Origin of the sequence: Streptomyces sp. 142MFCol3.1 (assembly GCF_000424945.1) — a bacterium.
GTDB classification, from domain to species: Bacteria; Actinomycetota; Actinomycetes; order Streptomycetales; family Streptomycetaceae; genus Streptomyces; species Streptomyces siamensis.
In genome coordinates this window covers 1-56384 of sequence record NZ_AUKV01000029.1, presented here as the reverse complement: position 1 = coordinate 56384, position 56384 = coordinate 1, and the positions used below count along the sequence as shown (strand labels likewise).

The 56384-nt window shown below is 71.1% G+C and carries 57 protein-coding genes and 2 rRNA genes (1 of these 59 running past the window's edge); 30 read left to right on the top strand and 29 right to left on the bottom strand.

Annotated elements, in window-relative coordinates; translation table 11 throughout:
• The 3 genes in view from H305_RS0133700 to H305_RS0133690 are tightly spaced (each overlapping or abutting the next) and all read right to left on the bottom strand, a layout consistent with a single transcriptional unit that may run on beyond the window.
• Positions 1–39 carry the 5' end (the start) of a hypothetical protein gene (locus H305_RS0133700; RefSeq protein ID WP_028804348.1) on the bottom strand. Its footprint begins 837 nt before the window's first position, so the window shows 39 of its 876 coding nt (coding positions 1–39); the start codon lies at positions 37–39; its stop codon lies off the left edge, out of view.
• Positions 36–1043, bottom strand: coding sequence for a hypothetical protein (locus H305_RS0133695; RefSeq protein WP_324608125.1), 1008 nt, complete (start codon positions 1041–1043; stop codon positions 36–38). The genes H305_RS0133700 and H305_RS0133695 overlap by 4 nt, the downstream gene beginning before the upstream one ends.
• Positions 1040–1879 (bottom strand): hypothetical protein, encoded by an 840-nt coding sequence (locus tag H305_RS0133690; protein WP_234021347.1) that lies wholly within the window; start codon positions 1877–1879, stop codon positions 1040–1042. The genes H305_RS0133695 and H305_RS0133690 overlap by 4 nt, the downstream gene beginning before the upstream one ends.
• 168 nt (positions 1880–2047) lie before the next feature.
• Between H305_RS0133690 and H305_RS0133685 the strand changes: the two genes are divergently transcribed.
• A complete protein-coding gene (locus H305_RS0133685) occupies positions 2048–2410 on the top strand; it encodes a DsrE family protein (RefSeq protein WP_028804345.1) in 363 nt (120 codons plus the stop codon).
• A 28-nt stretch (positions 2411–2438) separates the two neighbouring features.
• Here the strand turns inward: H305_RS0133685 and H305_RS0133680 are convergent, their stop codons facing one another.
• The 8 genes from H305_RS0133680 to H305_RS0133650 form a co-directional block, all read right to left on the bottom strand.
• Complete coding sequence (locus H305_RS0133680; protein ID WP_028804344.1) at positions 2439–2699, bottom strand: DUF3099 domain-containing protein; 261 nt, start codon at positions 2697–2699, stop codon at positions 2439–2441.
• A 133-nt stretch (positions 2700–2832) separates the two neighbouring features.
• Positions 2833–3120 carry a DUF1416 domain-containing protein gene (locus H305_RS0133675; protein ID WP_028804343.1) on the bottom strand — a complete coding sequence of 96 codons (288 nt, stop codon included), beginning with the start codon at positions 3118–3120 and terminating at the stop codon, positions 2833–2835.
• Between the two features lie 29 nt (positions 3121–3149).
• Positions 3150–3995, bottom strand: a complete 846-nt coding sequence (locus H305_RS0133670; RefSeq protein WP_028804342.1) for a sulfurtransferase — start codon at positions 3993–3995, stop codon at positions 3150–3152.
• A 143-nt stretch (positions 3996–4138) separates the two neighbouring features.
• Entirely contained in the window at positions 4139–4219 is an 81-nt protein-coding gene (locus tag H305_RS56485) for a putative leader peptide (RefSeq protein WP_350310325.1), read from the bottom strand.
• A 281-nt stretch (positions 4220–4500) separates the two neighbouring features.
• Positions 4501–5244, bottom strand: coding sequence for a DUF2993 domain-containing protein (locus H305_RS0133665; RefSeq protein WP_028804341.1), 744 nt, complete (start codon positions 5242–5244; stop codon positions 4501–4503).
• 149 nt (positions 5245–5393) lie between these two features.
• A complete protein-coding gene (locus H305_RS0133660; protein ID WP_420708177.1) occupies positions 5394–6830 on the bottom strand; it encodes a hypothetical protein in 1437 nt (478 codons plus the stop codon).
• Complete coding sequence (locus H305_RS0133655) at positions 6827–7081, bottom strand: MoaD/ThiS family protein (protein ID WP_028804339.1); 255 nt, start codon at positions 7079–7081, stop codon at positions 6827–6829. Before H305_RS0133655 ends, H305_RS0133660 begins: the two co-directional genes overlap by 4 nt.
• A 57-nt stretch (positions 7082–7138) precedes the next feature.
• Positions 7139–8023, bottom strand: coding sequence for an alpha/beta hydrolase (locus H305_RS0133650; RefSeq protein ID WP_078629376.1), 885 nt, complete (start codon positions 8021–8023; stop codon positions 7139–7141).
• A 279-nt stretch (positions 8024–8302) separates the two neighbouring features.
• Between H305_RS0133650 and H305_RS0133645 the strand changes: the two genes are divergently transcribed.
• Together H305_RS0133645 and H305_RS0133640 are read left to right on the top strand one after the other, a co-directional pair.
• On the top strand, positions 8303–9091 hold the full coding sequence (locus H305_RS0133645; protein ID WP_028804337.1) for a winged helix-turn-helix transcriptional regulator: 789 nt from the start codon (positions 8303–8305) through the stop codon (positions 9089–9091).
• A 52-nt stretch (positions 9092–9143) separates the two neighbouring features.
• Entirely contained in the window at positions 9144–10166 is a 1023-nt protein-coding gene (locus H305_RS0133640; protein WP_078629375.1) for a LacI family DNA-binding transcriptional regulator, read from the top strand.
• 85 nt (positions 10167–10251) lie between these two features.
• On the opposite strand, the gene H305_RS0133635 is transcribed toward H305_RS0133640, so the two are convergent.
• Positions 10252–12006, bottom strand: coding sequence for a trypsin-like serine protease (locus H305_RS0133635; RefSeq protein ID WP_028804335.1), 1755 nt, complete (start codon positions 12004–12006; stop codon positions 10252–10254).
• A 345-nt stretch (positions 12007–12351) separates the two neighbouring features.
• Between H305_RS0133635 and H305_RS0133630 the strand changes: the two genes are divergently transcribed.
• The 4 genes from H305_RS0133630 (at position 12352) to H305_RS47755 (ending at position 16212) form a co-directional block, all read left to right on the top strand.
• Complete coding sequence (locus tag H305_RS0133630) at positions 12352–13548, top strand: S1C family serine protease (protein WP_028804334.1); 1197 nt, start codon at positions 12352–12354, stop codon at positions 13546–13548.
• 60 nt (positions 13549–13608) lie between these two features.
• The gene (locus tag H305_RS0133625; protein WP_028804333.1) at positions 13609–13815 is read left to right on the top strand and encodes a hypothetical protein; all 207 of its coding nucleotides are present in this window, start codon (positions 13609–13611) and stop codon (positions 13813–13815) included.
• Positions 13816–13984: 169 nt separating this feature from the next.
• Positions 13985–14716: a response regulator transcription factor gene (locus tag H305_RS0133620; RefSeq protein ID WP_028804332.1), complete on the top strand. Its 732-nt coding sequence runs from the start codon at positions 13985–13987 to the stop codon at positions 14714–14716.
• Complete coding sequence (locus H305_RS47755) at positions 14713–16212, top strand: sensor histidine kinase (RefSeq protein ID WP_051371230.1); 1500 nt, start codon at positions 14713–14715, stop codon at positions 16210–16212. The genes H305_RS0133620 and H305_RS47755 overlap by 4 nt, the downstream gene beginning before the upstream one ends.
• A gap of 305 nt (positions 16213–16517) precedes the next feature.
• Here H305_RS47755 and H305_RS0133610 read toward each other — a convergent pair whose 3' ends face one another.
• A complete protein-coding gene (locus H305_RS0133610; RefSeq protein ID WP_028804331.1) occupies positions 16518–18317 on the bottom strand; it encodes a bifunctional metallophosphatase/5'-nucleotidase in 1800 nt (599 codons plus the stop codon).
• 279 nt (positions 18318–18596) lie between these two features.
• Here H305_RS0133610 and mshD point away from each other — a divergent pair, with 279 nt between their 5' ends.
• On the top strand, positions 18597–19523 hold the full coding sequence (gene mshD, locus H305_RS0133605; protein WP_028804330.1) for a mycothiol synthase: 927 nt from the start codon (positions 18597–18599) through the stop codon (positions 19521–19523).
• Here mshD and H305_RS0133600 read toward each other — a convergent pair.
• From H305_RS0133600 to H305_RS0133580, 5 genes are all read right to left on the bottom strand, one after another.
• Positions 19501–20145: a hypothetical protein gene (locus H305_RS0133600; protein ID WP_028804329.1), complete on the bottom strand. Its 645-nt coding sequence runs from the start codon at positions 20143–20145 to the stop codon at positions 19501–19503. The genes mshD and H305_RS0133600 overlap by 23 nt on opposite strands.
• 89 nt (positions 20146–20234) lie before the next feature.
• Positions 20235–21800: an ABC transporter permease gene (locus H305_RS0133595; RefSeq protein ID WP_028804328.1), complete on the bottom strand. Its 1566-nt coding sequence runs from the start codon at positions 21798–21800 to the stop codon at positions 20235–20237.
• Complete coding sequence (locus H305_RS0133590; protein WP_028804327.1) at positions 21797–22657, bottom strand: ABC transporter ATP-binding protein; 861 nt, start codon at positions 22655–22657, stop codon at positions 21797–21799. Before H305_RS0133590 ends, H305_RS0133595 begins: the two co-directional genes overlap by 4 nt.
• Positions 22658–22801: 144 nt before the next feature.
• Entirely contained in the window at positions 22802–23674 is an 873-nt protein-coding gene (locus tag H305_RS47750) for a hypothetical protein (RefSeq protein WP_037766140.1), read from the bottom strand.
• Entirely contained in the window at positions 23671–24213 is a 543-nt protein-coding gene (locus H305_RS0133580; protein ID WP_028804326.1) for an RNA polymerase sigma factor, read from the bottom strand. Before H305_RS0133580 ends, H305_RS47750 begins: the two co-directional genes overlap by 4 nt.
• Before the next feature lie 123 nt (positions 24214–24336).
• On the opposite strand from H305_RS0133580, the gene H305_RS0133575 reads away from it, so the two are divergent.
• The 11 genes from H305_RS0133575 to pstB all read left to right on the top strand — a co-directional run bounded on the left by H305_RS0133575 (position 24337) and on the right by pstB (position 36118).
• Positions 24337–24735, top strand: a complete 399-nt coding sequence (locus tag H305_RS0133575; RefSeq protein WP_028804325.1) for a GntR family transcriptional regulator — start codon at positions 24337–24339, stop codon at positions 24733–24735.
• The gene (locus H305_RS0133570; protein WP_028804324.1) at positions 24732–25655 is read left to right on the top strand and encodes an ABC transporter ATP-binding protein; all 924 of its coding nucleotides are present in this window, start codon (positions 24732–24734) and stop codon (positions 25653–25655) included. The genes H305_RS0133575 and H305_RS0133570 overlap by 4 nt, the downstream gene beginning before the upstream one ends.
• Positions 25652–26611, top strand: a complete 960-nt coding sequence (locus H305_RS0133565) for a hypothetical protein (RefSeq protein ID WP_028804323.1) — start codon at positions 25652–25654, stop codon at positions 26609–26611. The genes H305_RS0133570 and H305_RS0133565 overlap by 4 nt, the downstream gene beginning before the upstream one ends.
• A complete protein-coding gene (locus H305_RS0133560; RefSeq protein WP_028804322.1) occupies positions 26608–27582 on the top strand; it encodes a hypothetical protein in 975 nt (324 codons plus the stop codon). The genes H305_RS0133565 and H305_RS0133560 overlap by 4 nt, the downstream gene beginning before the upstream one ends.
• Before the next feature lie 333 nt (positions 27583–27915).
• Positions 27916–30147: an RNA degradosome polyphosphate kinase gene (locus tag H305_RS0133555; protein ID WP_028804321.1), complete on the top strand. Its 2232-nt coding sequence runs from the start codon at positions 27916–27918 to the stop codon at positions 30145–30147.
• Positions 30128–31186, top strand: a complete 1059-nt coding sequence (locus H305_RS0133550) for a CHAD domain-containing protein (protein ID WP_028804320.1) — start codon at positions 30128–30130, stop codon at positions 31184–31186. The genes H305_RS0133555 and H305_RS0133550 overlap by 20 nt, the downstream gene beginning before the upstream one ends.
• Positions 31187–31196: 10 nt before the next feature.
• A complete protein-coding gene (locus tag H305_RS0133545; RefSeq protein ID WP_028804319.1) occupies positions 31197–31619 on the top strand; it encodes an NUDIX hydrolase in 423 nt (140 codons plus the stop codon).
• A gap of 382 nt (positions 31620–32001) precedes the next feature.
• Positions 32002–33135: a phosphate ABC transporter substrate-binding protein PstS gene (gene pstS, locus H305_RS0133540; protein WP_028804318.1), complete on the top strand. Its 1134-nt coding sequence runs from the start codon at positions 32002–32004 to the stop codon at positions 33133–33135.
• Positions 33136–33230: 95 nt separating this feature from the next.
• Entirely contained in the window at positions 33231–34238 is a 1008-nt protein-coding gene (gene pstC, locus H305_RS0133535) for a phosphate ABC transporter permease subunit PstC (RefSeq protein ID WP_028804317.1), read from the top strand.
• Positions 34235–35293, top strand: a complete 1059-nt coding sequence (gene pstA / locus H305_RS0133530; protein ID WP_028804316.1) for a phosphate ABC transporter permease PstA — start codon at positions 34235–34237, stop codon at positions 35291–35293. Before pstC ends, pstA begins: the two co-directional genes overlap by 4 nt.
• 48 nt (positions 35294–35341) lie before the next feature.
• On the top strand, positions 35342–36118 hold the full coding sequence (gene pstB / locus H305_RS0133525) for a phosphate ABC transporter ATP-binding protein PstB (protein WP_028804315.1): 777 nt from the start codon (positions 35342–35344) through the stop codon (positions 36116–36118).
• 382 nt (positions 36119–36500) lie between these two features.
• On the opposite strand, the gene H305_RS0133520 is transcribed toward pstB, so the two are convergent.
• Both H305_RS0133520 and H305_RS0133515 read right to left on the bottom strand, forming a co-directional pair.
• Positions 36501–37499, bottom strand: a complete 999-nt coding sequence (locus tag H305_RS0133520) for an inorganic phosphate transporter (protein ID WP_028804314.1) — start codon at positions 37497–37499, stop codon at positions 36501–36503.
• Between the two features lie 6 nt (positions 37500–37505).
• Entirely contained in the window at positions 37506–38126 is a 621-nt protein-coding gene (locus H305_RS0133515; protein ID WP_028804313.1) for a DUF47 domain-containing protein, read from the bottom strand.
• A 202-nt stretch (positions 38127–38328) separates the two neighbouring features.
• Between H305_RS0133515 and H305_RS0133510 the strand changes: the two genes are divergently transcribed.
• Positions 38329–38715, top strand: a complete 387-nt coding sequence (locus H305_RS0133510; RefSeq protein WP_028804312.1) for a metal-sensitive transcriptional regulator — start codon at positions 38329–38331, stop codon at positions 38713–38715.
• A gap of 76 nt (positions 38716–38791) precedes the next feature.
• On the opposite strand, the gene H305_RS0133505 is transcribed toward H305_RS0133510, so the two are convergent.
• Together H305_RS0133505 and H305_RS0133500 are read right to left on the bottom strand one after the other, a co-directional pair.
• Positions 38792–38983, bottom strand: a complete 192-nt coding sequence (locus H305_RS0133505) for a hypothetical protein (RefSeq protein ID WP_028804311.1) — start codon at positions 38981–38983, stop codon at positions 38792–38794.
• A 91-nt stretch (positions 38984–39074) separates the two neighbouring features.
• Complete coding sequence (locus H305_RS0133500; RefSeq protein WP_028804310.1) at positions 39075–39914, bottom strand: hypothetical protein; 840 nt, start codon at positions 39912–39914, stop codon at positions 39075–39077.
• A 119-nt stretch (positions 39915–40033) separates the two neighbouring features.
• Between H305_RS0133500 and H305_RS0133495 the strand changes: the two genes are divergently transcribed.
• Both H305_RS0133495 and H305_RS0133490 read left to right on the top strand, forming a co-directional pair.
• Positions 40034–40216 (top strand): hypothetical protein, encoded by a 183-nt coding sequence (locus tag H305_RS0133495; RefSeq protein ID WP_028804309.1) that lies wholly within the window; start codon positions 40034–40036, stop codon positions 40214–40216.
• 77 nt (positions 40217–40293) lie between these two features.
• On the top strand, positions 40294–41862 hold the full coding sequence (locus tag H305_RS0133490) for an FAD-binding oxidoreductase (protein ID WP_028804308.1): 1569 nt from the start codon (positions 40294–40296) through the stop codon (positions 41860–41862).
• 108 nt (positions 41863–41970) lie between these two features.
• Here the strand turns inward: H305_RS0133490 and H305_RS0133485 are convergent, their stop codons facing one another.
• Positions 41971–42672 (bottom strand): phosphatase PAP2 family protein, encoded by a 702-nt coding sequence (locus H305_RS0133485; RefSeq protein WP_028804307.1) that lies wholly within the window; start codon positions 42670–42672, stop codon positions 41971–41973.
• A 216-nt stretch (positions 42673–42888) separates the two neighbouring features.
• Positions 42889–43896, bottom strand: a complete 1008-nt coding sequence (locus H305_RS0133480; protein ID WP_028804306.1) for an NlpC/P60 family protein — start codon at positions 43894–43896, stop codon at positions 42889–42891.
• Positions 43897–43984: 88 nt separating this feature from the next.
• Here H305_RS0133480 and H305_RS55215 point away from each other — a divergent pair, with 88 nt between their 5' ends.
• Positions 43985–44656 (top strand): hypothetical protein, encoded by a 672-nt coding sequence (locus tag H305_RS55215; RefSeq protein WP_051371228.1) that lies wholly within the window; start codon positions 43985–43987, stop codon positions 44654–44656.
• A gap of 398 nt (positions 44657–45054) precedes the next feature.
• Here the strand turns inward: H305_RS55215 and H305_RS0133470 are convergent, their stop codons facing one another.
• Positions 45055–45696 (bottom strand): SRPBCC family protein, encoded by a 642-nt coding sequence (locus tag H305_RS0133470; protein WP_028804305.1) that lies wholly within the window; start codon positions 45694–45696, stop codon positions 45055–45057.
• 596 nt (positions 45697–46292) lie between these two features.
• Between H305_RS0133470 and H305_RS0133465 the strand changes: the two genes are divergently transcribed.
• From H305_RS0133465 to H305_RS0133440, 6 genes are all read left to right on the top strand, one after another.
• Positions 46293–46601, top strand: coding sequence for a hypothetical protein (locus H305_RS0133465; RefSeq protein WP_028804304.1), 309 nt, complete (start codon positions 46293–46295; stop codon positions 46599–46601).
• A gap of 198 nt (positions 46602–46799) precedes the next feature.
• Complete coding sequence (locus H305_RS0133460) at positions 46800–47651, top strand: hypothetical protein (RefSeq protein ID WP_028804303.1); 852 nt, start codon at positions 46800–46802, stop codon at positions 47649–47651.
• On the top strand, positions 47641–48957 hold the full coding sequence (locus H305_RS0133455) for a membrane protein (protein WP_028804302.1): 1317 nt from the start codon (positions 47641–47643) through the stop codon (positions 48955–48957). The genes H305_RS0133460 and H305_RS0133455 overlap by 11 nt, the downstream gene beginning before the upstream one ends.
• Positions 48954–50513 (top strand): SCO6880 family protein, encoded by a 1560-nt coding sequence (locus H305_RS0133450; protein WP_028804301.1) that lies wholly within the window; start codon positions 48954–48956, stop codon positions 50511–50513. The genes H305_RS0133455 and H305_RS0133450 overlap by 4 nt, the downstream gene beginning before the upstream one ends.
• Positions 50514–50527: 14 nt before the next feature.
• Complete coding sequence (locus H305_RS0133445; protein WP_028804300.1) at positions 50528–51952, top strand: ATP-binding protein; 1425 nt, start codon at positions 50528–50530, stop codon at positions 51950–51952.
• 1 nt (position 51953) lies between these two features.
• Positions 51954–53600: a type IV secretory system conjugative DNA transfer family protein gene (locus tag H305_RS0133440; RefSeq protein ID WP_028804299.1), complete on the top strand. Its 1647-nt coding sequence runs from the start codon at positions 51954–51956 to the stop codon at positions 53598–53600.
• An 88-nt stretch (positions 53601–53688) separates the two neighbouring features.
• Here H305_RS0133440 and H305_RS0133435 read toward each other — a convergent pair whose 3' ends face one another.
• Both H305_RS0133435 and H305_RS0133430 read right to left on the bottom strand, forming a co-directional pair.
• Complete coding sequence (locus tag H305_RS0133435; RefSeq protein ID WP_028804298.1) at positions 53689–54072, bottom strand: SH3 domain-containing protein; 384 nt, start codon at positions 54070–54072, stop codon at positions 53689–53691.
• 133 nt (positions 54073–54205) lie between these two features.
• Entirely contained in the window at positions 54206–54757 is a 552-nt protein-coding gene (locus H305_RS0133430; protein ID WP_028804297.1) for a GNAT family N-acetyltransferase, read from the bottom strand.
• A gap of 160 nt (positions 54758–54917) precedes the next feature.
• On the opposite strand from H305_RS0133430, the gene H305_RS0133425 reads away from it, so the two are divergent.
• A complete protein-coding gene (locus tag H305_RS0133425) occupies positions 54918–55679 on the top strand; it encodes a CDP-alcohol phosphatidyltransferase family protein (protein ID WP_028804296.1) in 762 nt (253 codons plus the stop codon).
• A 420-nt stretch (positions 55680–56099) separates the two neighbouring features.
• Here the strand turns inward: H305_RS0133425 and rrf are convergent.
• Together rrf and H305_RS0133415 are read right to left on the bottom strand one after the other, a co-directional pair.
• Positions 56100–56216 (bottom strand): 5S ribosomal RNA (rrf, locus tag H305_RS0133420).
• A gap of 90 nt (positions 56217–56306) precedes the next feature.
• Positions 56307–56384, bottom strand: a 23S ribosomal RNA gene (locus tag H305_RS0133415); the annotation flags it as partial.

The window sequence follows — 56384 nt, the reverse complement described above, 5'->3', positions numbered from 1 at the left end:
CACGACCTGCGGCTCCATCGGTGTCGTCTGCTCGGTCATACCGCCTCCCCCGGCTCGACGATGCGGTCGAGCTGCTCGCGCAGGAGCGCCGCGACCCCCTTGGTGTTCAGCGGCTTGGCCGCCTCCGCGGTGAGGCTGACCAGCACGTCGCCCTCGTAGGCGGAGCAGATCATCATGTCCAGCTTCTCTTTTTTGTCCTTGGGCGGAAGGAAGCACTTGGCGTTCTTGTGGCCCTCGATCTTCGGCCCGCTGCGGAAGATCGAGAGAGCGTCGAAGAACTCGTTCTGGAAGGTCGACATGTTCCGGACCGCCCTCTTGTCCTCCATCTGCATCAGCTCGATGCTCACGGTGAAGGCCCTCTGGGCGTAGAGCGTGGAGTCGGTCGCGTTCGCCGTGCTCAGGTAGCTGCGCATCACCATGCCCTTGGTGCGCTGCTTGTCGATCTCCTTCTCCAGCCGCCGCCGCTGGGAGCGGGGCAGATCGCTGATCGACTCCTTGCGCAGGGCGGCGGCCTCGCCCCCGCTGAGCGCGGCGTCGGAGCCGAACTCGGCGATGTCCGGGCCCCGGCTCCAGCCGTCGGCCCCGTACGGCACGAGCATGGCGGCGAGCCCCGAGGCCGCCTTCGCCTTCTTGGCGTCCTCCTTCGTGGCCTTCGGGAGCTTCCAGACGGGCGCGCCCGCGTCCCGGTCGGCGTCCTGGACGGTCACGACGGTGTAGCCGGTGCCGGCGATGACGGCACCGACGAGCAGGACGGAACCGGCGATGGCGGCGATACGGCCGCGGCGAACGGGCTTCTTCGGAGCGGCTTCGGACACGGGATCCTGAACGGAATCCACGGGCTCCACACCCTGCACAGGCTCCACCAACTGCACGGGCTCCACGGTGGGCTGTACGGGCTCCACACCCTGCCCAGGCTCCGCCGGCTGCACGGACTCCACGGTGTGCACGGGCTCCACAGCCTGCACGGGCTCCACCGGCTGTGCGGGCTCCACCGGCTGTGCGGGCTCCACCGGCTCCGGTGTTGTCGATTGCTCGGTGGTCACAGCCGCTCCATCTGCCGCTTGGCCAGGTCCATGATCTTGGACTTCGGGATCGGCTTGGTGTCGTAGATCCAGATCTCCATGGCGATGTCGCCGCGCGATGCGGACGCCTGCGCCTTGTAGAGGGGCAGGTAGCCGGCCTTCCTCTCGACCTTGAAGAGGTAGACCATGCCGTCGCCCGTGCCCGGGATGGGCCAGCTGCTGGTGTCGTCCGTGTCCCACCAGGCGACGCGGTCGGAGGCACCGAGGCTCTCCTCCTGGCGGTACTGCACCAGCCGGATCTCGACGCTCTGGTCGCTGCCGACGAGCCAGCTGGTGCCGGCGGCCCGACGGTACTCCGACTTCACGAGGTCGCCGAACTCGCGGTCCGAGTCCTCCAGCTGGTCGGCGTAGTCGGCCATGTTCAGCCAACCGTCCTCGCCGGGCTCCCAATCGGGCGCCTTCGTGCCCTTGGGCCGCTTGATCAGCAGCTTGCGCAGGTCGCCGTCGGTCTTCACCCGGCGGTCCTGGGCGGCGGACAGCGGCTCGGGGCCCTCGCCCTTGGCCTGCGCCACCACCGGCTGCGACAGCGGCGGCAGCTTGGTGGGCTCGCGGTCGGCCTGCACCAGATAGCCGGCGCAGGTTCCGGCGACGAGGCCGAGCACGGCCGCCGTGGCGACGAGCAGGGCCGTACGGCCGCGCCGGCGCGCGGGCTGCACCGTGGTGCCGTCCGGCTCGGCCGGCACGGCGGAGTCGCCCGCCGGCACGGCGGAGCCGTCCGCCGGTACGACGGCCGGCCGGGCAGGCGCGGACGGGCCGGCCCCGCCCGGAGCGGCCGTGCCGGAATCGGCAACCGGCACAACTCCAGGTACGACCGGTCTTTCAGGTGTTTCGGGTCCTTCAGGTACTTCCATGACGTCCCCCCACAGAACGTGAAGCGCAGATTCCGTATCCGCGCGCACAGGAGACCCATGGCCCATGCATGGAGTTGTACGGGACTTGATTACGATTCGGACTACTATTCGGCCATGGCGAAAAAGCTCGTGATCAAGGTGACGGCAGGGGCCGATGCCCCGGAGCGCTGCTCACAGGCGTTCACCGTCGCGGCGGTGGCCGTGGCCAGTGGCGTCGAGGTCTCCCTGTGGCTGACCGGCGAGTCCTCGTGGTTCGCCCTGCCGGACCGCGCGGCCGAGTTCGAGCTTCCGCACGCCGCACCGCTGCCCGGCCTCATCGACTCGATCCTGGCGGGCGGCCGCATCACCCTGTGCACCCAGTGCGCGGCACGGCGGGAGATCACGGAGGACGACGTCCTCAAGGGGGTGCGCATCGCGGGCGCGCAGGTCTTCGTCCAGGAGGCGATGGCGGACGGGACGCAGGCCCTCGTCTACTGACACCGCCTGGGGCGGCGGGAGCGCGGGCTCACTGGCGCGGTTTCTTGCCGTCCAGCTCGTCCCACCACTTGTCGGACTCGGGATCGCCGGACGGATCGTCCCACCAGCGGTCCTCGGGGCCGCGCCGGTTGGCCACCATCGCGGCCACCGGTGGAATCACCATCGCCACCACGCACATGCCCACGGCCACGGGGATCGACCAGAGGCGCACCACTCCCCAGGCCAGGACGAAGAGCCCGATGCACGTCCCCATCATGGCGAAGTACACGTGACGCCTGCGTGCGTACATACCACCAGCGTAGGCCCGTGGAAGCCGGGTGGCGCAGGGAGCGCGGGCCCCGGGCAAGCCGAAGGACCGCACCCCGATCCGGTAAGCGTCCAACCCCCGGGGGTGCGGCCCTTCGGCCGTTCTGGCGGTGCCGTCAGACGGCGATCGCGACCTCGGCGAGGCCGCCCGTCTGGGCGACGACCGTGCGGTCGGCGCTGCCGCCCGGGACCAGGGCGCGCACGGTCCAGGTGCCCTCGGCCGCGTAGAAGCGGAACTGTCCGGTCGCCGAGGTCGGGACCTCGGCGGTGAACTCGCCGGTCGAGTCCAGCAGGCGCACGTAACCCGTCACCGGCTGGCCGTCGCGGGTCACCTGACCCTGGATCGTGGTCTCACCGGGCTTGATCGTCGAGGCGTCGGGGCCGCCGGCCTTCGCTCCACACATATTTCGATTCCGTCCTTCAGGCCTGAGGGTTACTTGTTGGCGCCGAGCTCGATCGGCACGCCGACCAGGGAGCCGTACTCGGTCCAGGAGCCGTCGTAGTTCTTGACGTTCTCCACACCGAGCAGCTCGTGCAGCACGAACCAGGTGAGCGCCGAGCGCTCACCGATGCGGCAGTAGGCGATCGTGTCCTTGGCCAGGTCGACCTGCTCGTCGGCGTAGAGCTCCTTGAGCTCGTCGTCCGACTTGAAGGTGCCGTCGTCGTTGGCGTTCTTCGACCACGGGATGTTGCGGGCGCTCGGGACGTGGCCCGGACGCTGGGACTGCTCCTGCGGCAGGTGGGCCGGGGCGAGCAGCTTGCCGCTGAACTCGTCGGGCGAACGCACGTCGACCAGGTTCTGCGAGCCGATCGCGGCGACGACGTCGTCGCGGAAGGCGCGGATCGCGGTGTTCTGGGCCTTCGCCTTGTAGTCGGTGGCGGCGCGCTCGGGCACCTGCGAGCCGTCGACGAGGTCGCGGGAGTCGAGCTCCCACTTCTTGCGGCCGCCGTCGAGGAGCTTCACGTTCTCGTGGCCGTAGAGCTTGAAGTACCAGTAGGCGTACGACGCGAACCAGTTGTTGTTGCCGCCGTAGAGCACGACGAGCGTGTCGTTTCCGATGCCCTTCGACGACAGGAGCTTCTCGAAGCCCTCCTGGTCGATGAAGTCACGGCGGACCGGGTCCTGAAGGTCCTTGGTCCAGTCGATCCGGATGGCGTTCTTGATGTGGTTCTTCTCGTACGCCGACGTGTCCTCGTCGACCTCGACGATCGCCACGTTCGGGTCGTCCAGGTGGTCCTGGACCCAATCGGCGTCTACCAGGACGTCGCTGCGGCTCATGCTCGTTCTCCTCCGGGGCAGTTGCGGCGGGGCGGGGCGTTTGAGAGAGATGCGCGGTCATGCCGGTGAGGGCTGCGCGGCGCAGGGGTGGCCCCGACGAGAGAGGTCGAGGGCCCGGCTCGCGGAAGTCGGAACGCTTCCGCTCAGAAGGTGCGACAGAGCATGGCGGCGACGCGGCACAGGTCGACTGCCCGCCGCTTCGTGAGATCCGCCTGTCGCTTCATGCGTCCGATCGTAGGGACGGACAGGCGGGCATGTCACCGGCGTGTCGCATGTTGAGATGCGATCATCCACACTTCGGGACGGATCAGCCGTCGAGGCCCTGCCCGCACGGTTTCCTGGTTCCCGGATCCGTCATCCCATCTGCTGTACGGACCAGGCCGTCTCGCCCCTCGGACACCCGGACGCCCGGAGGCTCGCGCAAGGCCCTCGGGCCCCTGTCGGCACCCCTGCCCGGCCCCCGCCGCCGCGCCCGGACCGGCTGCTCAACCGACTCCCCGACCGGCTACCCGACCAGCTTGACGTCCGAACCCTTCACCGAGATGTCCACGCCGCCCTCGGCCGCCTCGACCTTGTCGAGCTCGATGCCGCCCGGCAGCTCGTCGATCTTCTGCTGGAAGTCGGTGATGGACCGGATACGGCCCTCGGCGAGTTCGACGCCCAGCTTGGGCAGGGAGTCGGCGTGCACCCTCACCGTGTCGCCGTGGACGCTGACGGAGCTGAGCACGGAGACCGGCTGGGGCAGCTTGGTGCCGAGGACCGTCGCCGAGACCGTGACCTTGACCTTGCCGTCGCCGCCGTCGGAGAGGCCGATGACCTGGGCGGTGACACCGGGGGCCACCTGCGCGGGCTCGGACCTGGCGGCCTTGAGCAGCTCGTCGTAGGAGATGGTGGCGGTCCCCGTGGCGCTGTCGGCGGTGGCGGAGCTGTAGTCGCCGCTGAACGCGACACCGTGCATCTCGGCGCTCAGGTCGTCGATCCGGATCTTGGCCGTGGCGGCGTTCGTGCCGCCCGTCGACGCCTCGTAGTCCTTGATGCCGATCTTCACGTCGTCGAGCTCGCCGCTGACCACCTGGGTGAGGAAGGGGAAGCCCTCGATGGACACGTCGGGCGTGCTGGACAGTCCCTCGGTGCTCTTGATCCGGTCGGCCGCCTCGTCCTCCGCGAATCCGACCGCCACCCGGTCCGCGATCACGAACAGGCCGCCCAGGACCACGACGACGATCAGGATGATTCGCAGCGCGCGCATGCTCGGTGTTCCCCCACCTGCCGGCTCGGTCGGTCTCGACGACCCGGGTGGCCGTCGAGCGCGAGCCTAACCCCGGCCGAGCACCGGCCGGGGTTACACGGAAAGTTGTCGATCACCTGTGACAAGGCCGCCGGACGGGCCGGCGGGCCTCAGCTCAGCGCCCTTCCCAGCAGGTAGACCGCCGGGGCCGCCGCGGCCAGCGGAAGGGCGACACCCGCGGTGAAGTGGACGAACCGGGACGGGTAGTCGTAGCTGGCCACCCGGTGGCCGATCAGCGCGCAGACACCCGCGCCGAGGCCGAGGAGAGCCCCCTTCCCGCCCAGGTCCGTCGCACCGCCCAGCGCGACGCCGGCTCCCGCGGCGGCGAGCAGCGCCACCGCGACGGAGGCCGCCGTCGGCAGCGGCAGCGCACGGGCCAGGATCGCCACGGCGACCGCGGCCGCGCCCACCGTGACGGCGTCCGGTTCGGCCGCGAGGTGTCCGGCCGCGACGATCGACAGCGCCGCCGAGGCGACGGTCGCCATCAGCCCGTACATCCGGGTGTCCGGGTCGGCGTGGCTGCGCAGCTGCAGGACGAGGGTGAGGAGCACCCACACGCCGAGGGTGCCGAGGATCGCGGCGGGCCCGTTCTCCCGGCCGGCCACGAGCAGGGCGACATCGGCGGTCACCGCGCCCAGGAAGGCGAGGGCGATGCCCTGCCGGGCCGGCCACATGCCGTTCAGCCGGAACCAGCCCGCCGCGGTGACGGCCTGGAGCAGGACGAGGGGGGCGAGCAGGGCGTACTCCCCGACCGCCGCGGCGCCGGACATCAGGAGCCCGAGCGCCGCCGTCAGCCCGGCGGGCTGGATCCCGGGCTCGATGATCGGCGAGCGGCCCTCGGCGCGGGCCCGCTGGGCGTCGGTGATGCGCGCGTTGCCGGTGAGGGTCGGCGGACCGTACCCGGACGCCCCGTCCTCGGCGGGCGCCGCGGGCTGCTGCGGCTGCCCCTGCGCGTGCGTCGGCCGGGCCTGCGCCTGCTGGTGCTGCGGCTGGACCGGCTGCTGCAGGTGCTGTGCCTGCTGGTACTGGCCCTGCGACTGCTGCGCCTGCTGGTGGTGCTGAGCCTGCGGCTGCTGGTGCTGGTGCTGGACGGGCGGCTGCTGCGCCTGCTGGCCCTGCTGCTGGTACTGGGCCTGGGTGTGGTCCCAGCCCCGAGCCGCACCGTGCGCGTTCTCCCGCGGAAGCGGCTGCGCCGTCACGCCCGGCCCGTACCCGTGCCCGTACCCGTACCCGTACGGTTCCTGGTACCCCTGGCCCTGATCGTGCCCCTGGCCGCTCTGCACGTGCCCGTGGCCCTGATACCCCTGCTGATGCCCCTGCGGCGGCAGGTAGGCGGCCGTGTCCGCGGCCGGCACGGGGGGCTGGATCTGGGTCTCCCAGGTCTGCCCCTCCCACTGCTGGGTGTGCTGCTGCCAGTCGGGCTCGGGCGCGTTCTGCTGCTGCGGGCGGTGCGAGGACGGCTGCGACTGCTGCCGATACGGGTCGTATCCCTCGTGGGGATGTTCGTGCCTGCCCTCGTGCGGCTGGTTGCTCATCGTCTCGCTCACCCTCCTGCGAACGGCGGGAGCACCTCGACCGTGCCGCCCTCGGCCAGCCGTACCGTCTCATGCTCGCGGGTACCCACGGGGTCACCGTCGATGAGGAACGAGCATCGCCGCAGGACGCGGACGAGTTCGCCGGGGTGTCGCTCGCGGGCCGCGTCGAGCGCCTCGGCGAGCGTGCCCGCGTCGTACGGCTCCTCGGCGACGCCTGCCGCGGACTTGGCGGCGGCCCAGTAACGCACCGTGCCCTTTGCCATCTCGTTCCTCAATCAGTGGCTTCGTGAGAATCAGTGGATCCTGTGAACACCGTCAGGCTAGCTGGCGTGCGTGACGGCCCAGTCGCCGATACGGGCCAGCAGCCCGTCGTCACTGGCGTTCTCGGCATGGCCCATGCCGTGCTCCAGCCACAGCGCGGCGTGACCGCCGGAGGCGTCGGCGAGCATCCGCGGGTGGTCCAGCGGGAAGTAGCCGTCCCGGTCGCCGTGGACGATCAGCAGCGGGGTGGGCGCGATGAGGGGGACGGACTCGACGGGGGACGCGGGCACCGGGTCCCACTCGCGGTGGTGGATGCGGGTGCGCAGACCGTAGCGGCCGACGGCACGGCCGACCGGGCGGGTTACCAGCCAGTGCAGACGCCGCATAGGGGCGGTTCCCCGGTAGTACCAGCGGGCGGGTGCGCTCACCGAAACCACCGCGTCCGTCCGCGCATCCGTGCGCCCCTCGTGCTCCTGGTCCTCTTCTCCGGGCCGCACGGCCCGCTCCGCCGCGCCCGGTCCGTACAGCGCCGCGTGCCGCAGCACCACGGAGCCGCCCATGGAGAAGCCGACGGTCGCGATCCGTGTGTGTCCGAGCTCCCGTGCCCAGGCGACCGCGGCCGCCAGGTCGAGGACCTCGCGGTCGCCGACCGTCGAACGCCCGCCGGAACGGCCGTGACCACGGAAGGAGAAGGTGACGACCGCCGCGCTCCGCCCGAGGACGTCCGCCGCACGGCGTACGTGGGGGCGGTCCAGATCACCCGTGAAACCGTGCGCGACGACGATCGCGAGGTCACCCGAAGGCGTCGTCCCGGGGTCGTACGCGGCGTCGACGGACACTCCGTCCGTGGTGCGCAGAAACGTGCGCAGCGGGCCGCGCGGCGCCGTCTCAAGGGGTGGACGACGGGAAGATCGCGTCACTTGACCTGCCGGACCGGAGCTCATGTGGGCTATTCTGCTGGGCAGAGGACTCGGGCAGCGTAGCCCCCGGGTCCTTTTGTGCTTTCGGGAGCGTTGTATACGAAGCGGGAAACCGCGGGTGTACGGGCGTCGGACGCGCAGCGGACCCCAGGCCGCGGGAACCGCAGTACGAAGCAGTGCCGCAGACTCCCCCACCGCCCAAGGGCGTGGGAGGTGCCCCCACGCAGGGACCGAGGAGGAACCAGACGTTATGGGCGAGCGAACCGTGCACGAACGTATGACGACCCGGGCAGGAGGGGCGCGATGAGTTCTCTGCTGCTCCTCACCAATGCCCTCCAGCCGTCGACGGAGGTGCTTCCCGCTCTCGGCCTGCTCCTGCACAACGTGCGAGTGGCTCCGGCGGAAGGCCCCGCTCTTGTCGACACCCCCGGCGCCGACGTCATCCTCATCGACGGCCGCCGTGATCTGCCCCAGGTCCGCAGTCTGTGCCAGCTGCTGCGCTCCACGGGACCGGGCTGTCCGCTGATCCTCGTCGTCACGGAGGGCGGCCTCGCTGCCGTCACCGCCGACTGGGGCATCGACGACGTGCTGCTCGACACCGCGGGGCCGGCCGAGGTGGAGGCGCGGCTGCGCCTGGCCATGGGCCGCCAGCAGATCGTCAACGACGACTCCCCCATGGAGATCCGCAACGGCGACCTCTCCGTGGACGAGGCGACCTACAGCGCCAAGCTCAAGGGCCGGGTCCTCGACCTGACCTTCAAGGAGTTCGAGCTCCTGAAGTACCTCGCACAGCACCCGGGCCGCGTCTTCACCCGCGCCCAGCTGCTCCAGGAGGTCTGGGGATACGACTACTTCGGCGGCACGAGGACGGTCGACGTCCACGTGCGAAGGCTCCGCGCGAAGCTCGGACCCGAGCACGAGTCGCTGATCGGCACCGTCCGGAACGTCGGTTATCGATTCGTTACGCCCGAGAAGCTGGACCGCTCGGCGGACGAGGCGAAGGCCAAGGCGGCCCGGCCAAAGGCGGATGATGCGGACGAGACGGCTCGCCTGGACGCCGCGGACGCCCCCGAGGTGACCGCGGAGGCCTAGAAGCCTCCCGTACGCCCTGCCCAGAGGCGGTCCATCCGCGTAGACTCCGCGCGTGGCCAAGGTGACTCGGGATGATGTGGCGCGACTGGCGGGGACTTCCACCGCGGTCGTCAGCTATGTCATCAACAACGGACCCCGGCCGGTCGCCCCGGCCACGCGCGAGCGCGTCCTCGCCGCGATCAAGGAGCTGGGATACCGGCCCGACCGGGTCGCCCAGGCCATGGCGTCGCGCCGCACCGAACTCATAGGCCTGATCATCCCGGATGCGCGCCAGCCGTTCTTCGGCGAGATGGCGCACGCGGTCGAACAGGCCGCCGCCGAGCGCGGGAAGATGGTGCTCGTCGGCAACACCGACTACATCGCCGAGCGCGAGGTCCACTATCTGCGGGCCTTCCTCGGCATGCGGGTCTCCGGACTGATCCTCGTCAGCCACGCGCTGAACGACCACGCGGCCGCCGAGATCGACGCCTGGGACGCCCGCGTGGTGCTGCTCCACGAGCGCCCGGAGGCGATCGACGACGTCGCGGTCGTCACGGACGACCTGGGCGGCGCGCAGCTCGCGGTCCGCCACCTGCTGGAGCACGGGTACGAGTACGTCGCCTGTCTCGGCGGCACCGCCGAGACACCCGCGGTCGGCGACCCCGTCTCCGACCACGTCGAGGGCTGGCGGCGCGCGATGCAGGAGGCCGGGATCCCCACCGAGGGCCGGCTCTTCGAGGCGCCGTACAACCGCTACGACGCCTACCAGGTCGCCCTGGAGCTGCTGGCGGGGCCCGACCGGCCGCCCGCCATCTTCTGCTCCACCGACGACCAGGCGATCGGTGTGCTGCGCGCGGCCCGCGAGCTGCGCATCGACGTGCCGGGCGAGCTGGCCGTGGCGGGCTTCGACGACGTCAAGGAAGCGGCCCTGACGGACCCGCCGCTGACAACGATCGCATCGGACCGCTCGGCCATGGCCCGCGCCGCCGTGGACCTCGTCCTCGACGACGGCCTGCGGGTGGCCGGCTCCCGCCGTGAGCGCCTGAAGCAGTTCCCGTCGCGCCTGGTGGTCCGCCGCTCCTGCGGCTGCGAATAGCTCTCGCGGCCGCGAACGGTCCGCGGCGGCCCGCACGACTGCGCCGGCCCCGCGGGGATCGCGGGACCGGCGCGTTCGGGACGGTTCAGAACAGCAGGTTGTACTGCTCGAAGCCGCTGCCCAGGCCGATCCGTGAGCCGAAGAGGCTGCTGGAGGCCTTGTTGGTGCCCGGGTAGAGCCACAGCTTGCCGCCGGAGTCGCGGGTCACGACATCGGCGATGCCGTCACCGGTCACGTCGCCGTTGGCGACGTACGAGGTGAAGTTCCAGCCCGTACGCGCCTGGATCCGCGTCGACCAGGGGGTGTGCTCCTGCTGGGTGCCCCGGTAGAGGTACAGGACGCCCGAGCTGTTGCGGACCAGCAGGTCGGCGCGGCCGTCACCGGACAGGTCGCCGTGACCGAAGATCTTGACGTTCTTCCAGGACTTGTCGACGACCTTGACGCGCCCGTAGAACTGGCCGTTGCCCTTGCCCGGGTAGAGGTAGACCGAGCCGTCGGCGTCCACCGCGACCAGGTCGGGGCGGGCGTCACCGGTCATGTCGCCGGGGACGGCGTACGACTTGTAGCCGCCCCACACCGAGCTGATCTGCATCCACGTGAACTCGCCGGTGGAGTGGTCGAGGTAGTCGCGGTACAGCTTGCCGTCACCCTTGTCGCGGACGATCAGGTCCTGGTAGAAGTCCCGGTCCAGGTCGGCCTGGAGGCCCCAGCTGATGCCCTGCCATCCGCTGCCCTGGAAGGCACGCCGGGCGAGCGAGGAGCCCTTGCTGTCCTGCTCGAACAGCCCGCCGGAGGGGGTGCGCTCCAGGATGTCGGCCTTGCCGTCGAAGGACAGGTCGGTGTCGTCGATCCGCGGCTGGGCCGCCCAGGTGTACGAGGACACCTTGGTGAACACCGGGAAGGCGCCCTTGGCCGTGCAGCCCGAGACGCCCCACGAGACGATGCCGATGACCTTGCCCGCGGAGATGACCGGGCCGCCGGAGTCGCCGTTGCAGGGGCTCTTGGTGCCCTCGTCGGTACCGCTGGCCGGGGTGCCGGCGCAGAACATCGACCCCTCGATGAAGTCGTCCTCGCCGAGGACCGCCCTCATGGCGGAGTCGCAGGTGGCGTCGTCCCGCACGGTCAGGTCGACCTTGCGGAGCTTGGCCGACAGATCGGCACCGTCGGCGCCTGAGGTCAGACCCCAGCCGTAGACGGTGGCGGTGCCGCCCGGGGCGTACCAGGGGGTGTCGTTGGCGGCGGCCAGACGCATCCACTGCTGTTCCAGCGGGCGGTCGAGAGTGAGGACAGCGATGTCGTGCTGGATGGTGTCCTCGTTGTAGCGCGGGTGGTTCCACTGCCGCCAGACGCCCGCGACCGTGCCGCTGGTGCCGTCGTACAGGTCGGCGGTGCCGGCCACGACCGCGCCGTTCTTCTTCCAGTCGAGGCCCGCGACGCAGTGGGCCGCGGTCAGGACCTTGTTCGGGGCGACGAGCGTGCCGCCGCAGAAGTAGCCCGCGCCCGTCGTGTCGTCGTAGTAGGCGAGCTGGACCATCCACGGGGCGCTCGAGATCGTCGTCTCGCTGCCGCCGATGATGAAGGGCGTCTTCTTGGGGTCCGTCTCCGGGGTGGCCCGGTCCTTCGCCGCCTCGACCACCCGGCGGTGCAGTTCCTTGTCGGAGGCGGTCGGGGCGGGGTTCACGGACTGGGCGACGTTCGCGTCGGGCAGTCCGGCCGGGTTGTCGGCGGCGGTCGCGGGCTGCGCCGCGACCGCGCCGGCGCAGGTCAGCGCCAGCGCGAGAACGGCCGTGGGCAACGCCGTGACGGGGCGTCTGAAGCGACCGCGCAGGGCACGTATCACTCGGGGCTCCTGAGGTGGGTGCGTGTGGTGGTGTTCCGTGTCGTGAGAGGCCCGAAAAGGGCGTACGACGCACCGGCCCGAACGACGCGAAAGCAGTCGCCGCATCGATTCGGACCTACCGCGGAGCCCCCCTCCGGCGCGGAGAGCGTAGGCCTCAGGAGTCCCAGGGCACACGCCCTTCACAGCGGTCGGACAAGTATTCGTCCGTCGCCCTCCGTGTCATCACCCTCACGCAACCCGCCGTTTCCCGGGCTCGCGGGCCTTTATATCGGGCATACGAGGTTCTGTCGGGCTTCTCAGGACACATTCAGGGAGCTCTCATGATCCCGGGACACTCTCAATTGCATGACCGAGAGCTTCCGCCGCAGCGGCGACCACCACCAGGGCGACGACCACCAGCCGGCACACCCCCTGCACCCGGGGGCGGCTCAGCAGCAGCACGCCTCTTCACCGGTGGACCCCGAGTGGCCTCCCCCGCCGGCGTACGCGCCGGCCGGGCCCTACGCCGTCGAGCCGGGCACCACCGTGTGGCCGGGCACCGGTCAGAGCGGTGACGGAGGCTTTGGCCACGGCGGCGGCTGGGCCGCGTACCCGGAGCCGGACTCCGCTCCCACCGCGGCGTTCGCCACCGTCCAGCCGGAGCCGGCCGCACCCACGAAGAAGCGCGCCAAGGGTCCCCTGGCCCTGCTCGCGGCGGTCGCCATAGTCGCCGCGGCCATCGGCGGCGGCACCGCGTACGGCATACAGGAGCTCACCGGCGACGAGACCGTGGCCTCCAGCAGCACCAGCACCAACGTGGTGCCCACCAGCCAGAAGGGCACGGTCGCCGGGGTCGCCAAGGCGGTCGGCCCGAGCATCGTCGAGATCGGCGCGACCTCGAACGCGGGCTCGTCCACCGGATCGGGCGTGATCATCACGGCCGACGGCGAGATCATCACCAACAACCACGTCGTCTCCGGCGCCTCGTCGATCAAGGTGCGGCTGAGCGACGGCAAGTCCTACGCCGCGCAGGTCCTCGGCACCGACAGCAAGAAGGACCTCGCGCTGATCAAGCTGGAGGACGCGCCGTCCGGTCTGAAGACCGCGACGCTCGGCAACTCCGACGGCGTCCAGGTCGGCGACCAGGTCGTCGCGATCGGTTCCCCCGAGGGCCTGACCGGCACCGTCACCAGCGGCATCGTCTCCGCACTCGACCGCGACGTGACCGTCTCGACCGACGAGAGCCAGGGCCAGCAGCAGGGCGACGGCGGCGGCCGGTGGCCGTTCGAGTTCGGCGGCCGCGAGTTCAACGGCGACACCGGGTCGTCGACGACGACGTACAAGGCGCTCCAGACCGACGCCTCGCTCAACCCGGGCAACTCCGGCGGAGCGCTGATCGACATGAACGGCAACATCATCGGCATCAACTCGGCGATGTACTCGGCCGCTTCGGACTCGTCCTCCTCGTCGAGCGCGGGCAGCGTCGGCCTCGGCTTCGCCATCCCGATCAACACCGTCAAGGCAGACCTGGCCGATTTGCGGGCAGGGGGCTCGGACAGCTGACCGCACGCCCGGACGAGCGTGCACCACCGCCCCGAGGGGCACCGATCCAGGAGGTTCGTCATGATCAAGCAGATATCGCACGCGACGGTCGCCGGCATCGATCCGGCCAAGCTGGACCTGGCCCTGGCGGTCATCGGGGAACTGCACGCCCCCACCGCGACCCGGGCGCCCGAGATCGCGCCGCAGCTGATGGGCCTCCGCACCCCCGCCACCCGGACCCACCGCCGCCGGGTGCGCCTGCACCGGCTGGACGCACTGCGGGGCTGAACGCCGTGCGCGCCACGCGGCCGGCGCCGGACCGGTCCGCCATCGGGAGGCCGCACACCCCGGCCGGCGGGCCTCCGGCGGCCCGCCGGTCCTCTCCGCGCCCGCCCGGAAACGTGCGAGGCTGAATGAGTCGAGCCCCGTCCCACCGCACCCCGAGGAACCGACGCCCATGAGCCCCGCCGATGGCGACCGTGACCCCCAGCGCATCCTGATCGTCGACGACGAGCCGGCCGTGCGCGAAGCACTCCAGCGCAGCCTCGCCTTCGAGGGGTACGAGACCGAGGTCGCGGTCGACGGCGCGGACGCCCTGGAGAAGGCGACGGCCGGACGGCCCGACCTGGTGGTCCTGGACATCCAGATGCCGCGCATGGACGGGCTGACGGCGGCACGCCGGATGCGCGGCGCGGGGACCACCACGCCGATCCTGATGCTCACCGCGCGCGACACGGTCGGCGACCGCGTCACCGGCCTGGACGCCGGCGCCGACGACTACCTCGTGAAGCCCTTCGAGCTCGACGAGCTCTTCGCGCGCGTCAGGGCGTTGCTGCGGCGCAGCTCGTACGCCGCGGCGGCGGTCGGCACCCAGGAGGACGACGCACTCGTCTTCGGTGACCTCCGGATGGACCTGGCGACGCGTGAGGTCACCCGGGCGGGCCGTCCCGTCGAACTGACCCGCACGGAGTTCACCCTGCTGGAGATGTTCATGGCCCACCCGCGCCAGGTCCTCACCCGCGAGCAGATCCTGAAGGCGGTCTGGGGCTTCGACTTCGAGCCCTCGTCCAACTCCCTCGACGTGTACGTCATGTACCTGCGCCGCAAGACCGAGGCGGGCGGCGAGCCGCGCCTGGTGCACACGGTGCGGGGCGTGGGCTACGTCCTCAGGTCGGGCGGCGCGGAGTGATCCGCAGGTTCCGGGCTCTGCCGCTGCGGTCGCGACTGGCGTTGCTGGTGGCGGCGGCAGTGGCGTTCGCGGTGGCCGCCGTGTCCGTGACGTGCTGGTTCATCGTGCGCGGCAAGCTGTACGACCAGGTCGACAGTGAGCTGAAGTCGCAGGCGAGCCACCCCATGCGGCCCGCCATCGTCGACAGCATCGCCAACTGCGGCCAGACCGACCAGAGCGACCAGGCACCGGATCCGGGCGAGCTCCGCGCGAACACCGAGTACTACCTCCAGGTGGTCAAGGTCGACGGCGAGTCCTGCGTCTCCTCGAACTCCTTCGGCACCGTCAAGGTCACCGACAGCGACACCGGCCTGGCCAAGAATCCGATCCGCGACGAGGGCATCCTCCGCAACGGCGTCGACACCAAGGGCAACCCCGTACGCGTACTGACGGCCCCCCTGACGATCGACGGGCCCAACGGCCGCCCGACCGTGGTGGCGGACGCCGCCGTCCTGAACGCCCTGCCGCTCAGCGGCACCAACTCCACCCTCAGCGAGCTGGCCGTGTTCCTCCTCGTCGTCGGCGGCGTCGGAGTGGTCGGCGCCGGGGCGGCCGGACTGGCCGTCGCCCGCGCCGGGCTGCGCCCCGTGGACCGGCTCACCGAGGCCGTCGAGCACGTGGCCCGCACCGAGGACCTCACCATCCGCATCCCCGTGGAGGAGGACAGCGAGGACGAGGTCGCCCGGCTGTCCCGCTCCTTCAACTCGATGACGTCCGCACTCGCCAGCTCCCGCGATCTCCAGCAGCAGCTCATCGCCGACGCGGGCCATGAACTGCGGACGCCGCTCACCTCGCTGCGGACGAACATAGAGCTCCTCTCCCGCAGCGAGGAGACCGGCCGGCCGCTCCCCCCGGCTGACCGCAAGGCGCTCCTCGCCTCGGTCACCGCGCAGATGACCGAGCTGGCGGCACTGATCGGCGACCTCCAGACGCTGTCGCGGTCGGACTCCGGCCAGCCCGCCGACCGCGTCGAATTCGTCGCACTGGAGGACACCGTCGAGGCGGCACTGCGCCGGGTCCGGCTGCGCGGGCCCGAGCTGACGATCACGGCGGACCTCCAGCCCTGGTTCGTGAAGGCCGAGCCCGCCGCGCTGGAGCGGGCCATCGTGAACATCCTCGACAACGCGGTGAAGTTCAGCCCCGAGGGCGGCACGATCGAGGTCGTGCTGAAGGAGGGTGAGCTGACGGTCCGCGACCATGGGCCGGGGATCCCCGCGGAGGAGCTTCCGCACGTCTTCGACCGCTTCTGGCGCTCCCAGTCCGCCCGTGCGCTGCCCGGATCGGGGCTCGGTCTGTCGATCGTGGCCCGTACGGTGCAGCAGTGCGGGGGCGAGGTGTCGCTCGGGCCCGCGCAGGGGGGCGGTACGGTCGCGACGGTTCGGCTTCCCGGGGCGCCGACGCCGCCGCCGGAACTCTTCGGCACCTACGAGAAGTTCGAGCCCTACGAAACGGAATAGCAGCCCGGGCTCACCCGGGAACCTGCGGCCCGCCTGAACGCCGCGCCCAACGCCGCTGCGGGCTCACGACGCTTCTTCGCCCCCGCCGCCCCTGTCCGACCCGTCCCCTGGGGCTCCGCCCCCAGCCCCCCGCCGGCCTGGACGGCCTAGTCCTGGAACGCCGGACGGGCTGAAGGCTGCATCCTGCCCTCAAGGCGGGACGGGAACTGCCGCCCGACGGGACGGGAGCCAGCCCCGGGCCTCACCTGGAATGCACGCGGGAAACGGGCAGGCCATTTCCCGGGTGCATTCCGTGATCGGTGCGGTTACTTCAGAACCGTGATCCGGTTCGCCGCGGGCACCGGATAGGGGTCGGTGGCCGAGGAGTTGGCCGTCAGGAAGGACTCGAAGGCCGCCAGGTCGTCGCCTCCGACGAGGACACCGGTGCCCTTGCCGAGCTCGGCGAAGCCGTCGCCGCCGCCCGCGAGGAAGGAGTTCATCGCGACGCGGTAGGTGGCCGCCGGGTCGATCGCGGCGCCGTCGAGCTTGATCGAGTCGGTGACGACACGGGCGGCGCCCGTCTTCGTCAGGTCCAGCGTGTAGGTGAGACCGGAGGAGACCTGGAGGATCTTCGGCGCGGCCTCGTTGGCGCCGCTGACCTGCTGCTGGAGCCCGGTGATCAGTTGCGCGCCGGTCAGGTTCACGAGGTTCACGGTGTTGGAGAAGGGCTGCACCGTGTACGCCTCGCCGTACGTCACGACGCCGTCGCCCTCGCCGCCGCTCGCGGCATAGGTGAGGCCGGCGCGGATGCCGCCGGGGTTCATCAGCGCGAGATCGGCCTCGGGGTCGAGCGACCTGGCGTGGGCGAGCTGCGCGTCGGCGATCACGTCACCGAGCGGGGACTCGGTGCCGGCGTTGCCGATCTCTCCGGCGATGTAGCCGATGGGACGCGAGGCGATCGGGGCGGAGCGGGTCTTCCACTTGCCGATCAGCGCCGTCATGTCGGCGGCCTTCGCCACGTCACGGGTGACGACGTGGTTCGCGGACTTCACCGCGGTACGGGCGATGTCCCCGCTCCAGCGGTCGTAGGTCAGCGTGGTGTCCGTGTAGAGGCGGCCGAAGGAGGACGCCGAGGTGACCATACGGGGGTTGCCCGCCGGGTCGTCGATCGTGCACGCGTACGCCTGGTGGGTGTGGCCGGTGACGAGCGCGTCCACGGCCGGCGTGACGTTCTTGGCGATGTCGACGATGGGGCCGGAGATGCCGTCGCCGGGACCGGGGCTGTCGCAGTCGTAGTTGTACGACTGCGAGACGGGCGCGCCGCCCTCGTGGATGAGCGCGACGATCGACTTCACGCCCTGGCGCTGGAGCACCTTGGCGTACTTGTTGATCGTCTCGACCTCGTCGCCGAACTTCAGGCCCTTGACGCCCTCGGCGGAGACGATGTTCGGGGTGCCCTCCAGGGTCACGCCGATGAAGCCGACCTTGACGCCGTTCTTCCGCCACACCCAGTACGGCGCGAGGATCGGCTTGCCGGTCTTCTCGTCGGTGACGTTCGCCGCGAGGTAGGGGAAGTCGGCGCCGCGGAACTTCTCGTCGTCGTCGTAGCAGCCGTCCTTCGGGTGGCAGCCGCCGTTCTGGAGCCGTGCGAGCTCCTTGGCACCCTCGTCGAACTCGTGGTTGCCGACGCTCGTCACGTCCAGGTCGAGCTTGTTCAGCGCGTCGACCGTCGGTTCGTCGTGGAAGAGCCCGGAGATCAGCGGGGAGGCGCCGACCATGTCACCGGCCCCGGCCGTGATCGAGTACTTGTGGTTCTTGCGGGCCTCGCGCAAATGGGTGGCGAGGTACTCCACGCCGCCCGCGTCGATCGTCTTCGTCGTGCCGTCGGCCTGCTGCTCGGTGACGCGGCCGGAGGAGCCGGACGGCGGCTCCAGGTTGCCGTGCAGGTCGTTGAAGGACAGCAACTGCACGTCCTGGTAGCGGCCGCTGCCCTTGTGGTGCGACGGAGTCGCCGTGTCCTGGCCGGCGCTCGCGGGCATCGCGGAGGCCAGCGCACCGACGGTGGCCAGTCCTGCCGCTGCCGCGAGCATGCGATGAGTACGTCTGTGCCGGGGCGTCGGCTGCATGGGATCCCCCCTGGAGACCGGTGAGAGCTGCGGGAGCCAGGACCGCCGCGGGGGCGGTCCGCCGGAACCACGAGACCTGTGGGACGGCTGTGGCTCGTGCACGCACCTTAGATTCAACGCGCGTAGCGCAACAGGGGGTTAGCGGTTACGGACTGGTTGCCATCGGTTCACCGGGAGACGGCCTCCACCCGACCACGGCCGCCCGGACAGCCCGCCACGACGGACATCCGCCGCGCTCAACTCCTTGTCCGGAAATCACCGGGCCGTACCCTCGTATGCATGACCAGCGACGACACCGCACCGTTTGCGCACTCGCGTTCCATCCAGACCTTCTCCGAGCTCACCCCGGCCCAGGCGGAGGACGTGCTCGGGCTGCTCGCGGAGGCCGCCCGGTCCGACGGCCAGCAGGCGGTGTCCGAGCAGGGACGGCTCCAGCTGAAGGGCGGGCCCCGGGAGGGCGTACGGCATCTGCTTTTGACCGTCGGTCCCGAACTGGTCGGGTACGCGCAACTGGAGGACACCGATCCGGTGGAGGCCCCCGCCGCCGAGCTGGTCGTGCACCCGGCGTACCGCGGGCACGGGCACGGCCGGGCGCTCGGCTCCGCGCTGCTGGCCGAGTCGGGGAAGCGGCTGCGGGTGTGGGCGCACGGCGGGCACTCCGCGGCCCGGCACCTGGCGCAGGTCCTCGGACTCACTCTGTTCCGCGAACTGCGCCAGATGCGGCGGCCGTTGGAGAGGATGGATCTCGGGGAGCCGAAGCTCCCGGACGGTACGAACGTCCGGGCCTTCGTGCCCGGCCGGGACGACGCCGCCTGGCTGGCCGTCAATTCCGAGGCCTTCGCCCACCACCCCGAACAGGGCTCCCTCACCCAGCGGGACCTGGACGACCGGATGGCCGAGCCGTGGTTCGACCCCTCCGGGTTCTTCCTGGCCTTCCAGCGCGGCGAACTGGTCGGCTTCCACTGGACCAAGGTGCACGCCGAGGAGCAGATCGGCGAGGTGTACGTCCTCGGTGTGCGTCCCGGCTCCCAGGGCGGCGGCCTGGGCAAGGCGCTGACCACGATCGGTCTGCGTCACCTGGCCGCCCAGGGCCTGCCGACCGCGATGCTCTACGTCGACGCCGACAACAAGGCGGCGGTGACGGTGTACGAGCGGCTCGGCTTCGTGACGCACGAGACGGACCTCATGTACCGGACCGAGTCCTGAGGACGCGCCGGCGGCGGACGGGTTCCGCGCTGGCGTACACGACCGTCACGGCCGCGCCGGCCAGCAGCCACGCCCACCGCTGGTGCGCGTCGCCCCAGGCCGGGTCGTCGGCCGACGGGAACAGCGTCCAGCGGTAGGGCAGCAGCACGGCCGCGGCGCAGACGGTGCCCAGCAGCCCGGCCGACACCACGACGCCCGGTTCGGCCGCGTCCGTGCACCGCACCGCCAGGGAGGCGGCGGCCAGCGCGAGGAGGGCCAGGGCACCCGCCTCCAGGGTGAGCGCGCCGACCGGGGGCCGCACCCGCGCCGGCGTCAGGAGCAGCGCGGCCGTCCAGCACAGCGCCACGAGCGGGGCGACGAGCGCGACCCGCAGCCCGGCGCGCACCGGCCGCCGGGTCGGCACCGGCGCGGTGGTGTGCCGGGCCGGGTCGTCCAGCAGGAAGGCCAGGCCCAGACCGAGGGTGAGGGCGGCGGCCCGCAGCAGGTTGAGGCTCAGCCACGGGTCGGGCTCGGTGGACAGCAGCCGGGGCAGGGCGGCCAGGAGCAGCGCCAGGACGGCACCGGTGATGAGGGCCGCCCGGGGCAGGGCGCGCCACAGGGGCGGCAGCAGCGCGCCGGCCACGGCGTAGGGGCCCGCGCCGGGCGCCGTGGCCGCGGGGGGCGTTGTGCCGCCTCCGGGAGACGGCGCGGGTCCCGCCGCGGCGGCAGTCCCTAGCCCCCGCACGAGTCACCGTCCGAGGTCTTCGTGCCTCCGTCGCCGGCGGGGACCCCGAGGAGCTCGGCCGCCCGCGCCGCGGACGTCTTGGGGGAGGTGAGCTCCGCCCAGTGCGCCTTCACCCTGGGGACGACGCTGTAGCGGGGACGCTGGAGCAACTCCTGGACGATACGGGTCTGTTCGGAGGTCAGGGAGATCGGGTTGGTGGGGGCCAGGATGACCTCGTCGCCGTCGACGTGGTCGTCGAGGGTGACGTTCGTGAACGCGGTCGTCGGGTGGGGCAGCGCGCCCAGCGCCAGCCACATGGCCGTCACACCGCGGGCGTCGCACATCGTGCCGGCGGACTCCTCGTCCCCGGCGACGAGGACCGAGGCGACGCCGACCGCGAACTCGGGGGTGCGGTTGCCGCCCCACCGGGTGCCGACGGTGACGGTGCCACGGGTGGTGGACGGGGCGAGGGCCGCGTCACCGTCCAGGCCGTAGCGGGCGTCGACCCGCTGGCGCACGGTCAGCCGCTCACCGCCGGCCGCTCCGCCCGCGAGGGACTGGACGCCGTCGACGACGCGTGCCCAGTCGGCGGTGCGGCCGGTCCACTCCGGGTACGCGCAGTACGTCGACCTGCCGTGGGTGACGCAGGACTGCACCTTCTGCGGGGTGACGGTCGCCTCGGTGCGGGCGGCGGCGAGCGAGGCAGGGTCGCCCGGGGACTGCCCGGCGACCCCGGCGCCCGTCGCGGCGAGGGCGAGAGCCGTCACGGCCACGGTGGTGCGTGTCCGGCCGCCTCCCCTCAGCACGGCGAGGCACAGCAGCAGCACCACGAGCCCGGACAGGTACAGCGCGTGCCAGGCGGCCGGGCGGCCGATCAGGTCGGACGGGAGCGCGGTGCGGCTCGTCTCGGAGACGCTCGGCCACAGCCACCGTTGCCAGTGCGCGTCGCTCGCCCCGACGGAGACCAGGGTGCCGAAGGCGACGATGCCGACGACGAGGAGCGGTGCGGCGAACGAGCTGGTCACCAGCCGGGCGGTCAGCACTCCGAGTACGCCGGAGAGGAGCACCGACAGCGGGCCCACGGCCAGTTCGGCCGGTGATCCGTGACCGACGGCGCCGGGCTCGAGCGCCGCCCAGGTGAACTGGAAGGTGACGACCAGCGCGGTGACGGCGGCGAAGGGTACGACCGACAGCCCGTGGGCGACCGTGCGCCGCCACGGCTCCATGGGGAGGACGTCGAGGTGGCGGTCGGTGTCCCGCCGGCGCGAGCGCAGCACGGCCCGGTTGGCGCAGACGAAGAGCGCGACGCCGAGGAGCATGGGCCCCGACTGGGTGTCGCGGTCGACGTCCTGCAGGACCGGGAAGTCGTCCATGCCGTCCCGGCCGGAGAACATCTGCCAGCCGGTGTAGACGACGTACAGCACGAGGAAGGCGAACACCGGGATCTGCAGGAGCAGTTCGCGGGCTTCGAAGCGGGCCAGGGCGAGGACGGCGCGCGTCCTGGAGCCCTGCCCGGGCGAGGAAGGCTCCGCCCCCGTGGGGGCCGTCCGTTCGATCGTGTCGGCGGCGCTCATGCGGCCACCTCCGCGGTCTCGCCGTCGAGGGTGAGCAAGTAGCCGTCCTCCAGGGTCGGTTCGAGGAGCTCGGCGCCCGGCGGCGGGTCGCCGACATTGCGGAAGCTGCCCGCGCCCGTACGCCATCCGGCGCGGGCGCCCGGGTCGCGTTCCGTGCTGCTCCAGACCCGGCCGGCCGCCCGCGCGGTCAGCTCCGCGGGCGTGCCCTCGAAGCGGATCCGTCCCGAGGCCATCACGATCACGCGGTGGCAGAGCATCGCGACGTCCTCCGTCTGATGGGTGGAGAGCAGGACGGTGCGCCCCTCGCCCGCCTGGGCGATCAGCTCCCTGAAGCGCATGCGCTGTTCGGGGTCGAGGCCGACAGTCGGCTCGTCGAGGACGAGGAAGCCCGGGTCGCCGACGAGTGCGGCGGCCAGCGCGACCCGCTGGCGCATGCCGCCGGACAGCTTCTTGATGCGCTTGCCGCGCACGTCGGACAGGTCGACGGCGTCCAGCACGCGCCGCACCTCGCGGTGCCGGGCGGTGCGGTCCGTCAGCTCCTTCAGGATCGCCACGTAGTCGACGAACGCGAAGGCGGAGAAGTCCTGGTGGAAGCCGGGTGTCTGGGGCAGGTAGCCCAGCCGGCGCCGGACGTCCAGGCGGCCGGACGGGCTGCCGGGGTCGTGCCCGAGGACGGTGAAGGCTCCCCGGTCGGCGGGTACCGCGGTCGCGAGGACCCGCAGCAGGGTGGTCTTGCCGGCGCCGTTGGGGCCGAGCAGTCCGGTGACGCCTTCGCCCAGTCGCAGGGAGACGTCGTCGAGGGCGACGGTTCCGCCGTAGCGGAGGGTCAGGCCGGAGGCGGAGACGGTGGGCGGCATGCGCAGATGGCTCCTGTCGGAGTGGTGGTCAGGGGCGGCGGTCACGCGACGCTCCTGTCGGAGGAGTGAGGTGGACGGGAGCGGCGGTCACGCGGCGCGCCCGTGGGAGACGTGGGGAAGCGGTCGGCGCGGTGGCCGGGGTGGTCACGCCGCGCCGCCGCGGAAGGTGTCGGTGAGGGGCACGCGGGAGGCGTCGAACCGGTCGCGCACGAGGTAGAGCAGGCCCGTGGCGAGCACCGCGACGGCCGCGGCGACGCCCTGGCCCGCCGCGGTGAACGGCGCGAGCGTCGCGTGCGCCTCGGCCGCCGACCGTGCCGCCATCAGCAGCGCGATCCACGCGCCGCCCACCAGGGAAGGCGCGAGGACCGGCCCGAGCCGGGGGGTCAGCGCGAGGCCGCTCCCGGTGAGGGCGAGGGCGGGCAGCAGCCAGGCCAGCGCGCGCAGCCCGTAGGAGGGGAGGGCGAGGGTGGCGAGACCGTTGAGGCCGAGGCTCACCGTGAGCACCGCGACCGTGCGGATCATGAGCAGCCGGAAGCCGTGGGTCGGGGAGACGACCGCCATCTCGTACGTCGGGTCGAGCGCGGGCCCGTAGGACAGGGCGACCCCGGCGAGCGGCAGCAGCGGTGCGAGTGCCAGGAACATCGTGGGCGTGGCCGTGGTCCGCACCGCGTCGGCCGCCACCACCGTCATGACGAGCACGGCGAGGACCGCGCCCAGCCAGGAGCGGCGCAGCACCGGCGTGGCCGTCAGCAGCCGCGCCGTGTGCTCGGCGACGCCGGCACGCACCAGCAGCGACTCGACGAGGCCCGGCCGCGGGGCGTCCAGCTCGGCGTCGAGCCGTTCCCAGCCGGCGTCCAGGGCGACCGGGTCGCTGAGCGCGGCCAGTGCCTCGCGGCACCACGCGCAGGAGGCGAGGTGCGTGTCGGTGGACCAGAGCCGGGGAGGTGCGGCCTCGCCTCGTGCGTAGGCCCGCAGGTCGTCCTCCGGCACGTGCCAGGCCGTACCGTGTGCGCTCATGCCAGCGCCTCCCTCAGCTGCTTGCGGGCACGCAGCGCCCGCGTCTTGACCGTGCCGGGCGGAATCCCCAGCAGGACGGCCGCTTCTCTGGTGGTGAGTCCGTCGATCACCGTGGCCTGGAGGACCGCCCGGAGCTCGGGCGACAGCCGGGTCAGTGCGCCGGCCAGGTCGCCGTGCTCCACACCGGCGAGGACGCGTTCCTCGGCGGAGGCTTCGTCGCGGTGCCGCAGGCGGGCCAGGGTCTGCCGGAGCCGGCCGCGCGCGCCGTCGCCGCGCAGTGTGTCGATGAGCCGGCGTGAGGCGATGCGCCACAGCCAGCCCGCCGGGTCGCCGTCCTCGCGGTAGCGGGCGGTGCCGCGCCACACCGAGAGGAACGTCTCCTGCACGACGTCGTCGACGACCGAGGCGTCGGCGCACCGGCCGCGCAGCCGCGCGGTCAGCCACGGCGCGTAGCGCCGGTACAGCTCCTCGAAGGCGCGACGGTCCTCGTCCGCCGCGATGGCCCGCAGCAGTTCTCCGTCGCTTCTCGTTTCCCTCACACCCCCTCATCGGACGAGCCCTGCCGATCGGTTCACGGATCGGTCCGCGAAATCTTCGCCTTGACTCCGGGCACCTTCTTGCACCACCCTTTCACTACTCAATTAGTGAAAGGGGGTTTCGCCATGGGGGACCACGGCATCGAGTACCGCATCGACCGCCGCAGCGGCGTCTCCACCTATCTGCAGATCGTCCAGCAGACCCAGCAGGCCCTCCGTCTGGGCCTGCTGGAGCCGGGCGACAAACTCCCCACGGCCCGTGAGGTCGTGGAGGCCACCGCCATCAACCCGAACACCGTCCTCAAGGCCTACCGCGAACTCGAACGCGAGGGACTGGTCGAGGCACGCCGCGGCCTCGGCACCTTCGTCCGCAGGACCCTCGGTGCCGCCCCGGCGGACTCGCCGCTGCGCGCGGAACTCGACGCCTGGGCGAAGAGCGCGCACGCCGCGGGACTCGACCGCGAGGACGTCGCCGCGCTGTTCGGCTCCGTACTGGACGCACACTTCCCGAAGGGGGACCAGTGAGTTCCACCAGCACCACCCCGCCCGCCGTCGCCGTCGAGGCGCACGGGCTCACCCTGCGGTACGGCAGGCGTTCCGCAGCGGCCCTCGACGACTGCTCCTTCCGTCTCCCGGCCGGACGGGTGAGCGCCCTCGTCGGTCCCAACGGAGCGGGCAAGTCGACGCTGCTGGCCACCGCCGCCGGACTGCTGCGGCCCACCTCCGGCACACTCACCGTCCTCGGCACCGCACCTGCCGAGGCACGCGAACGCATTGCCTACCTCTCCCAGGACAAGCCCCTGCACCCCCAGCTCACCGTCGCCGAGACGCTGCGCATGGGCGCCGAACTCAACCCCGCCCGCTGGGACGCCGCGCACGCCGCCACGATCGTCGAGCAGGGCTCCCTCGACCCGAAGGCCCGGGTCCGGGGCCTGTCCGGCGGCCAGCGCACCCGCGTGGCACTCGCCCTCGCGCTCGGCAAGCGGCCCGAACTGCTGCTGCTCGACGAACCGATGGCCGACCTCGACCCGCTGGCCCGCCACGAACTGCTGGGCACGCTCATGGCGGACGCCGCCGAACACGGCACGACGGTGCTGATGTCCTCGCACATCGTCGCCGAACTCGCCGACGCCTGCGATCACCTGCTGCTCCTGGGCAACGGCCGGATACGGCTCGGCGGCGGCATCGACGACCTGCTCCACGCGCACAGCGTGGTGACCGGCCGCGGCACCCCCGCCGACCTCGCCCCGCACACCGTCGTCGAGTCCCGCGCCACCGGCCGCGGCCTGACCGCGCTGATCCGCCGCGACGGGCCGGTCGGTGACGGCTGGGAGACCTCGGAGCCGTCCCTGGAGGAACTCCTCCTCGCCCATCTGCGCTCCCCCTCGGCCCCGGCCCTGCTCACCCCGGGCACGACCGCGACCCCGGCGGGGGTGACCGCGTGAGCGCCACCACCCTCGCGGCCCCCGCGCGCCGCGCCCTCCCCCTCCCCCGCCCCCGCGGCCTGGTCTGGACCGTCCTGCGACTGCACCGCACCGCGCTGTGGATCTGGACCGGCTTCGTCGTCCTCACCGCGGGGCTGCTGCTGTGGCTGTACGGGCCCGGCGCCGGCTCCACGCAGGAGAAGCTCGACACGCTCGGATACTCCGGCGTCCACGAGGCAGCCTGGTCCTCGGGGACCACCTCCACCTACCTCTCGGGCACCTACAACGACCTCTTCTACGCCCCGTCCTCCCTGCTGGACCTCGCCTCGTTCGCGGTGGCCGTGTTCGCGGGCGGCGCGCTGATCGCCCGCGAACTGGAGACCGGCACCGCGCAGCTCGCCTGGACCCAGTCCGTGACGCCCGCCCGCTGGCTCGCCGCCAAGCTGGCGGTGCCCGCGCTGATCGTCACCGCGGGCACGACCCTGCTGGTCGTGCTCTACGAACTGCTCTGGTCCGCCCACGGCAACCTTCTGATGGCCGGCATCGGACCGCGCGCCCTGCGCTTCTCCCTGGGCCCGGCCACGGTCGCCGCGCCGCTCCTCGGCCTGGCCGTCGGCGCGGTCGCCGGACTCGTGCTGCGCCGCACGCTGCCCGCCCTCGCGGTCGCGGGCGTCGCACAGTTCCTGGTCAACGCCTTCCGCGCCAACTCCTGGCCCTTCCAGGGCCATTACCAGCAGCCCGAACTGTCCGTCCGCAGCCGGGCGATCACCTCCACCGGCGCCGAGATCCGCGACCCCGGCTGCTACTCGGACCGCGCCTGCCTCGACCGGCACGACGTCGTCCGCTTCACCCGCGAGTACCTGCCGTCCCCCGACTACTGGCCCCGCCAGCTCCTGGAGACCGGCGTCCTGCTGGCCGCCACCGCCGTTCTCGTCGCCGTCGCCTTCGGCGTCCTGAAGAGGAGGTCCGCCCCGTGAGCGCCCCGACCCTGCGCCGTCCGTCCGGTCTGACCTGGACCGTGCTGCGCCTGCACCGCGCGGCGCTGATCGCCGGGGGCGCCGCCCTGCTCGCCGTCGCGGCGACCCTGGTCTGGATGTACGCCATCGGCGCGGACGCCCGCGCGGCCATCGGCCCGTGCGGTTCGCCTGGCACCGGCCTGCCGAGCTGCTCGGCCCTCCGGGCGATCGGCACCGACGAGACGTACGGCGCCGGCATCGACTCCGTCGGCACCGTCCTGTCGTACCTGATGTTCCCGGTGGCCGCCTGGGCGGGGGGCGCCCTGATCGGCCGCGAGCTGGAGAGCGGCACCGCGCAGCTGGCCTGGAGCCAGTCCGTGACGCCGGTGCGCTGGCTCACCGCGAAGCTCGCCCTGCCCGCGGCCCTCCTGACGGCCGGCACCACCGCGGCAGTGCTCCTCACCGTCTGGGCCCGCCAGGACGACAACCCCGACCTGGTCGGAGCCTGGTACGACCCCGACGTCTTCGTCTCCACCGGCCCGGTCGCCGTCGCCCACGTCCTGGCGGGCCTGGCCCTCGGCGCGCTCGCCGGACTGGTGGCCCGGAAGGCCCTGCCCGCCGTCGGCGCGGCCCTCGCCGCGGTCCTGGTGCTGCACACCGTGCTGGAGCAGGTACGGACGGGCCTGTGGCCCGCCGACACGGCCACCGGCCGGACGGCCCTGCGCCTTCCGGTGAACTCCCTGGACTTCGAACACGGCGTGGTCACTGCCACCGGCAGGCGCATCGGCGGCGACCTGACCTGCGTCGGCTCCGACAGCACCGCCGACATCCAGGACTGCATGCGGCACTCCGGCCTGAAGGACTTCTGGGCCACCTACCACCCCGAGTCCCACTTCTGGCCGCTCCAGCTGGTGGAGACCGGCATCGTCCTCGCCGTCGCGGCCCTGGCCACCGCGGGCGCCTTCCGGCTCCTGCGCCGCCGCACCCCGTAGCCCTCCCGCCCCCGGTGGCACCCGCCCCACGAGGGGCGGGCCGGTACGCGGTTCCCGGGCGTGCGGACGTCCGGGAGCCGCTCCGCCATATCCCGCACGTCATGTCGTCTTAACCATCGATTCAGACGACCTTGCAACGCTCGAGCAATGAAGCCCGCCGTGCCCGAGCCTTCGCCTCCGCCGGACCACGAGCTCGTGCCGGACGGTGATCCCACGCCGGCGACGGGGAGCGAGCGTACGCCGGTCGTGCGGAACCGGATCATCCGCATCGCCGCGCTGCCACCCGCCCTGTCCGACGCGCCGGTCTCGCCCTCGGCGCGGAAGAATGGGTCCATGAACCAGCCAAGCGCCCAGGCACCGGTCAAGCACCCGCAGCCGTCCGTCGGCTCCATAGCCGCGCACCGCCCGCACACGGTGGCGGCGAACGTCTCCGACCTCGAGCCCGACATCGATGCCGACCTCGATGCCTACGAGGACTCGGCGCAGGACGGCGTCACCCTGCCGCAGGGCCGCTTCCTGGACCGGGAGCGCAGTTGGCTGGCGTTCAACGAACGCGTCCTCGAACTCGCCGAGGACCCGGACACGCCCCTGCTGGAGCGCGCCAAGTTCCTGGCCATCTTCGCCAGCAACCTGGACGAGTTCTTCATGGTCCGGGTGGCGGGCCTGAAGCGCCGCATCGCCACGGGCGTGGCCACGAAGTCCGCCTCCGGTCTCCAGCCCCGCGAGGTCCTGGAGATGATCTGGGCCCGCTCCCGCGAGCTCATGGCCCGGCACGCGGCCTGTTATCAGGAGGACGTCGCCCCCGCCCTCGCGGAGGAGGGCGTCCACCTGGTCCGCTGGGGCGAACTGACCGAGAAGGAACAGGCCCGCCTGTTCACTCTCTTCCGGCACCAGATCTTCCCCGTCCTGACCCCGCTGGCCGTCGACCCGGCGCACCCCTTCCCCTACATCTCCGGCCTGTCGCTGAACCTGGCCGTCGTCGTGCGCAACCCGGTCAGCGGCCACCGCCACTTCGCGCGCGTCAAGGTCCCGCCGCTGCTCTCCCGCTTCCTGGAGGCCTCCCCGAACCGCTACGTCCCCATCGAGGACGTCATCGCGGCCCACCTGGAAGAGCTCTTCCCGGGCATGGAGGTCCTCGAGCACCACACCTTCCGCCTCACCAGGAACGAGGACCTGGAGGTCGAGGAGGACGACACCGAGAACCTGCTCCAGGCGCTGGAGAAGGAGCTCATGCGGCGCCGCTTCGGGCCGCCGGTGCGCCTGGAGGTCGAGGAGTCCATCGACCGGTACGTCCTCGACCTGCTGGTCCGCGAGCTGAAGATCTCCGAGGCCGAGGTGTACCCGCTGCCCGGTCCCCTGGACCTCACCGGCCTCTTCGGCATCGGCGCCCTCGACCGGCCCGAGCTGAAGTACCCGAAGTTCATCGCGGGCACCCACCGCGACCTCGCCGAGGTCGAGTCGGCCTCCGCGCCCGACATCTTCGCCGCCCTGCGCGAGCGCGACGTCCTGCTGCACCACCCCTACGACTCCTTCTCCACCTCCGTGCAGGCGTTCCTGGAGCAGGCCGCGTCCGACCCGGACGTGCTCGCCATCAAGCAGACCCTGTACCGCACGTCCGGCGACTCGCCGATCGTCGACGCACTCATCGACGCCGCCGAGTCGGGCAAGCAGGTCCTCGTCCTCGTCGAGATCAAGGCACGCTTCGACGAGCAGGCCAACATCAAGTGGGCCCGCAAGCTGGAGGAGGCCGGCTGCCACGTGGTGTACGGGCTCGTCGGGCTCAAGACCCACTGCAAGCTGTCGCTCGTCGTGCGGCAGGAGGGCGACACCCTGCGCCGCTACAGCCACGTCGGCACGGGCAACTACCACCCGAAGACCGCCCGGCTGTACGAGGACCTCGGACTGCTCACCGCCGACCCGCAGGTCGGCGCGGACCTCTCCGACCTGTTCAACCGGCTCTCGGGCTACTCGCGCCGCGAGACCTACCGACGGCTCCTGGTCGCCCCCAAGTCCCTGCGCGACGGCCTGATCGCGCGGATCAACAAGGAAGTCCAGCACCACAACGCCGGACGCCCGGCCTACGTGCGCATCAAGGTCAACTCGATGGTGGACGAGGCGATCATCGACGCGCTGTACCGCGCCTCCCAGGCCGGCGTCCCGGTCGACGTATGGGTGCGCGGCATCTGCGCGGTGCGCCCCGGCGTCACGGGCCTGTCCGAAAACATTCGGGTCCGCTCCGTCCTCGGCCGCTTCCTGGAGCACTCCCGGGTCTTCGGCTTCGGCAACGGCGGCGAGCCCGAAGTGTGGATCGGCAGCGCCGACATGATGCACCGCAACCTCGACCGGCGGATCGAGGCACTGGTCCGGGTCACGGATCCGGCCCACCGGGCGGCCCTCAACCGGCTGCTCGAAACCGGTATGTCCGACACCACCGCCTCCTGGCACCTCGGCCCCGACGGAGAGTGGACCCGGCACGCGACCGACGCGGATGGCCAGCCCCTGCGGAACGTCCAGGAGATGCTCATAGACGCCCGGAGGCGCCGGCGTGGCACAGCAGCACCTTGATCCCCCCACCAACCCCGCGGCCCGGTCCTCTCCCCGGCTCCCCGCCCCGCTCGCGCAGGGAGGCACACCTACCGGAGACGACCTCGCGGCCTATCTGAGGGCCCAGGCCACGGAGTTCCTCCGTTCGCTGCGCCAGCACCGGGAGACCGGTGGCGCGGCGAACGGCTCGCAGGAGTCGGTCGACGCGGTGCGCGCCCTGCGCCGCTCGGCCCGCCGCATCAGCGGCAGTCTGCACACCTTCCGCCCCCTGCTCGAAGCGGAATGGTCGGAGGGCATGCGCCCCGAACTGGCCTGGCTGTCCGGGGCCCTGGCGCGCGAGCACGCGTACGGAGCCCGGCTGGAACGCCTGCTCGGCGCCCTCAACCGGCTCTCCGGCGCCACCCTGCCCACGTCGGGCACCCCCGCGGCCCCCAAGGGGAACCTGACCGTCGGCGCGGCGAAGGCGGGCGCCCTGCTGGACCGTCAGCTCACGCTGGCCCGCACCCGCGCGCACTCCGCGGCCCTCCAGGCACTGGGCTCCTCCCGCTTCCACGCGGTCGCCGACAGCGTGGCCGTGCTCGCCAGCGAGGTCCCGCTGGTCCCCGGCGCGGCCGGCACCGACCTGCGTCCGTCGGCCGCCGCCGCGGAGGACCGGCTGACGGACGCCGTCGCCGCGCTGCCGCTGGTCACCGCGGGCCACCCCTACAACGCGGAGGCGCTCGTACACGGCCTGTCCGCCGACACCGTCCCGCAGCCGCAGGACGCGCCGTGGCACCAGGTCCGGCTGCTGCTGCGGCTGCACCGCTACGCCCGCGAGGTGCTGTACGGCCAGGAGTGCCCGGTGGACGTGCGACTGCTCGCCGCGGGCCAGGCGCTGAACCGGCACCGGGACGCCGCGGAGGCGGCCTCGGCCGCCGCCTCGGCGGCGCGCACCCCGCGGATCGCCCCGGCGACGGCGTACGCGCTCGGTGTGCTCCACGCCGACCAGCGGCACGAGGTGGAGGCGGCCCGCTTCGCTTTCCAGCAGGCATGGCAGAAGGAAGCCGTACGCACCCCCTGAGGGAGGCCCCATGGCACCCACGGCAGACGAGACCGTCCGCGCGGCGGGCTGCGTCCTGTGGCGTCGCTCCCCGTTCGACGGGGAGCTGGAGATCTGCCTCGTGCACCGGCCGAAGTACGACGACTGGTCGCACCCGAAGGGCAAGCTGAAGCGCGGCGAGGACCCGCTCACGGGGGCGGTCCGCGAGGTGGAGGAGGAGACGGGTTACGTCGCCGCCCCGGGTGCCGCCCTCCCCGCTCTCTGCTACCTCGTCGGCGGCCGTCCCAAGGAGGTCCGCTACTGGGCGGCCGAGGCGGTGGGCGGCCATTTCACGCCGAACCGCGAGGTCGACCGTGTCCTGTGGCTCTCGCCCACGGCGGCCCGTCACCAGGTGAGCCAGTCCCGGGACCGCGACCTGATCGACGCCCTGCCGGACGTGCTGCGCCTGGCCTAGGGAGTCCGGCCCCGGCAGAGGATCGACCTTCCGCCCGGTACATGCGCTCGCTCTCGCGCGTATGCACCGGGCGATCGCCGTTCTGCACGGCGCGGCGCCGTTCACGATGAGATATGAACCATTTCGCGCATATGCCTAGAGTTGTCCGTGGGACCCGAGTTGCCGGAAACCGACCCGTGTCCTCGACGTAAGCGTTCCGTGACCTCACCGCACCGTCCGCAGGGGTTCACCCCTCGTTCACTTATGGCCATCGGCGGCTTCACCTGTTCTGCCTAATTTCGGCCTTACCCGGTGCGGAGCGCCTTCTCGACGGAGCCTCCGCATGACACCGAACCTCGCACGCCGCCAACCTGACGGCGGCTCCTGGAAGGAACTCCCGAAAGTGAAGCTTCAGCGCAAGAACCGGCTTCGCGCCCTCTCGCTCGGTGCTGTCGCCGTCTCCGGCGCCCTGGCCCTCACGGCGTGCGGCTCGGACGACACCGGCAAGGACAACGGTGGCGGCAGCTCGTCGGCGGCCAGCAACAACAGCGCCATCAAGTGCGACGACGCCAAGGGCCAGCTCCAGGCCTCCGGCTCTTCCGCCCAGAAGAACGCGATCGACGCCTGGGTCAAGGCCTACACGGCCGCCTGCAAGGACGTCCAGATCAACTACAACCCGACGGGTTCGGGCGCCGGCGTCACGGCCTTCACGCAGGGCCAGACCGCGTTCGCCGGTTCGGACTCGCCCCTCAAGCCCGAAGAGGCCACCGCGGCCAAGAAGGCGTGCGGCGGCAACGCCGCGGTCGACCTGCCCATGGTCGGCGGCCCCATCGCCATCGGCTACAACCTGCCGGGTGTCGACAACCTCGTCCTGGACGCCTCGACGCTCGCCAAGATCTTCGACGGCAAGATCAAGACCTGGAACGACGACGCGATCGCCAAGCTGAACCCCGACGCGAAGCTCCCCAGCACCAAGATCCAGGCGTTCCACCGCTCGGACGAGTCCGGCACCACGGACAACTTCACCAAGTACCTGAAGGCCGTCGCCCCGTCGGACTGGAAGTACTCGGGCGGCAAGGCCTGGCAGGCGAAGGGCGGCCAGTCCGCCCAGGGCTCCTCCGGCCTGGCCCAGCAGGTGAAGCAGACCGCGGGCGCGATCTCGTACTTCGAGCTCTCCTACGCCGCCGAGGGCATCAGCACCGTCGACCTCAAGACGGAGGCCGCCACCCCGGTCAAGGCCACCGTCGAGAACGCCACCAAGGCCATCTCCACCGCCAAGGTCGCCGGTGTCGGCAACGACCTGGCCCTGGAGCTGAACTACAAGCCGACCGCCGAGGGCGCCTACCCGCTCACTCTGGTCACCTACGAGATCGTCTGCGAGAAGGGCAACAAGGCCGACACCCTGGCCGCCACCAAGTCCTTCCTCAACTACATCGCGAGCGAGGACGGTCAGAAGCTCCTGACCGACGCGCAGTACGCGCCGATCCCCGCCGAGATCATCACCAAGGTTCGTTCCACCGTCTCGAACCTGAGCTGACCCGAGTGTGCGGCCCGCCTCACCGAGGTGGGCCGCACCGTCCGGTGCACCGCCGCCTGGAGCCGCCATCCGGCTCCGCAGACCGGAGACTCACGATGGACATATCGACACAGAACACTGAAGCGCCTCCCCCCACCCCACCGCGTTCCACCGCCGTGCACAAGCGCACGGCCCATGGCGGCACCCGCCCCGGGGACCGTGTCTTCCTCGGCCTCTCCCGCGGGTCCGGCATCCTTCTCCTGGTGATCATGGCCGCCATCGCGGTCTTCCTCACCTACCGCGCCGCCCTCGCGATCAGCAAGGACGACGCGAACTTCCTCACCGCCTTCGAGTGGAACACCAACCTCGAGCCGCCGACCTTCGGCATCGCGGTCCTGGCCTTCGGCACGGTGGTCTCCGCGATCATCGCCATGGCCCTCGCGGTCCCGGTCGCCGTCGGCATCGCGCTGTTCATCACGCACTACGCGCCCCGCAAACTCGGCGGCCCCATCGCGTACGTGATCGACCTGCTCGCCGCCGTCCCGTCCATCGTGTACGGCCTCTGGGGCGCCATCGTCCTCGTACCGCACATGACCGGCCTGTTCGGCTGGCTCGACCACTACTTCGGCTGGACCGGCATCTTCGAGTGGCAGGGCGGAGCGCCCCGCTCGATGCTCACCGTCGGCATCCTGCTCGCGATCATGATCCTTCCGATCATCACCAACGTGAGCCGCGAGGTCTTCCGCCAGGCGCCGCAGATGCACCAGGAGGCCGCGCTGGCCCTCGGCGCCACGCGCTGGGAGGTCATTCGCATGTCGGTGCTGCCTTTCGGCCGCTCCGGCGTGATCTCCGCGTCGATGCTCGGTCTCGGCCGCGCGCTGGGCGAGACGATGGCCGTCGCCACCGTGCTCTCCCCGACCTTCGACATCAGCGCCAGCCTGCTCGACCCGGGCGGCGGCACGTTCGCGCAGAACATCGCGAGCAAGTTCAACGAGGCCACCACGTTCGGCCAGGACGCCCTGATCGCCTCGGGTCTCGTCCTGTTCGTCATCACTCTGCTGGTCAACGGCGCGGCGCGCGTGATCATCAACCGCCGCAAGGAGTACTCGGGGGCCAACGCATGAGCACCGCACCCCTCACCGACAAGCGCCCCGGCACCCTGCGCGGCGCCAGCCTCCCGAAGTGGTCCCTGTGGGCCATCGCCGCGGGAGCCGTCGCCCTCGCCGTAGGCATCGGCCTGGCCGCGGGGCTCGACAGCAAGGTCCAGTGGGGCCTGATCGCCGCACTCCTCTTCGTCTTCGGCACGTACGGCATCGCCGCGCGCGTCGAGGGCCGTCGTCAGGCCAAGGACCGCGTCGCCACCAGCCTGGTCTGGGTCTGCTTCATCGTCGCCGTCGTCCCGCTGGCCTCCCTGATCTGGGAGACCGTCAAGCGGGGCGTGAAGGTCTTCGACCTCTACTTCCTCAGCCACTCCATGGGTGTGGTGGCCGACAACGAGCCCGGCGGCGGTATCTACCACGCGCTCCTCGGCACCCTGGAGCAGGTGGGCATCGCGGCCCTGATCGCCGTCCCGATCGGCGTACTCACCGCGATCTACCTCGTCGAGTACGGACGGGGCAAGCTCGCCCGCGCCGTCACCTTCTTCGTCGACGTCATGACGGGCGTCCCGTCGATCGTCGCCGGTCTGTTCATCCTCAGCTTCTGGATCCTGATCCTGGACATGGGCTACTCCGGCTTCGCCGGCGCGCTCGCCCTGTCGATCCTGATGATGCCCGTGGTGGTCCGCTCCACCGAGGAGATGCTCAAGCTCGTTCCGAACGAGCTGCGCGAGGCCTCCCTCGCACTGGGCGTCCCGAAGTGGCGCACGATCATCAAGGTGGTTCTGCCGACGTCCATCGGCGGTATCACCACGGGCGTGATGCTCGCCGTCGCGCGCATCACGGGTGAGACGGCTCCCGTGCTGCTGTTGGTGTGGGGTACGAACTTCATCAACAACAACCCGTTCTCGGGCCCGCAGGCCTCGCTTCCGCTCTACATCTACCGGCAGTACAGCGCCGGAACCGAAGTGGCCTACGACCGGGCCTGGGCAGCGGCACTCGCGCTCATCGCCTTCGTCATGATCCTCAACCTGGCGGCGCGTGGCATCGCGCGCTGGAAGGCACCCAAGACGGGCCGCTGACGCGGCCGATCAGCGACCCGAAACCTTGCGAAAGAAGCAGTGATAGACATGGCCAAGCGCATCGACGTGAGCGGGCTGACCGCCTACTACGGCGCCCACCGGGCGATCGAAGACATCTCCATGACGGTCGAGCCCCGCTCCGTGACGGCCTTCATCGGCCCCTCCGGCTGCGGCAAGTCGACCTTCCTGCGCACCCTGAACCGCATGCACGAGGTCACCCCCGGTGGCCGCGTCGAGGGCAAGGTGCTCCTGGACGACGAGGACCTGTACGGCACGGGAGTCGACCCGGTCGCCGTGCGCCGCACCATCGGCATGGTCTTCCAGCGCCCCAACCCCTTCCCCACGATGTCGATCTTCGACAACGTCGCGGCGGGCCTGCGCCTGAACGGCTCCTACAAGAAGTCCGAGCTGAACGACATCGTCGAGAAGTCGCTCAAGGGCGCCAACCTCTGGAACGAGGTCAAGGACCGCCTGAACAAGCCCGGCTCGGGCCTGTCCGGTGGTCAGCAGCAGCGTCTGTGCATCGCGCGGGCGATCGCCGTGGAGCCCCAGGTCCTCCTCATGGACGAGCCCTGCTCGGCCCTCGACCCCATCTCCACCCTCGCCATCGAGGACCTGATCGGGGAGCTCAAGGAACGCTTCACGATCGTCATCGTGACGCACAACATGCAGCAGGCCGCCCGCGTCTCCGACCGCACCGCGTTCTTCAACCTGTCCGCGGTCGGCCAGCCCGGCCGCCTCATAGAGATCGACGACACGGAGCGCATCTTCTCCAACCCGTCGGTCCAGGCCACGGAGGACTACATCTCGGGCCGCTTCGGCTGACCGGCCCGTCCTCCCCGAGAACCCTCGCGGTGCTGCATGGCGGTGCCACCGCGAGGAAGAAGAAGGGCCCGCCCCCTGGCTCCCGGGGGGCGGGCCCGATTCTTTACCCGCTCCGTCCAGGCCCATGTGCGGTTCAGCGGTCCTGAGCGCCGGCTCCCTGCGTACAGGGCGACACCCTCCAGCCCGTCCTGCGCTTGAGGACGAGGCCGTCCAGGCCCATGTGCGGTTCAGCGGTCCTGAGCGCCGGCTCCCCAGCCCGTCCGGCGCTTGAGGACGAGGCCGTCCAGGCCGATCCGGGGGGTCCGGGGGCGGAGCCCCGGGAACAAGGGACGGGCAGGGGCGGAGGGGGCGAAAACCCACCCCCCGCCCCGGGCGCCGAACCCTAGAGGAACGCCAGGTTCACGACCCAGAAGCTGGCGGCAGCCACCACCCCGGCGGCCGGCATCGTGATGAACCACCCGAGCACGATGTTCTTGGCGACCCCCCACCGCACGGCGTTCACCCGCTTCGTCGCCCCGACACCCATGATCGCGGAGGTGATGACATGCGTGGTCGAGATCGGCGCCTTGAACAGGAACGCGGTGACGAACATGATCGACGCCCCCGTCGTCTCCGCGGCGAACCCCTGCGGCGGATCGAGCTCGATGATCTTCCGCCCCAGCGTCCGCATGATGCGCCACCCGCCCGCGTAGGTGCCGAGCGACAGCATCACCGCACAGGCGATCTTCACCCACACCGGGATCGGGTCGTCGGCGCCTTGCACGTCACCGATGACGAGGGCCATCACCACGATGCCCATCGTCTTCTGCGCGTCCTGGAGACCGTGACCGAGCGCCATGCCGGCCGCCGACACGGTCTGGGCTATCCGGAACCCGCGCTTGGCCTTGTGCGGGTTGGCCCTGCGGAAGATCCACATGATCGCGCACATGACCAGGTAGCCGACGATCAGACCGACGATCGGCGACAGGAACATCGGGATGACGATCTTGTCGAGGACGCCGGACCAGAGAACGGTCGTACCCCCCGCGAGCGCCGCCCCCACGAGCCCGCCGAACAACGCGTGCGAGGAGGACGACGGAAGCCCGAAGTACCAGGTGATGAGGTTCCAGACGATCGCCCCGATGAGCGCGGCGAAGAGGATGCCCATCCCCTTGCCGCCCTCGGGCGTCTCGATCAGCCCCTTGCTGACGGTGTGTGCGACACCACTGCCGAGGAAGGCGCCGGCGAGGTTCATCACGGCGGCCATGGCGAGCGCGGCCCGCGGGGTCAGTGCCCGCGTGGACACCGACGTCGCGATGGCGTTCGCCGAGTCGTGGAAGCCGTTCGTGTACGTGAATCCGAGCGCGACACCGATGGTCACGATCAGTGCGAAGGTGTCCACGAAGCCTCAGGACTCCTTGACCGCGATGGTCTCCACGGTGTTCGCCACGTGTTCGAACGCGTCGGCCGCTTCCTCCAGCACGTCCACGATCTGCTTGAGCTTCAGCACCTCGATGGCGTCGTACTTGCCGTTGAAGAGGTGGGCGAGCAGTTTGCGGTGGATCTGGTCGGCCTGGTTCTCCAGACGGTTGACCTCGATCCAGTACTCGGTGAGGTTGTCCATGGTGCGCAGGTTCGGCATGGCCTCCGCGGTCAGCTCCGCGGCCCGGGCCAGCACCTCGATCTGCTGTTCGACGCCCTTGGGCAGTTCCTCGACGTTGTAGAGGACGACCAGGTCGACGGCCTCCTCCATGAAGTCCATGATGTCGTCGAGGGACGAGGCCAGGTTGTAGATGTCCTCACGGTCGAACGGCGTGATGAAGGAGGAGTTCAGCTGGTGGAAGATCGCGTGCGTCGCGTCGTCACCGGCGTGTTCCGCTGCCCGCATACGCTCTGCGATCTCGGCCCGGGCGGAGGTGTCCGCCCCAAGCAGTTCCATCAGGAGTTTCGAGCCGGTGACGATGTTGTCCGCGGACGCGGAGAACATGTCGTAGAAGCTCGTCTCCCTGGGGGTCAGACGAAAGCGCACTTGGGGTCCTCGGGGTGCTTCGGTTCGGTCAGGCTGATGCTAGGCGCATCATCCGGCCACGGCTAATGGGCCGTCCCCCAGTGTCGCCCATCGGGCACAGTGATCAGCACAGGGTCCGGTTCCGGCTTCGGGCAAGGGCTCCATACCCAGCAAAGTTCGATACCATATACCCACCAGGGGTATCAGTTGGCGGGAGGACGCGATGACGACCACAGAGGCCGGCGCGACGGCACCCTCCGGCGAGACCGAGGCCGTCGAGGGACCTGCCGCAGGGACCCCGGAGGTCGTGACGGATCACGACCGCGGGATCCACGGCTACCACAAGCAGAAGGACGAGCACCTCAAGCGTCTGCGCCGTATCGAGGGCCAGATCAGGGGCCTGCAGCGCATGGTCGACGAGGACGTCTACTGCATCGACATACTCACCCAGGTGTCGGCCTCCACGAAGGCGCTGCAGTCCTTCGCGCTCCAGCTCCTGGAGGAGCACCTGCGCCACTGCGTCGCGGACGCGGCCCTCAAGGGCGGCGACGAGATCGACGCGAAGGTCGAGGAGGCGACCAAGGCGATCGGTCGGCTGCTTCGCACCTGACCCGGCCCGGGCCGGCCACCGAAGGCAGACCGTTCCGGCCGTACGCGCATTCCGTTTCCGCGCGGCGGGAGGTGAGCTACGCCTCCCGCGCGCCCCGTTCGCGGGCGCGTTCTTCGGCCACTTTCAGCACCTCGTCGATGCTCTCAAGACTGAGCCGGTCCTCGTGGGCGGCCGAGGCCGCGATGATCAGCTCCCCGCACAGCTCGATCTCGGCGAGGGCCACGTGGTCCTGAACTGCCGTACCGCCGACCGGAGCCACGTGCGTCACCTCTTCCTGCCGTCACCGACTTCCTAGAGTAGGGAGCGGCGTACACACCGCGCATGGCACGGAAGGGCCATTTCCGGCCCCTCCCTGGAAGCTACTGTTCCGCGATCTTCCCGGCGAAAATGTCCCGCGGGCTCGGCAGCCGTACGTCGGCGGGCACCCCGAAGTCGTACAGCAGCGTCGTCGAGGCGACGGCCACCGTGCCCTTCTGGTGGCCGTTGACGAAGCTGAAGCGGTGCCGGACCTTGCGCAGCCGGCCCTGCTCGTCGAGGTAGGCGTCGAACGGCACCTCCGCGGTGGCGAACCCTTTCGCCGCCGCCTTCAACGCGGACCGCTGCCCCTTCGGGGCACCACTGGCGGCGACGTGCAGATCGGCGGTCCCGCGGTAGTGCCGCACCCGCGTCCCGGCCACCTCCGTCTCCCCCACCAAGGTCGCCGTCCGCGCCCCGCTCAGCAGTTCCGCCGCCGCGTACGGGTCGGTGGCGCCGCCCGTCACCAGGTTCCCGTCGGAGAGACCGGCCGTGTCCACGCGTACCCATTTGTCCTCGGGCACCCCCGCGCCGCGGTTCTTCATGAACAGGGCTCCGGGCGCGAGCAGCTCGGTGATCGGCCGGTGTTCGGCCGTGCCGGCGGGGTCCTGCGGGAGCAGCACCTCTAGCTCGCCCTGCTGCTTCCTGAAGTCGTACACGCCCTGCCCGCGGATGGTGACCCGGGTCCCGCCGGTGGCCATCTCCATGGACGTACGGGCCTTGGCGCTGCCCGCGCGTTCCAGGGTGGCGGCGGCCCGGTGCAGCGCCTCGACGGTGCCGGAGCCGGTCCGGGCATCGTCGGCGGCGGCACCTCCGCCCGCGCATCCCGTGGCACACACGGCCAGTCCCGCCGTCACGGCCGCGACGACCAGCAGGCCGGTCCGCCCTTCCGTCTGAGCCACCATCGCCTCGCCGACCCCCAGCCGGTCGTCCTGGGCCCTCCCTGTCGTTCCGGTTAACGACGGGTAGGGGCCGCCGTCACGCGGCTCCCGTCCATTCACTTGCCTTGGGTAACGTTGTCGGCGTGGCGCAGCAGGACGACGACGGCCCTTTCCCCGAACACCGCACGACGACGGTCGAACAGGGCCGCTTCTGTGTGGCCCGGTGCACCTGCGGCTGGAGAGGTCCCGCGCGCCGCGCGCGCAGTCTGGCCCGGACGGACGCGGAGAACCATTCCGAGGGCGTGCTCGGCCGGGGCGCGCTGTAGCCGTTCTGCGACGTCCACGCGTGGAACCCCGGGGCTCGGTGACCCGTCTCGTTCCACGGAACCCACAGGAGGCGCACATGCAACGGCGTACGTTCATCGGCGGAGCCACCGCCGTACTCGCGGCGGCGGCGACGTCCGCGTGCGACGGCGGCGACAGCGGCGGCACCAAGGCGGCGGGCGCCTCCGAGAGCGCCGGTACCGGCACGTCGGTCCGCACGGCCACCACCGGCACCCGCGCGGCCGCGAACTGGACCGCCCTGTCCAGGGAGCTGGACGGTGCGCTGATCCGCCCCGGCGACCGCAGCTGGCCGGCCGCCCATCAGCTGTACAACACGCGCTTCGACGGGCTGAAGCCCGCGGCCGTCGCGTACGTCGCGCACGCGGACGACATCCGCACGACCATGGACTACGCCCGCGCGCACGGCATCAAGGTGTCGATCCGCAACGGCGGCCACTCCTACGCCGGCTGGTCCTCCGGCAACGGCCGCCTGGTCGTCGACGTCTCCAAGCTGAACAAGATCCGGGCGTCGGGGAACGAGGCGGTGGTCGGCGCCGGTTCCAAGCTGATCGACGTCTATCGCGCGCTGGCCGCCAAGGGCGTCACCATCCCCGCGGGTTCCTGCCCCACGGTGGGCGTCTCCGGGCTGACCCTGGGCGGCGGCCACGGGGTGGTGTCCCGGGCGTACGGGCTGACCTGCGACAGTCTCACGCAGGCCACGCTGATCACCGCCGACGGCGAGCAGCTCACCGCGAACGCCACGGACCACAAGGACCTGTTCTGGGCCCTGCGCGGCGCCGGCAACGGCAACTTCGGTGTCGTCACCGAACTGCGCTTCAGGACCCACCCGGCCCCGCAGGGCGTCTCGGCCTACATGACCTGGCCGTGGGCCAAGGCCGCCGCCGTGCTGAAGGCGTGGCAGGAGTGGGGACCGGACCAGCCCGACGAGATCTGGTCGTCGTGCCACCTCGCGAACGCGGCGGGCGGCACCCCCACGGTGTCCGTGGCCGCGTTCTCGCTCGGCACCTACGGCGAACTCCAGAACGCCGTGGACCGGCTGGCCGACCGCATCGGTGCCCCGGCACGCACCGTCTCCCTCAAGAGGCGTTCGTACGAGGAGTCGATGGAGGTGTACGCGGGCTGCTCCTCCTTCCCGACGGACGCCCAGTGCCACCTGCCGGGTTCGACGCCGGGCCGCAGCCCGCAGGGCGCTCTCGGCCGCGAGACCTACGCGGCGCGTTCGGACTTCTTCGACCGTTCGATCCCGGCCGCGGGCATCCAGGCGTTGCTGAACCAGATATCCGGCGTCCGCGGCGGCGCGGGCAGTATCGCGCTGACGGCGCTGGGCGGCGTCGTGAACCGGGTGTCGCCCACGGCCACCGCCTTCGTGCACCGCCGTTCACGGATGCTCGCGCAGTACATCGTCTCCTGGCGGGCGGGCACCTCCGGCACCACGGCGCAGTCCTGGCTGGGCACCGCGCACTCCGCCATGGGCCGGTACGCCTCCGGCGCCGCCTACCAGAACTACACGGACGCCACCCTCACCGACTGGCGCAAGGCGTACTACGGCGATGCGGCGACCCGGCTCACGGCCCTGAAGAGGCAGTACGACCCACACCACTTCTTCTCCTTCCCGCAGGCGCTCTGACCTGCGGAACGGAAGGAGTGCGGGGCGGCCAGGAGATGCGGGGCGGCCAGGGGATGAGGGGCGGGAGCGGGGCTCCGGCGCGGGCCTGTGCCCCCGCCGGGGACGCGGCTACGCGGCGAGGTCCCGTTCCTCGGACCGCTCCGTCCGCGATCCCGGGATCAGCGCGTCGCGCCCGGGGGGCGTCGTGCCCCGGGCACGGATGAGCCGGCCGGCCCGCGGGGAGCGTTCCACCGCCTTCATCACCGGGGTGAGCAGCGCCATGGCCACGGGGGACAGCAGCAGGGCGACGGCGGTGCCGAGGGCGAAGCCGCCGACGACGTCCGTCGGGTAGTGCACGCCCATGTAGACCCGGCAGAACCCTTCGAGCAGGGCCAGCCCGATTCCCAGGAGCCCGAACCTGCGGTTCGCGACGAACAGGGCGACGCCCATCGCCATGGTGAGCGTGGCGTGGTCGCTGACGAAGGAGTAGTCGGTCTTGCCGGAGACGAGGACGTCCAGGCCCTGGTGGTCGACGAAGGGTCTGGGCCGCTCGACGAAACCTCGTATCGGCACGTTCACCAGGACGGCGATGCCCGCCGCGAGCGGTGCCCACACGAGGGCCGCCACGGAGGACGCGGCGGAGTCACCGCCGCGGCGCCGCACGGTCCACCAGCACCACAGCACGAGCAGGACCATGCCGAGCAGCAGTCCGTACTCGCCGACGAACTCCATGATCCGGTCGAACCAGTGGGGCGCGTCCTTGGCCAGGCCATTGATGTCGTAGAGCAGGTCGACGTCGGGGTTCGAACCGGATTCGGCGAGTCCAGCCATGGTGCTGCGGCCCCTTCGTCGTCTTTCCCGCGGGCACGCCCTTTCGCGCGCCCGCTCGATCCACCCCCGTGGTCGTAGAAACCGCCGGAACCCGTTCCCGGCCCGGCGCTACATCAAAAGGAACGCACAGTCCCCTCTACTACGTTCCACCCTCCACGGAATGATCACGCAGACGTTATCGAAGAGAGACACATCGCCGCAGCTCAGGGGGTGGGTTCATACAGTAGTCGGCAATGCTTTCGCGCCATCTTCGGTCACTCGGGTCGCCCCGAAGTAATCGGGGGTGTCGACGGGGTCGAAGCGGATCACGGCCCCCGGACGGGGCGCGTCGATCATGTATCCGCCGCCCACGTAGATACCGACGTGGCGGATGGCCCGGGAGTCGGTGGAGTCGTCCGAGAAGAAGACCAGATCGCCCGGGAGCAGCTCCGAGCGCCTGGGGTGCGGACCAGCGTTGTACTGGTCGTTGGCGACCCGCGGGAGGGTGACGCCCACGCTCTCGTACGCGGCCTTGGTGAGCCCCGAGCAGTCGAAGCGTCCGCCCTGGTCGGAGGTGCCGTTGCCGCCCCACAGATAGGGCGTGCCGAGCTTCTTCTGCGCGTAGGTGATGGCCGCAGCGGCCTGCCTGGAGGGGTCGACGCGGGTCACCGGCGCGGCGAAGCTCTTCGCCAGCGTGGTGATCGTCTTCACATAGTTCCGGGTCTCCTTGTACGGCGGTACTCCGCCGTACTTGATGACCGCGTAGGCACCCGCGTTGTAGGCGGCGAGCATGTTCTCCGTGACGTTCCCCGGCGCGTCCTTCACGTACGAGGCGAGCTGGCAGTCGTACGAGGCGGCCGATGGAATCGCGTCATTCGGGTCCCATACGTCGCGGTCGCCGTCACCGTCGCCGTCGACTCCGTGCGTGGCCCAGGTCCCCGGAATGAATTGCGCTATCCCTTCCGCTTTCGCCGGACTCCTGGCATTCGGATTGAATCCGCTCTCCTGGTACAACTGGGCGGCCAGCAGTGCCGGGTTGATGGCGCCGCACAGGTTTCCCCACTTCTGCACGAGGGTCTTGTACGCGGCGGGCACGGAACCCTTGGCGAGGCCGACGGAGCCCCCGCCGATACCGTTGGCCAGGTTGCCCGCGACCATGTAGACGCCGACGACGAGCAGCATCACGAAGCTGAGCGCGGCCCCGACGGCAGCGGTCGCTACGATCCATGCCTTACGCACCGTCAACCGCCCCTCGTCGCCCAGGAGTCCGCCGACGTCAGTGTAGAGGCGGCCACCGTGCGGCGGGACGATCACACACGAGGAGAAACCGCACGTGGCGACCCCGCCTCCGCACCCGAACGCACCCCAGGGCAACCCCGCTGCCCCGCAAGGCGGTTACGCGCCAAACGGTGCGCCGGCGCATGGCCAGAACGCGTACGCGCACGGTCCGTACGCCCAGGGCCCGCACCCGCAGAACCCCTACGCGCAGGGCCCGTATGCCCAGAACGCGGCCTACGCCGTGCCGGGCACCACACAGGCCCCGCACCCCCCGCAGGGACAGAATCCGTTCGCCCCCGTGGGCGGCTACGACCCCGCGGGCGCCCCGCCCCTCACCCCCGGCTGCCGCATATGTGCCGCACAGCCGGCCGGCGACATGACCGTCCGCCAGCACACGGGGCTGCTCGTCGCGATGCGGTTCTCCAAGATGGAGGGCCCGTTCTGCCGCTCCTGCGCCACCGCGATCCACCGGGAGATGACGACCAAGACCCTGGCGGGCGGCTGGTGGAGCCCGGTGTCCCTGGCGCTGTTCACCCCGCTCACCCTGCTGTGGAACCTCTACGTCCGGACGCGGATCCGCAAGCTGCCGCACCCGACGACGCCCTCACCGACCGGTGTGGTCATGGACCAGGGCAAGCCGGTCCTCCAGCGCCCGCTGGCCTACGTCGTACTGCTGCTGCCGGCGCTCTGGCTCGCCGCGTACATCTTCAACGAGATGTCGGGCTAGGACGGTTCGCCGGACCGGACCGGCCGCCGCGCGATGGAGCGCAGCGGCCTCGCTCCGCAGGACGACGCTGAACGACACGTCGTCCGTGTCCCCGCCCCGCTGGTGACCGCGGACGACACCGACGACCTCGCCGTCACCCTTCATCCAGGGGCTGCCGCTGGTCCCGCCCCCGGAACCGGGGCAGGCGACGCGCCGCTGGGTGCGGCTGCGGGCGGTCGGCCTGGGGGTGCAGGTGAGGGGCGCGTCGAGGGCCCCGGGGCAGCCGGTGAGGGCGGTGGGTCCGCACGCCGTGCGCCGGGAGTCCGTCCGTGGGCGAGGCGCGGGGCCGTGCAGCCCCGCTCCGCGTCGATTCCACCGGACTGCGCGGCCCCGTCACCGCGACGGCGCCGAGGCCGCCCTCACGCCGGCGCGGTCCCTCCGTAGGCGGCGGCCGTGCGGTCCGCGGCCGCACGGGCGGCGGCCTCGTCCTCGCCCGCTGCGACGTTCGCCTCGTACCAGCTCTCGCTGCTCTCCCTCACGAAGCGGCGGCCCTCCTCGGACGCGAGCCAGGCCGTGCCCTCCTTCGGGTCCAGGGCGTCGCCGGGAGCGCCGAGGTGGCGGGCCAGGCCCATGATGCCGAGGTCCCAGCCGACACCGACGGCACCAGGGCCGTACTCCGCCCAGCGTTCGTCGTCGACGTGGGCGATGTGCTGGAGCACGAAACGGGTGCCGCCCTCCGGCTCCTCGGCCAGCAGGACCTCGATCCAGCTGACCTCACCGCCGAACTCCCAGGTCGCGGCGAAGCTCAGGGGCGGTTCGCACCGCTCGACCACGCCGCCCGCGTTCCCCTCCAGCTGGTACCTGCCGCCGAGCCGGAGTTCGCCCGTGACGGGCAGGAACCACCGTGGGATGCGCTCGCCGTTGGTGCAGGCGTCCCAGACGTCCTCGACGGTGGCGCCGTACGTCTGGCCCACCGTCACCACCCTTGCGACGCGGCCCTGGTACTCACGCGCGCCGACCTGTCGCCGTACGGCGTCGATCTGTTGGGTGACGTCGAACATGGGGCGCTCCTCGCAACCGATCCGTCACCGCCGCCGGGACTTTTCCCGGGACGGCCTCCCGCCTCCTGCGCCCCTACCCTTCCTGGGGCCGGGAGCGAGCACTCAGACGCCCATTCGGCCCATGGCCCGCTCTCTCGGGCCTCGACCCGGCCCGTTCCTCAGCGGGGCGCGGCGGGGGTTAGCCTGTGTTTCGTCCGGGGCCGTCGGCCTGCGTCCACCTCCCGTAGACACGGCGACCCGGGGAACATCGGCACGACGACCTGTCAGAAACGGGCGGCGCGCGCGGCGTACGTACGGGAAGGACGGAGCGTGCGCTTCGCGGAAGGGGTTAACGACGGAACCACACGACAGGTTCCGCATCGACTTCATTGCCCGGCGTGACCTGCCGTGATACACAGAGTGACCATACGTCCCTTCGTATACCGTCCCGCACCCCCGAGAGGGGTTCACGCGGGGCGGCGGCAAGGTATTCGTACGAAACCCGCCAATCAATGACGCCAAGTCGACATACGGCGGCACCATTGTCGGCGAGAATGGGCCCGACCTCTGCGCAGTGGCAGGGGGTGCAGAACTACCCACTAGGGGCGGTGACTTACATGCTTTTCGCAGCCGACAAGGGCGACATCACCACAATCATCGGCGGGATCGCTCCGGACTGGGGCCCCTTCGGCAGCCTCGGCAACGAGGCGAAGGTGATGATCGAGGTCGTGATGGCGGTCGCCATCCTGCTCTGCCTCGGCATCGCGATCTGGGGCGCGGCCAAGCAGCGCATCGGCGCCACCGCTCTCCGCGACACCTTCAGCGCCGAACAGGGCAAGGGCCTCATCATCGCGGGCCTCACCGGAGTCTTCATCATCGGATCCCTCGGCACGCTCTTCACCATCGTGTACGGCATGGCCGTGTAAGGGGTGCGGGACACCCCTGAGCCATGCCCGGCCGGGCGCGCCCGGACCCTCTTCCCCTCCGACCCACCCGTCCGTCGTGCCCACCGGCTGAGGTTGCGTTTCCCTGATGTCGAGTCACCACACCGCGCCCGCGCGGGAACCAGCACGGCTACCGTCGTACTACTTGGTTCAGCGAGAGGTTGAGGGGGCGTACGCGACATGAGTCCCGGTGACGAACCCGGCTACGGCGACACCTCGCACGGCGAGGACCGGGGGTACGGCGGCTCCGGCCAGACCCGTACCCGGCTCCCCGAACGCACGGGGGACGTCTACGGCGGGGCGCGGCGCGGCCGCGGGTCCTCCTCCCGGAGCCTGGTCACGGTCGTCGGCGTCGTCGTGCTGCTCATCGCCGCGATCGCCTTCGCGAACCGCGGCGGGGACGAGTCCTCCTCCGGGAACGGCGACGGCGACAAGGCCAGAACGTCGCCCACGGCGGCCTCCGGCGACCGCCCGGTGGACACGCGGACCTCAGGCATCCCCTCGGGCTACGCGCACAACGCCCGGGGGGCGCAGAGCGCTGCGGCGAACTATGCGGTGGCGCTGGGCTCGACCGACATGTTCAGCAAGGCCAGGCGGGACCAGATCCTCTCGACCATCATCACCCCGTCCCGGGTGACCGAGTTCCAGGCGACGCTGGACAAGGCGTACACCCCGCAGTTCAACAAGAACGTCGGGCTGAACGAGGACGGCTCGGCGCCCAAGGGCTACACGTTCGTCTCCCGGACGAGCCCCATCGGCGCCAAAATCACCGAGTCCTCGAGCGACACCGCAACCGTCGAGGTCTGGTGCGGTGGCCTGCTCGGCCTCGCGGGCCAGAACTCCACTAACCCTGTCACCAGCAGCTGGTTCACCATCACCATGCAGCTGGAGTGGAGCGGTGACGACTGGAAGATCGTCTCGCATTCCCAGAAGGACGGCCCCGCGCCCGTTCCGGGTGACGACCGCGCCGCCGGCGCCGACGAAATCGCGAAGGCCGTGGAGGAGTACGGAGGGTTCACGTATGCCCGCTAATCACCGCGTACTCAAGCTCACCGCGGCCGTCGGTGCCGTACAGGCCACGGCACTGCTGCTCGCCACACGGGCCGCCGCAGCACCGACTCCATCGCCGTCGAAGAGCAGCGACCCCTGCGGCCTCATCCACGGGCCGGCCAAGAACTACTGCGAAGGCGACAGCGGCAGCAACAAGACGGGCGGGTCCCTCGACCCGACCGGCACGCTCGACCCCCTCTCCTCCCTGGCCAAGGGCTGCGCCGACGCCGCCGCGTGGACCATCGACAAGCTCTCCGCCGCGGTCAACGACACTGCGAACGTCGACTTCACGAACCCCAAGTTCCTCCAGCAGTACGCCGTCGTCTTCGCGGCGTCGACGATCCTCACCCTGCTGCTGTGGCTGCTGGCCGTGGCGAAGAGGGCGGTGCGAGGTGTCCCCCTCACCACCGCGCTGTCGGAGGCGATCGGGTTCCTGTGGCTGACGGTGCTGGCGAGCGCCTTCACCCCGCTGATCCTCTACACGGTCGTGTCGGCCACCGACGGGGTCACGGACGTCCTCGCCAAGACCACCGGCAACCAGACGGACACGTTCTTCGGGACGTTCTCCGGCGCCCTGGACAAGGGCGAGAACATCGGCGGCGGGCCCATCATGCTCATCGTCGTGTCGCTGGTGTCGATCCTCGCCGCCGGCGTGCTGTGGCTGGAGCTCGTCATCCGGGCCGCCCTCCTCTACGTGGGCGCCCTGCTCGGCACCGTCGTCTACGCGGGCCTCGTCGACAAGAACCTGTGGGGCCACGTCCGCCGCTGGGCGGGCATCATGATCGCGGTGATCCTGGTCAAGCCGGTGATCGTGATCGTGCTGGGTCTCGCGGGCGCGCTGTCCACCGACAGCGGCCCGGACGCGTTCTCCGCCGTGGTCTCCGGCCTCGCCATAATCCTGCTCGCCATCTTCGCCAGCGCGATGATCTACCGCTTCGTCCCCGGCTTCGGCGACGAGATCGCGAACTCCCGCAGCAACCGCATCATGCAGGGCGCCGAGGGCAAGGCCGCGGCCGTCATCAGCTCGCCCGCGACCCTGGTCGCGCAGGGCATCAAGACCCACAGCACCCGCGCCGACAACAACGGCGGAGGCGGCGGAAGCCAGCAGCCCCGCCCCTCCAATCCCGCGTCCGGCGGCGTGGCCGCGCACAGCACGCGCACCCCGAACGGAGGCGGCGGATCTGTCCCCTCCGCCGCACCCCCACCGCGCAGCAGCCCGGTCAACACCCCGCACGCGAGCAACAGCCGCAACAGCAGTACCAACCGCACGGGAGGTGAAGGGCGTTGACGACCGAGTCCCACGTGTCCCATCCGGTCACGCCCCGCCGTACATATCTGATCGGCCGTGCCCGGCCGAACGCGATCGTCGGCAGGAACCGCGAGTCCGGCGAGATCGCGCTGATCATCGCGGGCGCGTTCCTCGGCATGATGTGCGGCCTGCTCGTCCCCGTACTGTCCTTGCGGATCGTGCTGCTGATGGGCTTCCCGCTGCTGGCGCTCGCGGCCGTGTACGTCCCGTACAAGCGCCGCACGTTCTACAAGTGGTTTGAGGTCAACCGCAGTTACAAGCGCACCCTGCGCCAGGGCACCACGTACCGCAGCAATGTGATGGAGGCGGGCACGGCGCTCGACGGGCGTGAGGTCGAGATCGGGCCGCCGCCCGGCATCGGGCGGATCTCCTGGCTCGCCGCGCCCTTCGGACCCGACGAGATCGCCGTGCTGCTGCACGCCGACCGCCGCACGGTGACCGCGGCCATCGAGATCGAGGGGCCGGGCGTGGGCCTGCGCGACAGCGAGGACCAGGAGGCCCTCGTCGACCGTTTCGGCACGCTCCTCAAGCACGTGGCGAACGGCGACGGCTTCGTCACCCGCCTCCAGATGCTCGCCCGCACCCTCCCGGCCGACCCGGACGCGCACGCCAAGGACGTCGCCGTACGCGGTGACGAGCGCGCCCCGGGCTGGCTCCAGCAGTCGTACGACCAGCTCCAGTCCATGGTGTCCACCAGCAGCGAGCAGCACCGGGCCTACCTCGTCGCCTGCATGCACTACTCGCGTGAACTGGCCGCCGAGGCACAGGCGATGGCACGGGCCGCCCGCCCGCAGAGCGGACGGAAGCTGGACCGGGACGCGGGTCTCGCGGTCGTCATGGCACGCGAGCTGACCGACATCTGCTCGCGTCTGCAGGAGGCCGACATCCGGGTGCGGCAGCCGCTCGGTCAGGGGCGGCTCGCCTCCCTGGTGCACTCGATGTACGACCCCGACCACCCCATCGACCACATCCAGGCGATGACGAAGCGCAACGCCTGGCCGGCCGAGCTGGACGCCATGGAGCCCACCTACCTCCAGGCGAAGACCCGCGAGTCCTCGACCCGCGCGCCCTGGTGCCACTCCACGGCCTGGGTGAAGGAATGGCCCATGACGCCGGTCGGCGTCAACTTCCTCGCCCCGCTCCTCGTGCACACCCCGGACGTCATCCGCACGGTCGCCGTCACCATGGACCTCGAACCCACCGAGGTCGCCATCGAGCGGATGCTGACCGAGAAGACGAACGACGAGGCCGAGGCCAGCCGCGCCGCCAAGATGAACCGGACCGTGGACCCGCGTGACATCGCCTCGCACAACCGCCTCGACCAGCGCGGCGAGGACCTCGCGAGCGGCGCCGCGGGCGTGAACCTGGTCGGATACATCACCGTCTCCTCCCGCTCCCCCGAGGCCCTCGCCCGCGACAAGCGCACCATCCGCGCCTCCGCCGGCAAGTCGTACCTGAAGCTGGAGTGGTGCGACCGCGAGCACCACCGCGCCTTCGTCAACACGCTGCCGTTCGCCACCGGAATCCGCAGGTAGGGGCTGATGTTCTGATGCGGGATCCGCTCTCCGTCCTCACCGACGCCTTCACGTCCTTCCTCTTCGGCAAAGTCGAGACGACCCGTCTGCCCGTCCGCACGTCCACGGGCCAGGCCCAGGCGGTCTACCTGCCGACCGCGGCACCCGGCCTCGGCGACTCCGGCGTCATCATCGGCCGCGAGGTGTACTCCGGGAAGGGCTACATCTACGACCCCTTCCAGCTGTACGGGCAGCAGCTGCCGGCGCCGCACTGGCTCGTCCTCGGCGAGTCCGGCAACGGCAAGTCCGCGCTGGAGAAGACGTACGTCCTGCGGCAGTTGAGGTTCCGCGACCGGCAGGTCGTGGTCCTGGACGCACAGGGCGAGGACGGGGTCGGCGAGTGGAACCTCATCGCCGAGGAGCTGGGAATAACTCCCATCCGCCTCGACCCCACGGCGGCCCTGGACCACGGCATCCGCCTCAACCCGCTCGACCCGGCGATCACCACGACCGGCCAGCTCGCGCTGCTCCGGACGATCATCGAGGTCGCGATGGGCCACGGCCTCGACGAGCGGTCCGGCTTCGCCCTCAAGGTCGCGCACGCCTATGTGAACGAGACCATCGTCGAGCGCCAGCCGGTGCTGACCGACATCGTCGAGCAGCTACGCCATCCCGAGCCGGAGTCGGCCGAGGCGATGAACGTCGCCATAGACGACGTACGGGCCTGGGGCCTGGACGTCGCCCTGGTCCTGGACCGTCTGGTCGACGGTGACCTGAGGGGCATGTTCGACGGCCCCACGACGGTCGGCATCGACCTCGACGCGCCCCTCATCGTCTTCGACCTGTCGCACATCGACCGTAACTCGATCGCCATGCCGATCCTGATGGCGATCGTCGGCGTGTGGCTGGAGCACACCTGGATCCGGCCGGACCGCAAGAAGCGCATCTTCCTGGTGGAGGAGGCGTGGCACATCATCAACAGCCCCTTCGTGGCCCAGCTGTTCCAGCGGCTGCTGAAGTTCGGCCGGCGACTGGGCCTGTCCTTCGTGGCGGTGGTGCACCACCTGTCGGACGTGGTCGACGGCGCTGCGGCGAAGGAGGCCGCGGCGATCTTGAAGATGGCGTCCACGAGGACGATCTACGCCCAGAAGGCGGACGAGGCACGCTCGACGGGCAGAGTCCTCGGCCTGCCCAGGTGGGCTGTCGAGATCATCCCCACGCTGACCCCGGGCATCGCCGTCTGGGACGTCAACGGCAACGTCCAGGTGGTCAAGCACCTCATCACCGAGACCGAGCGCCCTCTCGTCTTCACGGACCGGGCCATGACCGAATCCTCCGCCGACTTCCTCTCCGACGACGCGCTGCGCGCCGCCGAACTGGAGGCGGAGGAACGGGCGGCGGCCTTCGTGGAGCAGCATCTGGCCGATCTGGACGGCTCCTCCGAGTCCACGGTGGCGTGAGATGAGACAGGACCGGCACGGCCACCGGCGCGAGGGCGAGGGCGGCATTCCCGACGGGCTGCTGATCGGGGTGCTGGCCTTCCTCCTCGGCATGACGCTGATGGTGTGGACGGCGACGGGACTCGCGAGCCGGCTGGCACGGGGCGCCTGGCCGGACGGGGTCACCTTCACCCGGACGCCGCTGGCCATGCGGCATCTGATCGGCCGGCCGCACGACATCGCCGGCGCCTGGCCGGAGACTCCCGCCGGGCAGCTGTCCGGGCACGGACTCTTCTGGGGCCTGTTCATCGGGCAGTTGATGGTCCTGCTCGTCCTGACCGTGTTCGTGATGGGCACGGTCGCGAGATGGCGTGCGGGCCGGGCCCGGCGCCGCGCCGAGGCGGCCTCGGGCGCCACGGAGGCGTCCTACGGCGCCGACAGGACGGCGCCTCGGGGAAGCACGGGCGAGGCCGTGGCGGGCCCGCACCGCGGCGGGACGGAGGCGGCCGACACGGCGACCGTTCCGTCCGCCAGAGCGGAGCGGGCGGTCTCGTCACCCGCTCCCTACGCGGCGGGCGGCGAGCACCCGGGCGGCCGCGAGGCGGCGCGCGCCGCGGCCCCCCGGCCCATAGCGGATCCGCCGTCGACGGCGTCGACGGCCGCCGCCTCCGCAGCGGTCGTCGACCGTGCGGGCCGTGACGGCACGGGCCGTGCACAGCCGGGCGACTGGGAGAAGCCGCCCGCCACGGGCCCGCTCGTCCTGGCTCCCGCCGACTCCCGTCACCTCACCGCGACACAGGCCGTACGGGACGCCGAGGGCCCCGTCCTGGTCGTCACGTCGAACCCCCGGACCTGGTCGGACACCAAGGACGCGCGAGCCAAGCTCGGCCCCGTCCTCCTCTACGACCCCACGCACCTGTGCGACACCCCGGCCCGCCTCCACTGGTCCCCCTCCACGGGCTGCGAGGACAAGGCGACCGCGGTGGCCAGAGCCGCCGCCCTGCTCGCCCCGGTGCGCCCCACCGCCAAGCTGGACCAGCCGATGGCCGATGTCGCCGAAACGCTCCTGCGGAGCTATCTGCACGCCGCCGCCGTGGAGGGCAAGGCCTTCCGCCACGTCCACCGCTGGGCCCAGGGCACCCAGGTGCAGGATGCCGTACGGGTCCTCCGCACCAACCCGAAGGCCGCGCCCGGCTCCGCCGGCGAACTGGAGGCCGCCCTCACCTCGCACCCCGAACGACGCGACATCGCCCAGGCGTTGACTTCCCGCGCGCTGGCCTCGCTGTTCACGGTCAACATCCGCGAATCCTGCACTGCGAACCGAAATGACAGCCTCGCCCTGGATTCCTTCGTCGACGAAGGGGGCACGCTTTATGTGGTCGGTGAACCCATCGAGGACCCCAAGGCGACGCCCGGCGCGATGCCGCTCCTGACGGCCCTCGCCTCAAGCGTGGTCGAGCGCGGCCGGCGCATGGCCGAACGGTCATCCTCCGGTCGCCTCGACCCACCAATCACCCTCGTCCTGGACGACGTCGCGGCCGTGGCACCGCTCCCCCAGCTCCCGGAGCTGCTGACGGGAGGGGCCGACCGCGGCCTGCCGACCCTGGCCCTGCTCCGGTCCCGTGAGCAACTCCGCGCCCGCTGGCCGCGATACGACGGAGGCCTCTGATCCCGTCGTGGTGCGATGCCGGGAGCAGGCCCGCGGCCCGTGCCTGAGGGGCTGGCCCCGGCCCCGCACCACGACGGCCGGAAGGGCCTCAGCAGCCCAGCGAGGCCCCGTTGTCGTCGAGGTAGGCGCTGGCGAACCAGCCCTTCTGCCCGGTGCCGGCGACCTCTCCGTACGTCCACAGCTTGTTGCCGTTGACCGCCGTGCCGATCTCGAAGCAGTAGTAGTTGATCTTCGTGCCCTTGGACACCTGGCCCAGCGCGGTGCACGAGGTGAACGGTCCGCTGCGGCGGGCGAGAGCGGACGCGGTCACCGTGCCCTGTCCCGGCTGCCGGTCCACACCGACCTGCCCGCAGGAAGCCGCGGACGCCGTCGGCGCGCTCACGACGAGCGCCGTACCCGCCATCACGGCGCTCGCGGCGAACACACATGCCTTGCGCGACCCACGCCCGAGTGCGCCGAAGAGTTCTGCCATGAGGTCGGTCCCTCCCACTTGTGTTGCCCGATCACTGATGTCGATCAGCAACGCTATGAAGATCCGGCCCGACCAGCCGCGGAATCCGGGCGATTGACGCAATGACGCCGGACCACGTCGCCCGCGCGAACCGCTACGGCCGCGCGATGACGTACTCCAGCTCCAGCTCCCCCGGGGCGCCCGGCACCGGCGCGGTCCCCCCGGTCGGCACGAACCCCGCCTTGCGGTAGAACGCCTCGGCGCGGGCGTTCTTCTCGTGCACGAAGAGCCGTACGCGGTCGAGCCCGATCCCCCAGGACCACTCCAGGGCGGCTTCGAAGAGCGCTCCGGTCACCCCGGCCTCGCTCCCCCGGTGTTCCGGCCTCACGAACACCCCCACCAGATGCCCCTGGCTCTGCTCGACGGCCGTCCCGAACGGGTCCTGCGTCCCAGCCTCCTCGACCAGCACCGTCACGGAGCCGGCCCACACCCCGTCCTCGCTCTCGGCGACGATCTGCTGCCGCGCGGTCGTCCCCTCCGCGGCTCCGGCGGCCCGCTCCTGCCAGAAGGCGTCGGACTTCGCCGCCGCGTCCTCGTACGTCTCCAGGAACGCGAGGTGCGCCACCGGGTCCTGCAAGGCGGCGAGTCGGAGCTCCTTCACCAGGGCCCACTCGTCGGAACGTATGGAACGGATCACGTGACTCATGGGAGCCACGGTAGCCCCCGCGTACGGCCTGCCCCCACCGGATATCCACCCTGCCGCATCCCGCCGTACGGCCCCCCGTCATGCTCTTCCCTGTACGACGCAGCACTTCGGTGGACAGACACCGCACAACCAACTGCCAGCGCGCCAGGGAGAAAGCCGCATGCCCAAGGTCCAACTCGACGAACTCCGCCATGTGATCCACCCTCCGGGCAAGCTGGAGAGCCGGGCGGAGCACTGGGCCGGCCGCCTCTACATGAGGTCCCTCTCCCTCCGCGTGACCCGCCACCTGCTCGGCACCCGCATCTCTCCGAACAAGATCACCGTGATCATGGTGGGGGCGGGCGTCCTGTCGGGAGTGGCCCTGGCCCTGCCGGGCCTCGGCGGCGCCGTGCTGTCCGTCGTCTTCATGCAGATGTACCTGCTGCTGGACTGCGTCGACGGCGAAGTGGCCCGCTGGCGCCGCCAGTTCAGCCCGCTCGGTGTCTACCTGGACCGCCTCGGCGCGTATCTCGCCGACGCCGCCGTGATGGTCGGCATGGGTGTCCGCGCCTCGGAGACGGGCCTCGACCCCTACCTGGTGGCGGGCCTCGCGGCGGCCATCGGCGTGCTGCTCCTCAAGTCCTCCTCCGACCTCGTCCACGTGGCCCGCTCCGACAGCGGCATGGAGAAGGCCACCGACCAGTCCGTCGTGCCACGCTCCACCGGTCTCGCCAGGATTCGCCGGCTGGCCTCGGCCGTCGGTCTCCACCGGCTGGTCAACGGCATCGAGTGCACGCTGCTGCTGCTCGTGACAGCGGTCGTCGACCTGGCGCTCGGCGATCTGACGGCGACGAGGATCGCGACCGTCGCGGTCACGGCGATCGTGTGGCTGCTGGTCCCCGCCCACATCGTCTCGATCGTCGCGTCGTCCCGCCTGAAGTAGCGCGTAACGCCGGAGAACGGAAGGCGGGGGCGGCCTCATGACGAGGCCGCCCCCGCTTCTTGTCGCTCTCCGCTCTCCGTTCTCCGTCTCCCGGTACTCCTCCGCCGACCCGGGGCGTCCGAGGCCGGACAGGTTCGAGCCGTGGTCGGTCGGTCCCTCGTTCAGGGCCTGGTCCCGGGGCCCGCGGCTCTCCCCGCCGATGCACTCGCCACCGGCGGCCCTGCCCTTGGCGGTAGCCCGGTGCTCCGGCCACCGTCACCGGGGCGTCCGTAGCCGGTACGAACCGCCGGAGCCGATCCCGACCAGGCAGAGGCTGCTCGTGCGCCGGCCGAGCCTGACGCGTTCATGACTGTCCAGTGAACGCGAAAAAGCCCCAACTCCCGGGCTGTACCCAAGAATTGAGGCTTCTTCTCAAAATTTGTTCGGCGGCGTCCTACTCTCCCACAGGGTCCCCCCTGCAGTACCATCGGCGCTGTAAGGCTTAGCTTCCGGGTTCGGAATGTAACCGGGCGTTTCCCTCACGCTATGACCACCGAAACACTATGAAACTGTCAACCGCACCATAGCCGTGGCCCGACTACGGGGTTGTTCGTGGTTTCAGAACCAACACAGTGGACGCGAGCAACTGAGGACAAGCCCTCGGCCTATTAGTACCAGTCACCTCCACGCCTTACGGCGCTTCCAGATCTGGCCTATCAACCCAGT

Coding starts and splice junctions, on each gene's coding strand:
- H305_RS0133500 (WP_028804310.1), bottom strand. CDS start 39,914: ATGGTGGCTCAGACGGAAGGGCGGACCGGCCTGCTGGTCGTCGCGGCC.
- H305_RS0133595 (WP_028804328.1), bottom strand. CDS start 21,800: ATGAGCGCCGCCGACACGATCGAACGGACGGCCCCCACGGGGGCGGAG.
- H305_RS0133445 (WP_028804300.1), top strand. CDS start 50,528: ATGCGGGATCCGCTCTCCGTCCTCACCGACGCCTTCACGTCCTTCCTC.
- pstA (WP_028804316.1), top strand. CDS start 34,235: ATGAGCACCGCACCCCTCACCGACAAGCGCCCCGGCACCCTGCGCGGC.
- H305_RS0133575 (WP_028804325.1), top strand. CDS start 24,337: ATGGGGGACCACGGCATCGAGTACCGCATCGACCGCCGCAGCGGCGTC.
- H305_RS0133465 (WP_028804304.1), top strand. CDS start 46,293: ATGCTTTTCGCAGCCGACAAGGGCGACATCACCACAATCATCGGCGGG.
- H305_RS0133685 (WP_028804345.1), top strand. CDS start 2,048: ATGGCGAAAAAGCTCGTGATCAAGGTGACGGCAGGGGCCGATGCCCCG.
- H305_RS0133680 (WP_028804344.1), bottom strand. CDS start 2,699: ATGTACGCACGCAGGCGTCACGTGTACTTCGCCATGATGGGGACGTGC.
- pstC (WP_028804317.1), top strand. CDS start 33,231: ATGGACATATCGACACAGAACACTGAAGCGCCTCCCCCCACCCCACCG.
- H305_RS0133675 (WP_028804343.1), bottom strand. CDS start 3,120: ATGTGTGGAGCGAAGGCCGGCGGCCCCGACGCCTCGACGATCAAGCCC.
- H305_RS56485 (WP_350310325.1), bottom strand. CDS start 4,219: ATGAAGCGACAGGCGGATCTCACGAAGCGGCGGGCAGTCGACCTGTGC.
- H305_RS0133440 (WP_028804299.1), top strand. CDS start 51,954: ATGAGACAGGACCGGCACGGCCACCGGCGCGAGGGCGAGGGCGGCATT.
- pstB (WP_028804315.1), top strand. CDS start 35,342: ATGGCCAAGCGCATCGACGTGAGCGGGCTGACCGCCTACTACGGCGCC.
- H305_RS0133425 (WP_028804296.1), top strand. CDS start 54,918: ATGCCCAAGGTCCAACTCGACGAACTCCGCCATGTGATCCACCCTCCG.
- mshD (WP_028804330.1), top strand. CDS start 18,597: ATGACCAGCGACGACACCGCACCGTTTGCGCACTCGCGTTCCATCCAG.
- H305_RS0133555 (WP_028804321.1), top strand. CDS start 27,916: ATGAACCAGCCAAGCGCCCAGGCACCGGTCAAGCACCCGCAGCCGTCC.
- H305_RS0133655 (WP_028804339.1), bottom strand. CDS start 7,081: ATGGCAAAGGGCACGGTGCGTTACTGGGCCGCCGCCAAGTCCGCGGCA.
- H305_RS0133490 (WP_028804308.1), top strand. CDS start 40,294: ATGCAACGGCGTACGTTCATCGGCGGAGCCACCGCCGTACTCGCGGCG.
- H305_RS0133510 (WP_028804312.1), top strand. CDS start 38,329: ATGACGACCACAGAGGCCGGCGCGACGGCACCCTCCGGCGAGACCGAG.
- H305_RS0133625 (WP_028804333.1), top strand. CDS start 13,609: ATGATCAAGCAGATATCGCACGCGACGGTCGCCGGCATCGATCCGGCC.
- H305_RS0133460 (WP_028804303.1), top strand. CDS start 46,800: ATGAGTCCCGGTGACGAACCCGGCTACGGCGACACCTCGCACGGCGAG.
- H305_RS0133665 (WP_028804341.1), bottom strand. CDS start 5,244: ATGCGCGCGCTGCGAATCATCCTGATCGTCGTCGTGGTCCTGGGCGGC.
- H305_RS0133645 (WP_028804337.1), top strand. CDS start 8,303: ATGAGTTCTCTGCTGCTCCTCACCAATGCCCTCCAGCCGTCGACGGAG.
- H305_RS0133610 (WP_028804331.1), bottom strand. CDS start 18,317: ATGCAGCCGACGCCCCGGCACAGACGTACTCATCGCATGCTCGCGGCA.
- H305_RS0133590 (WP_028804327.1), bottom strand. CDS start 22,657: ATGCCGCCCACCGTCTCCGCCTCCGGCCTGACCCTCCGCTACGGCGGA.
- H305_RS0133430 (WP_028804297.1), bottom strand. CDS start 54,757: ATGAGTCACGTGATCCGTTCCATACGTTCCGACGAGTGGGCCCTGGTG.
- H305_RS0133650 (WP_078629376.1), bottom strand. CDS start 8,023: ATGAGCTCCGGTCCGGCAGGTCAAGTGACGCGATCTTCCCGTCGTCCA.
- H305_RS0133485 (WP_028804307.1), bottom strand. CDS start 42,672: ATGGCTGGACTCGCCGAATCCGGTTCGAACCCCGACGTCGACCTGCTC.
- H305_RS47750 (WP_037766140.1), bottom strand. CDS start 23,674: ATGAGCGCACACGGTACGGCCTGGCACGTGCCGGAGGACGACCTGCGG.
- H305_RS0133455 (WP_028804302.1), top strand. CDS start 47,641: ATGCCCGCTAATCACCGCGTACTCAAGCTCACCGCGGCCGTCGGTGCC.
- H305_RS0133670 (WP_028804342.1), bottom strand. CDS start 3,995: ATGAGCCGCAGCGACGTCCTGGTAGACGCCGATTGGGTCCAGGACCAC.
- H305_RS0133630 (WP_028804334.1), top strand. CDS start 12,352: ATGACCGAGAGCTTCCGCCGCAGCGGCGACCACCACCAGGGCGACGAC.
- H305_RS0133435 (WP_028804298.1), bottom strand. CDS start 54,072: ATGGCAGAACTCTTCGGCGCACTCGGGCGTGGGTCGCGCAAGGCATGT.
- H305_RS0133470 (WP_028804305.1), bottom strand. CDS start 45,696: ATGTTCGACGTCACCCAACAGATCGACGCCGTACGGCGACAGGTCGGC.
- H305_RS0133545 (WP_028804319.1), top strand. CDS start 31,197: ATGGCACCCACGGCAGACGAGACCGTCCGCGCGGCGGGCTGCGTCCTG.
- H305_RS0133620 (WP_028804332.1), top strand. CDS start 13,985: ATGAGCCCCGCCGATGGCGACCGTGACCCCCAGCGCATCCTGATCGTC.